Here is a 57,671-nt window from a genome sequence, read left to right as displayed (position 1 = left end):
CTACGTCGCCTGGGTCAACCCGGCCACCCAACCCATCGACCACGCCACCCTGACCACCGCGCTCACCCAATGGCTCGGCGTGGCCGAGACATCCTCCGACACAACGACATTCGACACCACAGTGCGGTGATCGAGCCATCCGGCGCTGCCGCACGAACGAACGCGGCAGTACGCCGAGCGGGTGCAATACAGACACATCGGTGAGGCCCCGCGTCGCTCGCCGTGACGCGGGGCCGAATCTCAGTCGAGTACGGCGAATGCCTCGACCTCGACGAGAACGTCGGGCTCGAACAGGTAGTCGACGCCGATCGCCGACACGGGCGGCAACGGCTGCGGTATGCCGAGTTCGTCTGCGACGCGGTCGATTCCAGCGATGAAGTCGTCGTACTTGTCCGGGGTCCAGTGCGTGACGAAGAACCGGAGGCGTACGACGTCGGCAAAGCTCGCTCCGGCGCCGGCCAGGCCGCGTGCCGTGTTGCGCAGTGCCTGCGCGACCTGGCCGGTGAGGTCGTCGGTCGCGACGGGGTTGCCCTCGGCGTCGCGGGCGATCTGGCCGGCCACGTGCACCTGGCGGGTGCCCGTGCTGATCGAAACATGGTGGTACGGAACGGGAGCGAACATGCCCTCCGGAGTCAGCAGCTGCACTGCCATGATGTGTCCCTTCACGGTCGGAGTTGGTATCCGATGTCTACCTGGTACTAGAAGGGAACTTCAACGAGACTAGGTGTCATGAAGGAAACCGCTCCACACAGTTCGGACAGTCCTCAGCTCACCGAGCAGCACCGCGAGTTGCTCGACCAAGTGCTCGACAAGTGGTCGCTGCAGATCCTCGATGCCCTGTGCGAGCGGCCGTTGCGCTTCAACGAACTCCGCCGGGCGATCCCGATCGTGACGCAGAAGCCGCTCACGGCGGCACTGCGGCGCCTCGAGCGCAACGGGATGGTGGAGCGCATCGTGACAAGCACCCGACCCGTCGCCGTCGAATACCGAATCACGCCGATCGGAAAAACGTTGCAGGACCTCATCGACGCACTCCTGCACTGGACCACTGTCACGCTGCCCGCCGTCGAGCAAGCACGTGAGCGCTTCGACGACCAAGAAGAATTGCCATCACTTTGAGCCGAGGACGCCATTGCGGTGAGCATGCGAGGGAACGTGCTCAGCGCACAGGCAGCCGACGCCTTGCTGAATCCACTCCTGCCCCAACCATTCCGGATGCCGTTCGACCATCAGTGCGCGCACTTCCTCGATGATCGTGTCCTGGCTCATCGACGAGTCGCGACGAATCCACGTCTCGTCACGCAGCAGCCGCAGGTAGTCGCGAACGTCGGCGAGCAGTCGCGGGCCACCGATTTCGCCGTGGCCGGGAACGACCACCCTCGGCTGTTCGGCGGCCAGGCGCTGCATCACCTCGATCCACCCGGTACCGGACACGTCGGTGTCGTGCGGCGGGAACCAGGGGAAGATCGCGAATTGTCCCGCCTCGACCAGATCTCCGGTGAACATCACCTCGGCGTCGGGGATCGTCACCACCTGGTCGCCCTTGCTGTGCGCTCGGCCGGTGGCGCGCATCCGCACCACCCGGCCGCCCAAGTCGAGGTCGTAGGAGTCGTCGTAAACAATGTCCGGAGTGGCCAATTCGACGCCCTCCAGGTGCCGGGCGATCGACGACCCGAGCCCTCGGAACATCTCGAGGTAACCGGCGCCCTTGGTGGCCAGGTCGGTGGCCTGCGCCTGGTTGATCAGGTAGGTCGCCGCGTCGCTGAATACCTGTGCGCCGAACGCGTGCTCGGGATGGAAGTGAGTCGTGGTCAGATACAACTTGCGGCCTGCGGCGTAGCCGGTCGCGAATTCGAGCACTTTCTCGGCGTTCGCCGGGCCCATTCCGGTCTCGACGACCAACACCGAATGCGTGCCGCCGATCAGCCCGATGTTGGGGACCAGCTGCACGTTTCGGTTCGGCACCACCACCAGATCGCGGGCGAGTTCCCGCACTTGCGTGATCTCCACAGCTGGTTCGGGCAGCAGGTATTCGGCCATGGCGAGAGAACTCCTTGGAAAGACGCTGGGCCGCAGCCGGATTCACCGGGGTAGTCGCGGCCGATTGGACTTCTCCAGTCCAGCGCGGCTCCGGTCGCCGCGTCCAACACCCTTTCCTGCCACCCGATACCGTGCGGGTATCGTCGCCGGTAATGGACATGCGCGTACTCCGATACTTCGTGGCCGTTGCCGAGGAACGCCACTTCGGACGCGCCGCCGCCCGCCTCCACATGTCCCAACCGCCACTGAGCCGGGCCATCAAACGCCTCGAGGCCGAACTCGGCGCCGACCTGCTGCACCGCTCCACCACCGGAGTCGCACTCACCCCGGCCGGAACCGTGCTCTACGACGAGGCCCGCGCACTGCTGGAGCAGGCCGAGCGGGCGCGCGCCCGGGTCGCCGCCGCCGCCGGACCGGCGGTCATCACGATCGGCATTCTGGCCGACAGCGCCGAACAGGCCGGTACCCGCCTCGCCGCCGCCTTCCGCCGCCGCCACCCCGACGTCCACATCCGTATCCGCGAAGCAGACCTCACCGACCCGACGACCGGTCTGCGAACGGGCCTCGTCGATGTCGCGCTCACCCGCGTGCCGTTCGACGACGCCGGAATCGACACCGTGATGCTGCGCTCCGACCCGGTGGGGGTGGTGCTGCGCAGCGATGATCCCCTCGCCGACCGTGAATCTCTCTGGCTGAGCGACCTTTCCGATCGCCGCTGGTTTCAGCTGCCCGAGGGAACCGACCCCTTCTGGCGCGCCTATTGGAACGGCACCGAGCCCGGCGGTGAACTCCGGCGCGGTCCGATCGTCCGCACTGTCCACGAGTGCCTGCAAGCAGTGCTCTGGAGCGGCACGATCGGGCTGGCACCCCGCACCCACGCGCTACCGGACGGCCTCGTCGCCGTCCGGCTGACCGATATGCCGCCCAGCAGGCTTGTCGTCGCCTGGAACAGCGCCACCGCAAATCCCCTCATCCGGTCGTTCGTACAGATCGCCGCGGCGACCTATCGAGGAGATGCCATCGAACCGAAACGAACACCGTCCGCCACCGCGTAAGACGAATACCGAGTCAAGCGGCACCCGAAGGACTGAACGGTGTTCCGTTTGCGGGTCGGTTCGCCCACCCCTTCGCGCGCGGAAATCGCGGCCGCCGAGGCTCAGTGGCGGCGTAGTCCTGCGATGAGGAGTTCGACCATGCGTCGTGCGTCGTAGCGGGGAGTGTTGCCTGCGCCGATGCACAGATTGCCGACGCCGCGCAGGAGTTCGTAGGCCTCCATGTCGGGGCGAATCTCGCCGGCTGCGGCAGCGGCGTCGAGCAGCTGGGTGCATACGGGGACGAGACGGTCGAGGAAATAGCTGTGCAGGGTCTCGAAGGTGGGGTCGCCGGACTGCAACGCCTCGGCCAGGCCGTGCTTGGTGACCAGGAAGTCGACGAAGAGGTTGATCCACCGCGCCAAGGCCGCGTGCGGCGTTTTGCTGTCGGCCAGCAATGCCGGCCCGGCCGCCGCGCATGCCTCGACCTGGTGCCGGTAGACGGCGACGATTAGATCGGCGCGGGTGGGGAAGTGGCGATAGATCGTGCCCACGCCGACACCCGCGCGTGCGGCGATGTCGCGCACGGGGGCGTCGACGCCGGACGAGACGAAAGCCGCCGCGGCCGCGTCCAACAGTGTCTGTTCGTTACGCCGGGCGTCTGCTCGCTTCCGCGGGGCCGACGATCCTGATCCGCCGGTATCGGCCATTACGCAACTACCTCCGTCACTCCACTTGCCAAGCGGAACCATGTTCCGTATGTTGTTCGACGGAACATGGTTCCGTTTGTTCAGGATGCCAGCACCGGCGATCCGAAACCAATCCCCCTCGCTTCACCTCTCATGGAGGAACGCCTCATGCAGTACCGCACCTTGGGCCGCACCGGTGTGCAGGTCAGCACCCTCGTGCTCGGCGCGATGAATTTCGGCAGTTTGGGACGCACTACTCAGGACGAGGCCACCGCCATCGTCCACGCCGCTCTGGACGCGGGGATCAACCTGATAGACACCGCCGACAGGTACAGCCAGGGGGAGTCGGAGGAGATGGTCGGCAAGGCCATCGCAGGCCGCCGCGACGACATCGTGCTGGCCACGAAGGCGGCCATGCCGATGAGCGACGAGCGCAACCACCGGGGCGGTTCGCGCCGCTGGTTGGTCACCGCAGTGGACAACAGTCTGCGCCGTCTCGGCGTCGACCATGTCGATCTCTACCAGATCCACCGCTGGGACCCGAGCACCAGCGACGAGGAGACGCTGTCGGCGTTGACCGATCTACAGCGCGCGGGAAAGATTCGCTACTTCGGCTCCTCGACGTTTCCCGCGTACCGCATCGTGCAAGGACAGTGGGCCGCCAGGCAGAACCACCTGAGCCGCTATGTCACCGAGCAGCCCGGCTACTCGATCCTGCAGCGCGGCATCGAGACTCACGTCCTGCCCGTGACCGAGCAGTACGGGCTCGGCGTGCTGGCATGGAGCCCGCTGGCCTCGGGCTGGCTGTCGGGCGCGATTCGCGAGAACCGCGAAATCACCACCAGCCGTTCATCATTCATGCCGCAACGCTTCGACACCAGCATCCCGTCCAACCGGGCCAAAATGGCGGCCGTCGAACAGCTGGCCGAACTCGCCGATGCGTCCGGTCTGACGATGATCCAGCTCGCGCTCGGTTTCGTCACCGCACACCGCGCCGTGACCAGCGCGATCATCGGCCCCCGCACCATGGACCACCTGCACTCGCAGCTCGCCGCCGCCGACACCGTGCTCTCCGGCGATGTGCTCGACGCGATCGACGCGATCGTCGCTCCCGGTGCCGACCTCGCCCCGGACGAGAAGCACGACACACCCCCTGCCCTGCTCGACGCGACCCAACGGCGTCGCTGACCGCCGGGACGATCCGGCCTTCTCGTGGTCCGCTGACGTGAAAGGCTGCCGAATGGCTTCGACGCTGTCAGGTGGACGTTGCCGTCGTCGAGGCGATGGGAATCGAGGTGCGCGCCGGGATTGCAGGAAGGCCCAGCGAGGTTTCGGCCAGTACACGGGTAGGCCGACCGGGGATTCGTTCCAGCACTCCGCCCGCGAACACGTCGTAGAGCGGCAGGGTTTCCAGGTGGACGTAGCCGATGTGGCAGTCGCATTCGGTACGGGGACAGGGGCGCGGGGTGAGGGCGGCTCGGTAGGAGCCGTCGTAGAGGTTGCCCAGTGCGGCCGGAACGAAATGGCAGCGGCGGACGTCGCCGTCGCCGTTCACCGAGATGACCGAGGACCCGGTACGGCACGGGAGACCGGCCGAGGGATGGGGATGGCGGCTGAAGGGGAAGAGGGGGTCGAGATCGGTCCAGTCGGCCGCCGCGGCGTCGGTGTAGGTGTGCCCTTCGGCGGCGTTGACCCAGAGATAGATGTGTTCGGGCAGGTCGGCGCGCAGACGGCGGGCATGCTCGAGATGTTCTGGGAGCCCGACGATTCCGACACTGAAACGGACACCCGCGCGGGCTGCCCGTGCGGTCTTGTCGAGAAAGCGGTCGTACGGGGTCTGGCCGGGGTGGTAGGTGCACCAGAGGGCGACGGTCCCGAGGTCGGCGTCGGCGAGCCATTCGGTCCGGCAGCTCAGGTTGGTCTGGATGGCGACGCGGTCGATGTGCGGCTGGTGCGACAGTTCGATCATGGCGCGGCGGTACCAGGACCGCACGAGTCCTTCGCCCCAAGGGGTGAAAAGGATCGAGAGGCGGTCACCCGTCTGCGCGCACGCCCACCGGGTGAATCGTTCGAGGGCGGCCCGGTCGGCGCGGAGCTGGGCGGTCGAGTCGCGGCGTTTGGCGAAGGGGCAGTAAGGGCAGTCGTAATCGCAGGAAGCCAGCGGTCCGCGATAGAGAATGGTGAGGTCCACCGCGGTCACCGGTGTTCGTAGGCGGCCATGGCGGCGCGTATCGCCGGGGAGAAGAACTCGGGCCCGATGGCGTCGGAGTAGGCCAAACCCTCGGCGGTCAGCCGCAGATGGCCCGATCGCGGGTCGGCCAGCCACCCCCGCTCCGCGAGGGCGTCGAGTTCGGCGGCGAAGCTGTCGTGTGGTTCGTGGCCGAAACGCAGCCGGTAGTCGGCCACCGCGAAACCATCGGCCTGGAGCAGCGATTGCAGCAGGTAGCGACGCTCGGGTTCGTCGCCGTCGATCACTCGCCCATAGACCGCGCGGGTGAAATCCGTTGTGGCCGCGTAGGTGTCGATGATCGCGCGCACCTCGCGCGGAGCGACGGCGTAATCGAAGGAATAGTGCGTTCCGGAGGTGTAGGAGCGCGCCCCGCAGCCGAGGCCGATCATGCCGTCGGTCTGGCAGGCGTAATCGTCCGGCCCTTGGGGCGGCGCGTCGACGCGGCGGAACATGCGCATGGAGACCTGCTCGTAGCCCGCCGCCAGGAGGTGGTCACGCCCCTCGACGTACCGTCGCAGCCGCTGTTCGTCCCAATCACGTTCGGCGACAGCAGGGTCGGTGTGTCGTCCGAGCCCGGTCAGCGGGCGGACGTAGAGCGGGTAGAGGTAGATCTCCTCGGGGCGCCACGCCAGTGCGGCGTCGAGCGACTCCCGCCAGGTCGCGGCGGTCTGACCGTCGATGCCGTAGATGAGGTCGATGTTCAGCACCGGGATGGCGGTGTCCCGGATTCGACCGAGCGCGGCCTCGACATCGGCGCGTCGTTGCGGCCGAACGGCGGCGCGTGCCTCCTCTTCGATGAAACTCTGCACACCGAGACTCAGCCGGGTCGTCCCGCGCTCGGCCAAGACCGCGAGGCGGTCGGCGGTCGCCGTGCTCGGCGATGCCTCGACGGAGAGCGGGATCGCGCGCAGGTCGGCGCCCATGATGTCCTCGGCGATGTCGCACAGCCGGGTCAGCTCGTCCGCTTCGAGGAAGGTGGGTGTGCCGCCACCGATCGCGGCGGTGGCGAAACGCGGGGTCTCGGCGTCACCCAGTGCCGCACGAACGGCCTCGGCTTGGCGGGTGAGCGCGTCGAGGTAGCGGCCGGTGAGACCGTCGGGCGCGCCGACGCGGGTGAACAGATTGCAGAAACCGCAGCGCACCTCGCAGAACGGGATGTGCAGATACAGCGAAAGTGCCCGCCGCGATTGCCCGGCCCATAGGTCGGTGAGCGCGGGCCGCGGAGTGAGTGCGCGGTAGGCGGTCTTGTGCGGATAGGCGTAGACGTAGTTCTGATACGGCCGGGGCAGGATGATCGTGCGGGTCATGCGGGTGGCTCCAGGAAGAAATGACCGTAGGGGACGGTCCATACCGATGCGTGTCCGAGCCGGTGCCCGGTGAAGCCGTCGTCACCGTAGGCCGTGCCGTGATCGGAACACACGATGGCGAAACAGCGTCGCCGCGAACGCATCACGTCGAACAGCCGGCCTACGTGCCGGTCGATGTATTCCAGCGCTGCCGCGTGGGTGGCGCGGTTGTCGCCCGCCTCGCGGGTCGCGCCGGGCAGGTGGAACCAGTTGGGCTGATGCAGGGCGGAGGCGTTGACGAAAAGGAACAGTCGCCGCTCGGCGGGCAATGCCGCGACCACCCGCTCGGCGCAGGCCACCTGCGCCTCGAAGGAGGTGGGCGAGGCTACGGAAAACTCTGGCTCCCAATGGCTCTCGGCGAACATCCCCGGCAGGACGCTGCCGAGCGCGCCCTGCTTGTTGAAGAAGCCGACGCCGCCGATGCAGACCGTGTGATAGCCGCGCGCGGCCAGCGCGGTAACCAGATCGGGCTCGTCGAAGACGAAGGTGCGCTCGGCGGTGGTCTCGCTGCCCGCGAAACGCGCGGCGAACAGCCGTGGGTGCGGGCCCGGTGTCGCCGGTGTCGGCAGGAAGCCTGCGAAGATGGCGTGATGTGCGGCGTAGGTGAAATTGCCTGGGGCGTGGCGTTTTTGCCAGCCACCGCCGGGGAGGTACGCGCTCAGATTCGGCAACCGGCCCGCCGCCGCCAGTTCGGCCGCGACGTCGTAGCGCAGGGTGTCGAGGGTGAGCAACAGTAGATCGTCTCGGCCGATCACGGTGTTCATATCCGGCTCCGTGGCCTGCGAGATCGTCACAGCGGGACTCCTTGGCGCGTTTCCCGCGAATCAGATTGCCGGGCACGGTGATAGCGAGTTGTCGCGGCGACGACCTGAGCCGTGTAGGTATCCAGCCCGGCGGCCGGACCCTCCGGCAGTCCGGAGAGCCGGGGCAGCAGATCCCCGAAGGCGTTGACCTCGGCGACCATGAACCGTCGCCACCCGACGACGGGCAGTAGATCGACGCCGACACACAGAGTCGCCGGAAAACAGGCGGCCGCCTGCTCGCAGATCGACAGTGCCGTCGCCCAGTGCTCGCCCACGGCGGCGCGGAAGTCCGCCAGATCGCCGCGCGCACCGCCGAGGTGCAGGTTGGTCAGTGGCGTGCGGCTCGTCCTGACGACGGCGTGGGTCGCACGCCCGCCGATCACCACGACCCGCAGGTCGGCGGATCGGCCGCCTTGGGAGGCCTTGGGAATCCAGCGTTCCATGTGCAGCCCGTCCGGTGCGAGCCGGTCGACGATGTGCGCGATCTCCCGTTCGGCGGTGTAGCGACGCACGCGCAGCGAATTGTGCAGGTGACCCTCCGGTGTGATCTCCACCGAGGTGGTCGCGCGCAGCCGTCCGTCGCGGGTGGATTCGATGGCCAGCACGCCGGAGGCCGACGAACCGTGCGCGAGCTTGACGAACACGCGCGGCATCTCCGCCGCACGCATGAGACTCCGCACCTCCGCCCAGCCGCGCACCGAGGCGCGTCCGCCGGAGGTGGGCGAGGACGGCACCGGCACACCCGCTCGCGACAGCCGCGCGTGGCACCGCCGCTTGTCGAACAGCACGGCCAGGTCATCGGTGTCATCGAGCCGGAAACCGCCGCGCAGCGAGCGCGCCGCGTCGAGGAACCGCGCGTACCAGCGGGCGGAACCCTCCACCCGCGTCGGCTCGGAGCTCCCCCGCAACAGTCGATCGACTTCGAGATTCTCGCCGGGCGACTCGAGCCGCACGATCTCGTCGTCGCGGAAGTCGCAGCCGCCCTCGCGCAGCACGTCACGCCATTCGACCACGCGGATTTCCGCCGACACCTGGGCACGGGCGGCGTTGGTGAACATGCCGACGCGCCTGTTCTCGCCGTTACCGACGATCACCCAGCGCGGCGGTGCCGAGACGGACACGACTCATTCACCGACGGAGACGAACCGCCAGACGGTTCCGTCGTCCTCGTCGCTGTCCTCCTCGGCGTCGTCGGAGTCGAGTTCCAGGCGGACCCCGGCGGGCTCCAGGGTGTCGCGCAGCCGGGTTCGCATCTCGTCGGACAGATAGTTGTAGTGCATGTCGAGCACGTTCAGATGGCTCAACGGCTGACCGGACAGCAGCGCCGCCACGCCGTCGTCGGTGAGGACGCCCATCGAGATGTCGAGGCTCTCCAGCCGGGCCACCACGGGCGCCGCGGCGAGAGCGGCGCAGACGTCGTCCTGGGTCTCGCTGTTGCGCAGGGCGAGATGCTTCAGCGCGGGCAGCCGGTCACCCGAGAGGATGAGCGCGAGGTCGGCCACCTCGCTGTCTCCGCCGTACTCCGATGTGCCGAGCCACAGGTCCAGGTGCGCGAGCGCGGGCAGGTCGCTGGCCCCGATGCCGCGCACGACGTCGGCGGGCAGGCCACCGCTCTCCACGACGAGCGTGTGCAGGCGTTCGTGCCGCACGGCGGGGAACTCCAGGTTCTGACCGCCGCGAACGCCGAAAACCTCCAAGCCGGAGAAGGTTTCGAGTAGTGGGGTGACCAGGCCCTGATTGATCCAGGACATCTCGCACTCCTCCATGACGATGTCGCCGAGGAACAGGGCGCGCAGCGCGGGCAGCCGGTCCGCGGCCGCGCACAGAGCTTCGATCACCTCGTCGGGCCCGTTGCCGTACACGTCATCCCACGTACCGACGATCAACGCGGTGATCTTCGTCGTATCGACCGCACCGAGGAAGCGAGCGAAGCACTCGGGCCACGTCTCCTGCGCGTCATAGGTTTCCACGCTCAGACGCCACGCGACCGCGTCCGGCTCCGGCAACACGACGCTTTTCTGCTTCTTCTTCGCGTCGGTCTCGGCATCGGGAAAGGTGAAGGCGGGCAGGCCGCCGAACTCCTGCAAATGGTCGCCGATGGTCATGTGATGTGCCCGCCCCTTCTGGCAGTGCCGTGATCGTCACGAGGTTTCTACCAAGCCGCACCGACACCGGAGCGAGCCGGGCGGTTTGTCGGTGCCCGCCGCTACGTTCTCGGGTGAACGGCGCCGGACTCGCGCCGTGACGGGAGGAAATTCATGTATCGGCAAGGCGATGTCCTGATCGCGCCGCTCGCGGAAAGTGCTGTGCCGCAGGAACTTCTGCACGCCCCTTCGGTGGCGCGTGATCCACGCGGGCGGTTGGTGCTCGCACTGGGCGAGGTCACCGGCCACGCGCACGCCGTGCAGGGGCCGGGCAAGCTGATCCGCGAATCCGGTGCGACGGGACCGATGCTGCTGCATCTACCCGAGGGCGGACGCGTCGTCCACGAGGAGCATGCGGCGATCACGTTGCCGAAGGGGTGGTTCCGGGTGGTGCGCCAGCGCGAATACGTGCCCGGCTCGGTCCGCATTGTCGCGGACTGACGCGGCAGAGGCGAAAGGCATTCGATGACAACTGGATTCAGCGAGTACGCGGCAAGGCGCGACGAATGGCGTTCGGTGTCGGCGGCCACCGGGCCGGGGGACCGGACGGTGGCCGAGGAGGCGGTGCGGGCGGCCTACCGGCAGGCCGGGCTCGATGCGCCGGAAACCATCGCGTGGGCACGTTCTCCCCTGGAGGCGGTGCGAATACTGCGGGCCGCGCAGGACACCGGCGCATCGGTCCGCGAGGCACTGCGCAACGTCCCGCTGGCGGCCGAACGCGCACGTGTCGACGCCGAACTCGGCCCCACGGGTTTCAGTGCACACTGGCGCGAGACCGGCGCGGACCTCTGGGAGCAAACCGCCACCGTGGTCGACCGAATCCGAGCCGGTGTCATCGACGAGGTGGCCGGTAACCGCAAGGAGCAGATCGCGATTCGCCTGCTGCTGCTCGATGCCGTCCTCGGTCAGCACGATGCCGCGTGGCTGTCGACGTTCGGCACCGAGCCCGGTGAGCCGTTGGCAGCGGCGGCGAGCGTCGCCCGCGAGGCCGGCTGGTGGTGGCCCTACGAGAAGATCGCGGTGGTCAGCGAGCGGCCTACCGCACTGCACCGCGACGAAGCGGGACGGCTCGACAATGGTGACGGCCCAGCGCTCGCCTACGCCGACGGATTCGCCCTGTTCGCCTGGCGCGGCATGCCGATTCCCGCCGAATTCCTCGACGATCTGCGCGCACTGACGGCCGAGCGCATCCGCGACGAGGAGAACGCCGAACTGCGCCGAGTGATGCTCGAGTACTACGGTTACGACCGCTACCTCGACGAATCCGGTGCGCGACCGATCCACCGTGACGAGACCGGCGTGCTCTGGCGCATCGAACTCGACGGCGACGAGGACGTGGTGATGGTCGAGGTGATCAACTCGACGCCCGAACCCGACGGCACCAGTCGCACCTACTGGCTGCGGGTGCCGCCGGATACCGAGACCGCGCGCGCCGGCGTCGCGTGGACCTTCGGACTCAGCGCCGAGGAGTACGAGCCTCTCCGGCAGACGTAAAAAGGTGCGAGAAAGTTCGGCGGTGGATGTCGAGAATGTCGCGACAGCTCCGTCCCAGGGGTGAACGACCAACTAGGGTCGCAGTCCCGAAGGGAGAATGTCATGGCCAAGTACCTGCTTCTCAAGCACTACCGAGGCGCCCCGGCGGCCGTCAACGACGTGCCGATGGACCAGTGGACGCCCGCGGAGATCGAGGCGCACATGCAGTACATGACCGACTTCGCGGCCCGGCTGGAAGGCAGCGGCGAGTTCGTCGACGGCCAGGCCCTGGCGCCGGAGGGCGCCTGGGTCCGCTACGACGGTGAGGGCAAGCCGCCCGTGACCGACGGCCCGTTCGCGGAGACCAAGGACCTGATCGCGGGCTGGATGATCATCGATGTCGACTCGTACGAGCGCGCCGTCGAGCTGGCGGGCGAGTTGTCCGCGGCGCCCGGCGCGGGCGGCAAGCCGATCCACGAGTGGCTCGAGGTTCGGCCGTTCCTGACCGCTGCGCCGACCGTCACCGAGTGATGGCCGCCGACGCGGTGGACGAGGCCCAGCTGAGGGACCTGATCCCCGGTGTCTTGGCGGTCCTCGTCCACCGCGGGGCGGACTTCGCGACCGCCGAGGACGCTGTCCAGGAGGCGCTGATCAGGGCCGTCGAGACGTGGCCGAACCACAGCCCCGACGACCCCAAGGGCTGGCTGATCACCACTGCGTGGCGTTGCTTCGTCGATCTCGCCCGATCCGATACCGCGCGGCGACGGCGCGAGCTTCGGGTTTCCGACGAGCCGCCGCCCGGACCGACGGCCTCCGCGGATGAAACGCTGCAGCTCTACTTTTTGTGCGCGCACCCGAGCCTCACCCCCGCGTCGGCTGTCGCGCTGACACTGCGGGCCGTCGGCGGCCTCACCACCCGCCAGATCGCGCAGGCCTACCTCGTGCCCCAAGCGACGATGGCCCAGCGGATCAGCCGGGCAAAACGCACCGTGAGCGACGTCCGGCTGGATCGTCCCGGCGACCTGCGCACCGTGCTTCGGGTGCTGTATCTCGTGTTCAACGAGGGCTACTGCGGCGATGTCGACCTCGCCGCCGAGGCGATCCGGCTGGCCAGGCAGCTGGCCGCGACCACCGACGACACGGAGGTCGCGGGACTGCTCGCCCTCTTCCTGCTCCACCACGCGAGACGTCCGGCCCGGACGCGCGCCGACGGCAGTCTCGTGCCGCTGACCGATCAAGACCGCGGTCTGTGGCGGCGCGACCTGATCGCCGAGGGCGTGACCGTACTCCAGGCCGCGCTGGCCCGCGACCGGCTCGGGGAGTACCAAGCGCAGGCCGCCATCGCGGCCCTGCACGCCGACGCGCAGACGGCCGACGAGACCGACTGGGTGCAGATCGTCGAGTGGTACGACGAGCTGGTCCGCCTCACCGACAGCCCGGTGGTGCGGCTCAATCGCGCCGTCGCCGTCGGCGAGGCGGACGGACCGCAGGCGGGACTCGCCGCACTCGCCGAACTCGACCCGGCGCTCCCGCGGTACACCGCTTCGGCCGCCTACCTCCACGAGCGAGCCGGCGACCTCGCCACGGCGGTGCGGCTCTACGTGGAGGCCGCCGCACAGGCGCACAACCTCGCCGAGCGCAACCACCTCACGCTTCGGGCAGCCACCCTCCGCCACCGCCTCTCGGGCGAAGGCGACTGAGGCCCTCCGAACTGCCAGTAGACCTCGAGACCCGTCCGAGGATCACTGGCCCGCAGCCTGTTCGATGACCGACGTGACCGCGGCCGGTTGCGAGACGAGGGAGGCGTGCGAGGCGTTCAGCTCGCTGGCCCGCGCGCCGATGCGCTGCGCCATGGCTCGTTGTGCGCTGGGTGGGATGACGCGGTCCTGGCCGGAGACCACGAACCAGCTGGGTGTTTTGGTCCAGGCCGCGGGACCCGACAGCTCGATGTTGGCAATGACCGCGAGGGAGCGCTGGTGGGGGATCATCTCGGCGGCGGTGGCGGCATCGACATCCTGGACGAAGACCTCGTGGAAATAGGCCGGTTCGACATATGCGTCCAGCCCGGTGCCGGTCACCGTGAAGGCCAGTGCCGGCGGCAGCAGCTGGCTGCCGGGAAAGCGGATGGGGTCGAGCGCGAGGGCGATCGGCTCGCCCTGCTGCGGTGCGAAGGCGGCGACGTAGACGAGCGCCTGCACGTCCGGATCATCGATATTGGTGATGACCGCGCCGCCGTAGGAGTGCCCGACGAGCACGATCGGCCCGTCGATCGCCGCGAGCGACCGTTCGATCGCGGCCGCGTCGCTGGCGGGTCCGCGAAGCGGGTTGTCTGGCACCACGACTCGATACCCGTCGGCGCGGAGTTCGGCGGCGACGCGGTCCCAGCTGGTGGTGTCGGCGAACGCACCGTGCACCAGCACGATGGTCGGTCGCGCGGGTTCGGCGGTGGCGACGGTGGGCACGGTGCCCACCGTTCCGGCCGCGATCAGGCTGAGGGCGAACAGCAGCAGGTTGCGAGTACGGGTGAATCGCATCGAAGCGTCCTTTTCTCGAGTCGGCCGTGCGGGCATGTGAGGGTACTGCTGTAGGCGTGTGCGCGATCCGGGCCGAGATGAGCCGCCGATAAGGCTACTGCCACGTCGTTGCACGCCTCGTTTCCGGAGGACGCCTTGGTGCCGATGCTGGTGCGCGGGCGGTCCGGGCGTTCGATCTTCCGGAGCGGCCTGCCTGGGTCTACATCTGGTGAGCGGGTGGTGGACCGAGCACCCTAGGGTGCCTAGGACCAGCGAGGAATGCGTTCGATCCTGGATGGACGACAACGGGCCGAAGAACTTCACCGTTTTCGGAGGGGATCACACACCGATCGAACGCGTAGTCCGGCTGCACAGGTAGCTGTGTGCGCGATCCGGGCCGAGATGCCGACGAATCGATCACAGTAACGCTCGCCGTTCCCATCACGACGTCCTTGGTGACCTATGGCCCGTCGGGGGGCCTGTCCATCTGTCGGTACTGGAATGGGATCGGGACATGGCTTTTCGCGAGTTCTTCGCGCGGCATCGCATTGCTTCGGCCGTCGCTGCACCTGCGGTTTTGGGGGTGGCGGCGATCGTTGCCGCTTCGTTCGCCGTCACTTCGTCGCCGCACACCGCGGACACACAGCTCAAGGCCTCCGTCACGGAGTGCCACGACATGGTGACCATCTCGGTCGCCGGTCGCGGCGACACTCCCACGGCGGGGACCACGAAGTTGCTGGTCGACGCCAACGGGAACGAGTTGCCCGCCGCGTTGGCCGGTGACCACAACAGCCGCTGGGTCGACCCGGTGGTGAACGCACCGGCCGACGACGTCGACCCCGGCTCGTACGCGGCGGTCTACATCGCTTACCCGGCCAACATGGCCACCTACGAAGACGCCGTCAACGCGGGCGTCGCGAACACCCAGCAGGTGATGCGGGAGATCTCGCAGGCCTGCCCCGACACCAAGTTCTCGATCGTCGGGTACAGCGAGGGCGCCGACGTCGTCCGCCGTGTCGCGATGAACATCGGGCATCAGGGGGAGGGCGATCAAGGGATCGTCGATCCGGACGATGTCGTCGGCGTCGTCATCCTCGCCGACTCGGGCCGCGCGGCAGGAGACGGGCCGTTCCCCGGCTCGAAGGATCCGTTCAGCAACCCGGACGGCTTCGACCAGCAGTATCAGGACGGCAGGAAGCCGGTCTCGGGTCAGGGCGCGCTGCCAGGCACCAGCGGTGACTTCGGCGCGCTGAACGGCAAGATCGCGTCGTTCTGCTCCGAGGGCGATCTCACCTGCGCGGCGCCGGAGAACATCTCGCTGCTGCAGCTGGTGGTGAATGTCGGCAGGCAGATCAATGTCGACCAACTCGAGCGCGAGGGGCTCAATCCGACCAACGGAATGGACGTCGCCGTGGTCCTCGGCCGCATCGCGATGGCGGCGTTCGCCGACATCCAGTCGCAGCCGAACTGGATGGCCAGCGACGAGACGTTCCTCGAGGTCCTGCTGCGTGTCTCCGATCCGGAGTACAAGCCGGGTGAGCAGCCGAAGGAGCCCGCGAAGGCCGACTCGATCGCGACCGAACAGATGTCGCCGCTCGCATACCTGCCGCAGAAGGTGCTGAACGAGATCATCGGTCTCATCGTGACCAACCAGAACACGATCCCGGTGGTCATGAGCGACCCGTACAAGCTGACGCTCGGCCCCGACCACACCGGCCACCACTTCGACTACTGGCGTGACGCCAACCCTGGCGAAGGCAGGCCGCTGACCTCCGCCGAGTACGCGGCCGCCTGGCTCACCCACCTGGCGAAGCAGGCGCAGGCCGGTGAGACGGTCGACAAGTCCTCCGAGCCGGAGGCCGCCGACTTCGCGGCCGCGAACGATGCGGTGGTGTCGGCCACTGCGAAGCCGAAGGCTGCCTCGACGACAACCACGACCACGGCCGCGCCGACCACCACGGCCGCGCCCACGACCACGAAGACCGGCGCCGCCGTCACATCGACCACCACGGCTCCGACAACCACCGCCCCGGCAACCACGCCTCCGGCCGAAACCCCCAGCGCAACAACTCCTCCGGAGACGACGAACCCCCAGGCGAGGACCTCGGTCGCAGCCCCCACCCAAACCGTGGCACCGGCGGAGCCCGTGGCACCGACCACCACCCAGCCGACCACAACCCCACCCCCCACCACCACAACGCAAACCCCAGTGCCAACCACCACCGGCGCCCGGTGAATTAGGGCGATATCGGCCCCAGCCCGATATCCCCGCCAACGCCTTCACGATCGTCCACCGATCGTGAAGGCGTTGTGCGTTGTACACCCGGCTACGCCCCAGACCACGCTGCCGTTGCGCCACACAGGCATTCGACGCCTCACAGCGGCACCGACTGTGTGCGGCGTGCAAACGGTGCGGAGCGCCGCACGACTCCCATCGACGCCCCCGGGGCGGCAGCGACCTTGCGACGCCTAATGGCGCGCAGCCTGAGCCGATTCCACACAGGCATTCGACGCCGGACATAGGCACCGACTGTGTGAGGGGTGTGGACGGGGTGTGGGGTGCCGCGATTTTCGACGGCATCAGCCGGGCGGTGGTGGGATGCGATGCCACTGGTCGGCCAGCTGGTGCGGGCTTCGCAGAGGGTTTTGACGCCTCGCAGGGCTTGCAAGGTCTGCGAGGCGTGGGGGAGGCGTGGGGTCAGGAAGGGGTGGGGGTGGTGTTCGGTGGAGGGGTAGTCCAAGGCAGACGTAGGGTTCGGATCAGGCCTGGGCCGCTGTGCGTGGGGATGTCGCGGGAGGTGAAGCCCCGCAGGCCCAAGGCGATCAATGCGATGGTCAAGGTGGCGGAGGCAATCAGTGGCCAGGGGGTGATGGGTTCGGAGGGGGTGCGGCCTACCCATTCGAGTGGGGACAGGTGGCGGATCCATTCGGGTAGGCGGAGTGTGTCGGCGAGGGTGGCGATCAGCGCTACGGCGACGAAGGCGGCCCAGCTGAAGCCCAACGTGGCGGGGCGAATTCCGTAGAGCGACACCGCGATTCCCAGCAGCACCAGGGCGGACGGAAGATATGAGAGCGTGGCGAGGGTCAACCGGGCAACCGCTGATGAATCGCCCACTGCCAATGCGTCACTCACGCCGAGCGCCAATCCGCTGACCCCCGCGACCACAGCAGTGCCGCAGGCGACGGTGATCACCTCGGCGGTCAACCATCGCGATCTCGAAACCGCCCCGGCCAAAACGGGTTCCAGCCGATCACCGGGCTCGTCCTCCGCGATCCGGCCGACCCCCTGCACCGCGAACCCGGCGACGAGCAAGGCGATCAGCACCACGACGAACGACAAGTAAGCATCCGGGTCCGCGCTGCCGCCGCCGAGAACGTCCTGCAAGGCCGCGTTGTCCGCCATCACGGTGCGGATGGCGTCGGCGAGCGCGCCGAACGAGAGGGCGACGAGCGCGCCGATCACGCTCCACGCGATGATGCCGCCGCGGTGCCTGCGCAGCGCGAATCCCCAGGGCCGCAGCAATATCGGTGATGCGGACGCGGGCCCGCGACGCGCGGCGAGCACTCCGGCGCCGTGATCTCGACGGCCCGCGACCCAGCAGGCCGCGCCGAACAGCACCGCGGCGAAACCCAGCGCCAGCAGCACGGGCCACCACCGCGCCGCGCCGAACGGGCGAGCCTGTTCCGCCCAGCCGATCGGCGAAAGCCACACCAGCCCGTTGCCGCGCACATCGCCGATACCGCGGGTGAGGAAGGCCGCGATCAAGACGGCGAGACAGATTCCGAGCACGCTGCGCGCCGAGACGACAACCTGCGCCGCCAGCGCCGCGATCGCCGCGAAGCAGCAGCCGAGCGCCATCAGCGACGCCGAATAGAGCAGCGCACCAGACCATTCCAGGCCGACGACCAAGAGCGCGGCAACAATCGACGCAGAAACCAGAACCAGTGCGGAACCGGTCAGCACCACCGCCGCGGCAACGCCCGCGACCCGTCCGACGGATCCGGCGCGCAACAACTCCGCCCGCCCGGATTCCTCTTCGCGGCGCGTCATCCGCGTCACCAGGTGAATGCCCATGAGCGGAAAGGCGAGTGCGCTGAGAAACCCGAATTCGTAGGCGATGACCCCGCCGAGATCATCGAGCCCGTACGGCCTGCCGTTGATCGCGAACAACGCCGTGCCCGATTCGGTGGCCGCCCGGTAACTCACCAGCTCGTCCTGCGTGGAATACAGGCCGTCCAGCGACCACACCGTGCCCGCGAAGACGACCGCGAGCCCGAGCACCCACCACAGGATCTGCCGACGGCTGCCGCGCAAACCGACGCCTGCCATCACCGTGAATCCGCGCATCGCTACACCTCCACCGTTTCGACGCTTTCGGCGGACGTGTAGTTGCGCAGGAACAGCTCGTCCAGGCTCGGCGGGTTCGCGGTGATCGACACCAAACCCGCCTCGTGCAGCGCCCCGACCACCTCGCCCACATGCCCGGCGTCGACACCGAAGGAGACCGCGTATCCGGCGCCGTCGCGCTCGATGCGCACCGAGCTCACGCCGGGCGCGTCGTCCAGCGCGACCGGCGGCACGGTGGTGACCGCATGCACGTGAGTCGTTGTGTGACGGCGCAATTCGTGCAGCGTCCCGGTCGACACGGTCCGTCCCTGGCGGATGATGCTCACCCGGTCGGCGAGCGCCTCGACTTCGGCGAGGATGTGACTCGACAGCAGCACCGTGCATCCCGCGCGCTTGCGTTCGGCCAGCGTCTGCTGAAACACCTGCTCCATCAGCGGGTCGAGCCCCGAGGTCGGCTCGTCGAGGATCAGCAGCTCGCTGTCGCAGGCGAACGCGGCGACCAGCGCGACCTTCTGCCGGTTGCCTTTGGAGTAGTCCTGGCTCTTCTTCCCTGGATCGAGTTCGAACCGTTCGACGAGGTCGTCGCGGCGGACGCGGTCGAACCCACCGCGCGCGGCGGCGAGCACGTCGAGGCATTCGCCGCCGGTGAGGCCGGGCCACAGCGAGACGTCACCGGGGACATAGGCGATGCGGCGGTGCAGCCGCACGGCGTCGCGCCACGGGTCGCCGCCGAGCAGGCGTGCCGTCCCACTGCTCGACCGGATCAGTCCGAGCAGGATCCGGATCGTCGTCGACTTGCCCGCGCCGTTCGGCCCGAGGAATCCGTGCACCTCGCCCGGCTCGACTCGCAGGTCGAGGCCGTCGAGGGCGATGAAATCGCCGAACCGCTTGCGCAGTCCGATCGTCTCGATGACGGCGTCCGTCATTACCGCACCCACCTTTCAGAACGTCGGTGTGTACCAATGGTACACACTAGAGGTGCGCACGACTAGGCCCTAAGATGTGACCATGCCACTTCCCCGCTTCACCCGGCTTCCCGCCGACGAACAACGCCGCATCCTCGATGTCGCGCAGCGGATGTTCGCGGAGGACGGCGTGGAAACCGCCTCCTACAACCAGATCATCGCGGCGGCGGGCATCTCGAAATCCTCGGCGTACAACTACTTCGACGGCCGCGAAGACCTGCTGTACACCGCTCTGGACGACGTCGCGGCCCGCCTCTCCGAGGTGCTCGGCGCGTGGCAGCGCGTCGCGGACGACGCCGAGTTCTGGTCGCAGCTGAAGATCGTCGAACGGCGGTTGCGCGCCCACATCGAGACACACCCTGCCGACCTCGCGCTGATCGATCCGGCCTTCCTGCTGCGCGAACAGGGCGCGTTCCGCTCGTGGATCGCCGACTTCGTCGACAATGGCATCGCCATCGGCCTCATCACCCTGGAAGCCGACCGGAGCCTGCTCGTCGCCGCCACCGCCGCCGTCCTTCGCGCGGTGGACGGCTGGGGCGCCGCGGAGATGAAGGCAGGGCGGGTGCCCGATCCCGAACAGCCTTGGCTGCTACTGCGCAACCTGTGGGGCACGCCGCGTCCTTGACGCCCCCAGGCGACCGAGCACCGAACACCCGTCACGTGGTTGGATTTCGGGGTGAGCGAGGTGCGGGCGTTGCTGTTCGACGTGCAGGGCACGGCGACGGATTTCCATTCGACGGTGCTGGGGGCTTTGCGCGACGCGAGCGCGGGACGGCACCAGGGACTCGACTGGGTGGAGTTCGTAGACCGCTGGCGCGCACAGTATTTCGACGTGCTGCGCGACGCGAAGGTCGGCAAGGACGAGTGGACCACGGTGCATTCGGTGTACCGCGACGCACTGGACCGGCTGCTGGCGGAATATGGCGTGACCGATTTCGACGAGGCCGAGCGGGAGGAGCTGGCCCGCGCCTGGCGGCGGATCGTGCCGTGGCCGGATGCCGTTCCCGGGCTGACCCGGCTGAAGACCCGGTTCACGCTCGCGACCTTGTCGAACGCGGATGTGGCTGCGGTGGTGAATATTTCGAAGCTGGGCGGCCTGCCGTGGGACGCGATCTTCACCGCGGAGATGGCGGGCGCGTTCAAGCCGGATCCGGTGACGTATCGCATGGCCGCGACCTACCTGGGGCTGGCTCCGGAGCAGATCATGATGGTCGCCTGCCACAAGTACGACATCAGGGCGGCGGGCGCGCTGGGTTTCCGCACCGCGTTCGTCGCGCGGCCGCTGGAGTTCGGCGCGGGCGGTGCGGTGGACGTCGAGTACGAGGACGAATTCGACGTCAACGCACGCGACTTCCTGGATCTGGCGGATCAACTCGGCTGTTGAACAGCGCGATCCGAGATCCCGGGTCACGGGGCGCATGCCCGCGTCGAACACCGGAAACGATCTGTCAGATCATGGGATCACCCGCTAGGCTCCTCGTGGATCGAAAGCGAGCGAGAGCATGAAATCTGCGGCGGTGACTCGGGGGACGGCGCGATGACCAAGCGCGGTTGGCTGTTGTTCCTGGCGATGGGCGCCATCTGGGGTGTGCCGTACGCGATGATCGCGGTCGCCGTCGAGGACTTCGATCCGGTGTTCGTGGCATTCGGCCGGACGCTGATCGGCGGCCTGCTGTTGTTGCCGGTCGCCCTGTTCACCGACGCGCTGCGGCCGGTCCTGCGGCGCTGGCGGCCGCTGCTGCTCTACACACTGGTGGAGATCTCGGGCCCGTGGTTCCTCATCGGATACGCGGAGACCACGCTGAACAGCTCCACCGTCGGCCTGCTGATCGCGGCGGTGCCGTTGATCGCGGTGCTGATCGTGACCCGCCTCGGCCACGAAACCATCGACGCCCGAAGGATTCTCGGCCTGGTCGTGGGATTCGCAGGCGTGGCGGCCCTGGTCGGGCTCGACGTGGATCTGTCCAACCCCGCCGCGATCGGAGCCATCGCACTGACCACCATCGGTTACGCGGTCGGTCCGATCATCATCAACCGTTCCCTGGCGGATCTACCGCCGATGGGTGTGGTGACCGCGTCGCTGCTGCTGGCGGCGGTGCTCTACGCGCCGTTCGCCGCGCTGCTCCGGCCTGCTCACTTCCCCGCGGGCGCCACGCTGTCGGTGCTCGGCCTCGCGATCGTCTGCACCGCGGCGGCGTTCCTGCTGTTCTTCGCGCTGATCGGCGAGGTCGGTCCGGCGCGCGCCACGGTGATCACCTACATCAATCCGGCGGTGGCGATCGTGCTCGGCGTGACGCTGCTGGGTGAACCGCTCACCGCGGGCATGGCGATAGGATTCCCGCTGGTCGTGCTCGGATCGTTCCTCGGAACCAGGCAGTCTCGCGCCGCCACTCCGCAGGATGATCCGGCGCTCTCCGCGACGCCCTGAGAGGTACGAACACCGTTTCGCGCAAAGGAGTTCCGGTCTTGACCCATGCCGATGTCGACGCCACCCGCACGTCCTACGACGACGTGGCCGAGATCTACCTCGACCTCGTTCGCGACCACCTGGCGACCAGGCCTTTCGACCGCGCCGTCCTCGGCGCCTTCGCGGAACTCGTGCGTGCCAACAGTTCCGGACCGGTGGCGGACATCGGCTGCGGCCCGGGAAGAATCGCCGCGCACCTCGCGTCGCTCGACCTCCCGGTCTTCGGCATGGATCTGTCGCCGCGCATGATCGAACTGGCGCGCAACGAGTTCCCCGGCCTGCGGTTCGAGGTGGGATCGATGGAGGAGCTCGCCATCGAGGACGAGGCGTTGAGCGGGCTCGTGGCCTGGTACTCGATCATCCACTTGCCGCCGCAACGGGTACCTCAGGTGTTGCGCGAGTTTCATCGGGTACTCCGAAACGGAGGGCACGCGCTGCTGGCATTCCAGACAGCGGACACCACCGACACCGTGCTCGCTTTCGACCACAAGGTGACCCGCGCCTATTGCTGGTCACCCGAGCGGCTTGCCGAGCTGTTGCGCGAAGCGGGTTTCACGGTGATCGCCCGGATGGTCTGCGCACGGCAGCCCGACGAACGGTTCGATCAGGGATGCCTGATCGTCTCGAAGGTCGCCGATCAGGTGCGCTGATTCGGCGCACGTATCCGGAGGCAGCCGGGTACGTTTGGCACGGGTGCACAGGGTTTTCTGTGGTGTGTCCCACCCGACAACGTGGTCGATTCTTCGTATTACAAAATCTCCACCGTCGTCAGGGGGCGACACACATATGGAATTCATCGCACCGGTTGATGCCGTATTTTTATTGGCCGAATCCCGCGAGCACCCGATGCACGTCGGCTCGCTTCAACTGTTCGAACCGCCGGAGGGTGCCGGTCCGGAGTTCGTCGCGCAGACGCACCAAAAGCTGCTGTCCTGCAGCGAGATTCATCCCACCTTTCGCAAGCGCCCGGCCAACCTCCTCGGCTCGCCGCAGCTGGCCTGGACGCTCGAGAACGAGGTGGAGCTGGACTACCACGTTCGGCGCATCGCACTGCCCGCCCCCGGCACCAACGCCCAACTGATCGAACTCGCGTCCGGCCTGCACAGCACCCTCCTCGATCGGCATCGTCCGCTATGGGAGATCCACCTCATCGAAGGTCTGCAGGACGGCCGGTTCGCCCTCTATTCGAAGATGCACCACGGCCTGATCGACGGCGTCTCGGCCCAGCGGCTGCTGCAGCGCACATTGACCGACGACCCGGCCTCGACCGAGACCCGGGTGCCGTGGAACCTGCCGCGCTCGCGACGCAACAAGGAGCCGCAGCGTTCCGGATTGCTCGGCGCGGCAAGGACTCTCGTCGCCGCCGCCGCGTCCGGCCCGGCGCTGCTTCGTGCCGCGCGCGCCGCCCTGCGCGAGCAGCAGGTGACCCTGCCGTTCGAGGCGCCGAAGACCATGTTCAACGTGCCGATCGGCGGCGCCCGCCGCTCCGTCGTGCGCTCCTGGCCGATGGAGCGGATCAAGCAGGTGCGCAAGGCAACCGGGACGACGATGAACGACGTCGTGCTCGCGATGTCGGCGGGCGCGCTGCGCACCTACCTCGCCGAGCAGGACGCACTGCCGGACAAGCCGTTGATCGCCATGGTGCCGATGTCGCTTCGCTCTCCGGACGACACCGAGACCAACGGCGTCAAGGTCGGCGCGCTGCTGTGCAATCTCGGCACCGATCTGGCCGATCCGATCGCCAGGCTGCGGACGGTGAGCGAGTCGATGCAGAAGAGCAAAGAGGTCTACAGCGAACTCTCGCCCGCCCAGTCGATGGCGCTCTCGGCACTGATGGTCAGCCCGATCGCGCTGAACCTGGTGCCCGCGCTGATGCCGTTGACCGCCCCGCCGTTCAACATCGTCATCTCGAACGTGCCGGGCCCGCGCGACCCGATGTACTGGAACGGCGCGCGGCTGGACGCCATCTACCCGCTCTCCATCCCCTTCGACGGCCAGGCCGTGAACATCACGCTCACCTCCAATGCCGACAACCTGGACTTCGGCCTGGTCGGCTGCCGGCGCAGCGTGCCCCAGCTGCACCGCATCCTCGACCATTTGGAGAACGCGCTCGCGGAACTGGAGAACGCGATCTGACACCCGCTGCTGACCCCGGCAAGGAAGGGGTACCGCGACAAAACTAGAACGTGTTACTGTCACATTATGGTGCCCCCACCGGTCGATGACGACGCCGCCGCGGCATGGCGATACCCGCGGTGTGCGGCGGATTCGGCCGGTCGGGGCGACTGTCAGTCGCGCGCGAGGCGAACCCGGCGCGGCCACTATGTAACCCGTTCTAGAACGTCCGCGGCCGCCGTGATCCGGTCGCGGCGTAGGTAAGGGAGACCAGAACCCGATGCGTACCGAAATCTGCGAGCGGCTGGGGATCGAGTTCCCCATCTTCGCCTTCACCCACTGCCGCGACGTGGCGGCCGCGGTCAGCAATGCCGGTGGGCTCGGCGTCCTCGGCGCGGTGGGCTTCACCGCCGAACAGCTCGAGGTCGAGCTCGCCTGGCTGGACGAGCACGTCAACGGCGTGTACGGCGTGGACCTGGTGATTCCCTCCAAGTACGAAGGCCAGGGCATCGATGACCTGACGCCCGAACAGCTGGAAGCCAAGCTCGGCGAGCTGGTGCCGCAGGGCCACCGGGATTTCGCGGAGAAGATCCTGACCGACCACGGCGTCCCGCGCCTGCCCGAGGAAGAGCATCACAACCAGCTGCTCGGCTGGACCGCGACCACGGTGGCCCCGCAGATCGAGGTCATCCTGAAGCACCCCAAGGCCAAGCTCGTCGCCAACGCGCTCGGCACGCCGCCCGCGGACGTGATCGAGCAGATCCAGGGCTCGGGCAGGCTGATCGGCGCGCTGTGCGGTTCGGTCAAGCACGCGCTCAACCACAAGGCCGCCGGTCTGGACTTCGTGGTCTGCCAGGGCACCGAGGGCGGCGGGCACTGCGGCGAGATCTCGTCCATGGTGCTCTGGCCGCAGGTCATCGACGCGATCGGCGATATGCCGATGCTCGCGGCAGGCGGCATCGGCGACGGCCGCCAGGTCGCCGCGGCCATGGCCATGGGTGCGGCGGGCGCGTGGACCGGCTCGCTGTGGCTGACCGTCGAGGAGGCCAATGTGCCGCCCGCGCAGATGCAGACCTACATCGACGCCAGCAGTCACGACACCGTGCGCTCGCGCTCGTGGACCGGCAAGCCGTGCCGCATGCTGCGCAACGACTGGACCGACGCCTGGGAGTCGACCGAGACCCCCGATCCGCTGCCGATGCCGCTGCAGATGATGGTGGCGCTGGACGGCGTCAAGCGCGGCCACCGGTATCCGGAGGCCGCGAAGGACGTCAACTTCAACCCGGTCGGTCAGGTGGTCGGCATGATGACCAAGGTGGAGCGCTCCGCCGACGTGGTCGCCCGGCTGATCACCGAGTACGTCGAGGCCTGCGATCGCCTCAACAAGCTCAACGGCTGATCACGCGGGCCATTCCGGCCAGCGCTGCGCCTTCCGCTCCAGCACCGGATCGGTGATGCCGCCCCAGCAGGCCAGCCGTGCGGCATCCCATCCGGCGAGCTCGGAGCCGTTGGCGTAGACGGATTGGAAGAATTCGAGGGCGGCGCCCACCGGGTCGTCGGTGCGGCGCGCGGCCTCGTAGGCGTAGTACGCGGAATGGCCCGAGCCGGAGGCAACCCACCGTGCGCCCGCGGGCTTCAGCGTCCGGTCCGTCAGCCCGTCCGGCTCCGGCGCGACATAGGAGTAGAAGGTCGGCTCGGGCACTTTGTCGTCGCCGAACCAGAATCCGGTGCTGATCACCTCGCGCGAATAGGCCTCGCGGGTCACCGAATCGACGGTCGCGGGCAGGTCGATCTGGCGCGGCGAGAAGCGCTGCACCGCGAGATCGAAGGTGTGCCAGAACAATTGGACCGGGCTGATCTTGCCGGAGTAGCTGGCGCTGAACTCCTCCAATATCCGTCCGACCTGGCTCTGCACGTGAAAAGCCCTGCGCGCCTTGTCCGGATCGTAGGCGGCGTGATCGGTGTCGTCCTCGAACGGACGGCTGGCGTCGGGCAGATCGAACGGGTGCGGGTGCGGCATGACGACCTCGATGCCGAGATCGCCGAGTCCGCCCATGACGTCGGTGTAGAACGTGGCGACGGACTGCCGGAGCAGGTCGATCTCCACCTCGATGCCGTGATCGGTCGCGATGCGCAGCACGTGGTCGAAGAAATCGAAGGAGCAGGTGAACACCGGCCCGTTGCGGGCGGTGCCGAGCGGAACGGTGGTCCAGCCGCGGGCGGTGAGGCGGAAGGTCATGTGCCACCAGTGGTTGCGGCGGATGCCTTTCGCCAGGGCGACCTTGCCGACGACCTGGGCGAAACGGTGCAGGGTTTCCTTGGTCGGACGCCAGGATTCCAGCGGTATGGCGGGCAGCGGCTCTGCTGACTCGGTCATGACGGAAACGGTACGACCGTCTCGGGCAATTCGCCAGCAAATCGCAAGTGTGGCCTGCCCGCCCCGCCATCGCCACCCGGCCGGTCCGATGACGGGACGGCCCGGCGCCGTGAGCGTCGGCGCCGGGTCTGCGGGTCGCCTCGCGCGATCGAAGGCCCGGCCGCGCCGATCCACGCCTCCCCGTGATCGGACCGCGGCAGCGGGAACCCCGAGCGCGCCGGGCGACGCCGTCCAGCCGATCTCAGCATACCTGTCTCAGACGATATTTTCGGCCGTCTGTAATGAACAAGTGACCAACTGATTCATCCGCCGCGACACGCACAACTGTTCGAGCCGATGGGACTCAGACAGTCCGTTTTGTACGTTTATTTGTACGTTGTGCCTGTTCAGGCGGTGGCCGCGTGCGCGTCCTCGATGTCGGCTTCCTCGCCGCCGAGCAGCTCCTCGAACCGGGCGATGACCTTGCCGTGGTACATCCCGAACAGGTCCTCGAACAGCGCGAGCTGCGCCTCCGACGGGCCCGAGCCGGATTCCCAGACCGCGACGAGCGCCCGCCACACCAGCACGTGCAGGTCGGCGGCGCCCGCGAAGTACGCCTCGATCGCCTCGGGAACCTCGAGCACCATCTCGCCGATCGTGTTGAGGATCGCGCGCTGCATGCTCAGCCCGAGCGCGGTCAGCAAACTCCGGACCAGCGCGACCTCGATGGCCAGAATCTGGCGATAGTCCGGAACCTCCAGCCGGGCAAGGGCTTCCAGTTCGTCGATGGTCGCCTTCAGCTCGGCCGGGTCGATCTCCTGTTCGCTCGCGGTGTACGCGAGCAGCGCCTCCATGACGATGCCGCGCTGCACGTCGACGATGTCGTGGAACATCTCGATCGCGACATCGGGCATCGGCACCGAAAATCGGAAGAGGTGGCGGTACACGTCGAGGCCGCCCGCCTCCCGCACATCGCGGATGGTGAAACCCTTACCGCGACGCGCCTCGACGAATCCATACGATTCCAGCCTGCCCAAGGTCAACTGCGCGGTCGCGCGATTCATCTCGAATTCTTCGGCGACCTGGCGGACCGACGGCATCAAATCCCCCGGCTGATATTCCCCCGCGGCAACCCGGCGCGCCAGCTCGTCGGCAACGTCGGCGACTACCGTCTGGGATCCCATCGGATGCCACCTTTCGACTGTGTTCCCAATACGTCCCAGACAGTCTAAGCCCTGCTGTACGAGACTGCACCTGTGTAGCACTGATCGGGCCGCAGTGTGAGGTGATTCATGACCGTTCGACGGCCCGGAAACGCTCAGCGGGACAACCAGTCCCGCCAGGCGGGCAGGATCAGCGCCGCGATCGCGTCGTAGCCGCCCGCGCTCGGGTGCGCGCCGTCGCCCGCGCGCACCTCCCGCATCCACACCTCGTTCGCGCGCAACTCATGGTGCACGCGCACATACGGCACGCGGGCCGCGGCGCAGATCTCGGCGAAGCGTTCGTCGAGGCGCGCGGTGCGGGCGTTGTGGGCGTCGTCGTCGACCGGCGGCGGAGCGACAACCAGCGTCGGCCAGCCGCGCGCGGCCGCGTCGGCCAGCATGGCGGTCAGGTTGGCCGCCGACGCGTCGGGCTCGACGCGCGGTGAATCGTCCTCGTGCACTGTGTCGTTGACGCCGAAGGAGAACACCACCCTGGCCTCGGTCCCGTCGGGCAGTCGCGGGGCGCACTCGGCCTGCCAGCGCGCGGCGATGTCCGCCGAGGTCTGGCGGCGGACGCCGAGGTTGTATCCGGTGTACGGGAGGCCGTCGGCATGCGCGGCGACGCCGAGCCGCCCCGCCCATCCGCAACACAGCGGATCGCCGACGCCCGCGACGAACGAGTCACCGACGAAGCAGATGCGAAGATCACGAGCCACCGGGCGATCCTCTCCCGTGGCGATCCGGCGCCGGAATCCCGGCCACTCGAAATTCGGCGGACGGAGGCAATAAGATCGGCGTGTTCGTCCGGGAGGGAGTGACGTTGTCAGGGGAATCGGTGAGTGAGGCGTCGGCGCCGCCCGCGTGGTTCACGGAGTTGTTCGCCCATCGGCGCTGGATCCGCAGATCCGGTCCGTTCCCGCACGTATATGTGCGCGATGTGTTCGTCGCCGACTTCTATCAGCGGCTCGCCGACGAGTACGAGCGGGTGCGCAGGGCGCGGGCGAGTGCGTTCGAGAAAGTGGCCGACAACTACAGCGCCAGCGGGATTCCGCTCACCGAACTGCGCAACGGGCCGCTCGCGCTGTTCACGTCGCGGGAATGGCACAACCTCATCGCGTCGGTGGCGGGGGTCCAGGTGACGGGCGACGTGGAGGGTTCGATCCACCACCACGCGCCGGACAGCCCGGCGGGCTGGCCGCACAACGACCTGAATCCGGCGTGGTTCCCGAGCCCGGCCCCGGGGCCGGGGGAGGTGCGGTTGCCGGACGCGAGTGTGAACACCAAGACCGGGACGAAATCCGACGGCGTCACCGCGCGGGAGACGGTGCGCGCCGTCGCGGTGCTGTTCTATCTGGGCAATCCGGGATGGCAGCCGGGCGACGGCGGAGAAACCGGCTTGTACGCCAACATCGCCGATCCGGCGCCGACGCTCGCGGTGCCGCCGCTGGACAACTCGATGGTGGTGTTCGAATGCACGCCGCGTTCCTGGCACGCCTACCTCGGCTACAACCGGATCCCGCGCAGCAGCATCGTGATGTGGCTGCACCGGCCGAAGGAGGACGCCGTCCAGCGTTGGGGAGGAGACCGCATTGTCCAGTGGTGAATCATCAGGCGGCGGCCGCCGGGTCTGCCTGCTCACCGGCGCGGGCGGCTTGCTGGGCGACGCCTTCTGCCGCGCCCTCTACACCGCCTACGACATCGTCGCCGTCTGCGGCACCCGCATCCCCGCGACGCCGTCGCAGCACGAGTGGTTCGTGGATCCCTTCGATCCGCAGGCCACCGTGCCGGAGAACGAATCCCGGGTCTTCCTGATCCGCTCCGACCTGACCGCGCCGGGCGAGGTCGATCGCGTCGTCGATCTCGCGCTCGCCAAGTTCGGCGGCGTCGACCTGCTGGTCAACAATGCCGCGAGCCTGCGGCTGCATCCCCAGGGGATCATCGACGGTGACAACGCGCTCGACGACTTCGAACCGCAGTTCGCGCTGAACGTCGGTGTACCGCTGCGGCTTTCGGCCCGGTTGGCGCAGCGCAGCTGGATGCACGACATGGACGGCAACCGCGCGCGCAACCGCAATATCGTCAACGTCTCCAGCCTGTCGGGCTCCACCGTGTACCCGGGCGGCCAGGCGGTGTACGCCGCGTCGAAGGCGGCGCTGAACCATCTGACCCGGCACCTCGCGGCGGAGTTCGAGGAGTTCGGGGTCCGCGCCAACGCGGTCGCCCCCGACAGCTTCCCGGCCCGGGTTCCGACCGAGAAGGTGTTGCAGGCGATCGTGGAACTCGACGCGGGCGCGATGACCGGAGGCGTCTACAGCGTCGTCGCGAACTGAGCCCGCCCTGCCCTCGAGGCGTCGCCTCTGGCAGTGTGATCAGGGGCCGAAGCGGCACCGCGCGACGCCCGCACCGCGGCGGCGTGTTGGTGCCGATCGCCCCGGTGACCTGCTGCATACTCACGAAACGTGTGCCAGGGGGTGGCCGAGCAAGCGCCAACTCGATCCGAAAGTGCCGATACGACATGCGAGTCGACGGGCGGGAGATCCCGGTAACGGGTAATCTCCTGCAACCGCTGATCCGGCGGACCACGGACATCGTCCGGGTCATGCTCGCGGCGCTGTGGCTCGGCGTGGTGATCGCGGCCTCGCTGATCACCAGACCGGAATGGCTGGCGCTGGAGAGTTCGGTCTCCACCATCATCGACTTCCTCACCCCGGACCAGTCCAACCTGGTCTATCTGATCTACGGCATCACGATCCTCATCCTGCCGTTCGCGATCCTCATCGAGTTGATCATCGGCAGGCAGTGGAAACTGCTCGCGGGGTACGCAGCCGCCGGGCTCGTCGCGGGTCTGCTGCTCTCCATCACCGGCACCGGCCTCTCCGCACCGCAGTGGCACCTGCAGGTGCCCGACCGGCTCGACACCTTCCTTTCCCAATTCCTCGACGACCCGCGCTGGATCGCGATGCTCGCCGCGGTGCTCACCGTCTCCAGCCCGTGGCTGCCGACGAAGCCGCGGCGCTGGCTGTGGTTCCTGCTGCTGGCCTTCGCGCCGATCCATCTGGTGGTCAGCACCGTGGTGCCCGCGCGGGCGATGTTCGGACTCGCGGTGGGCTGGCTGGTCGGCGCGCTGATCGTCTGGGTGGTCGGCACCCCGGCACTGGAGGTGCCGCTGGACGCCGCGGTGCGGGTGCTGGCCAAAAACGGGCACACCGTCACCGGATTCACCGTGGTGCGGCCCGCCGGTTCGGGTCCGCTGGTGCTCGCGGCCGCCGTGACCGGTCCGGAGCGCGAGCTGACCGTCGAGATGTATGGCAAGAATCAGCGCAGCCACGGCGCGCTGCGCATGCTGTGGCGCTGGCTGACCTTCCGCAGCAGCGAGACCGGGGCACTGCACGGCTCCATGCACCGCGCCGTCGAACACCGCGCCCTGATCACGATCGCCGCGGGGGATCTCGAGCTGGCCGGTCAGCAGGTGGTCGCGGTGGCCGCGCTGGATCGCGGCTGGATGCTCTACGCGCACACCGATTCGGGCGGCGTCCCGATCGCCGAGAGCCCCTTCGAGCGGCTGCCCACCGTGTGGAAGGCCCTCGGCGCGCTGCACGCGGGCCGCATCGCGCACGGCGATCTGCGCCCCGACGACATCCGTCTCACCGAGGACGCCGTGCTGTTCGGTGGTTTCAGCAGCGCCGAGTTCGGCGCCTCGGACACCCAGATCCAGTCCGACATCGCGCAGCTACTGGTCACCACGGCCGCGATCTACGGCAAGGAACCCGCGGTGCGCGCGGCCATCGACGCGCTCGGCGAACAGACGGTGCTCACCGCGACCCGCCGCCTCACCAAATCGGCCATGCCGTCCGGCATCCGGATCTCGATCCCGGAGTGGGGGTCGATCGTCTCCGACACCCGCGACGAGGTGCGCAAGCAGACCGGTAAGGATCGGATCGAGGCCGATCAGATCACCCGGTTCTCCCGCAACCAGATCATCCAGCTGGTGCTGCTGATCGGGCTCGTCTACGTGGCGTACCCGTTCATCAGTCAGGTACCGACCTTCTTCACCCAGCTGAAGACGGCCAACTGGTGGTGGGCGCTGCTCGGGCTCGGCGTCTCCAGCCTCACCTACGTCGGCGCCGCGGCCGCGCTGTGGGCCTGCGCCTCCGGCATGGTGAGCTTCCGCAACCTGGTCATCATGCAGATCGCCAACACCTTCGCCGCGACGACCACGCCTGCGCGCGTCGGCGGTCTGGCGCTGAGCGTCCGGTTCCTGCAGAAGGGCGGGCTCGGCGCGGTGCGAGCCACGGCGGCCGTCGCGCTGCAGCAGGCGGTGCAGGTGATGACGCACATCAGCCTGTTGATCCTGTTCAGCATCGTGGCGGGGACCTCGGCGGACCTTTCGCATTTCGTGCCGGACCCGACCGTCATCTACCTGGCCGCCGGTGTCGGTGTCGGCATCATCGGCACGTTCATGTTCGTGCCGAAACTGCGGCGCTGGCTGAACAATTCGGTCCGGCCCCAGCTCCAGGAAGTACTCGGCGAGCTCGGCCAGCTGGCCAGGGACCCGAAGCGGTTCGCCATCATCGTGGCCGGGTGCGCCGCCATCACGCTCGGCATGGCCGGCGCGCTGTGGGCCAGCGTGGAGGCCTTCGGCGGCGGCACCACCTTCGTCACCGTCACGATCGTCACCATGATCGGCGGCACGCTCGCCTCGGCCGCGCCGACACCGGGTGGCGTCGGCGCCGTCGAGGCGGCTCTGATCGGCGGTCTGGCCGCCTTCGGCCTTCCCGCGAACATCGCCGTGCCCGCGGTGCTCCTCTACCGCGTCCTCACCTGCTGGCTGCCGGTGTTCTGCGGCTGGTTCACCATGCGCTGGATGACCTCGAAGAACATGATCTAGGCGTACCGCCATATTCGCTCCGGCAGCGCGCGAGCGATCGACGGACTGGCGGCCAGCTCTAGGCGATTCGCTCCGGCCAGGCACGGGCTAGCGACGGATCGACGTCCGACAGCAGCTCTAGGCGTACCTCCGCCTCCGCTCCGGCCGTTCCTCTACTACTTCGTCGCGAGCAGGACTCCAGCGATCGGCGGGACGACTTCGAAGTCGATCGAGCGGAAACCGGCGGCCGACAAGGGTTCTCGATAGCGGCGGATATCGATGGCGGCGAGGGGGTCGACGTGGTGCCCGGCCGCGGAGTCGCCGGTGCGGTGGGCCGCGAACCGGGACATCGCGCGGATCACGCCCGGCAGCACCCGCCCGGCGGGGTGGGTGTCGGCGAGCAGCAGTTTGCCGCCGGGGCGGAGCACGCGGTGCATGTGGGAGAGCGCGGCCTCGCGCTGGGTCTCGGGGATGTGGTGCATGACGAAGGTGCAGGTGACCACGTCGAACGAGGCGTCGGGGTGGTCGATCGTCTGCGCGGGGCCGAGTTCGAAGTGGCAATTCGGCTGTGTCGTGCGTGCGGTGGCGTAGGCGACCATCTGCGGCGACGGATCGCGGCCGACGACCTCGCCCGCGGGTCCGACACGGGTGGCGAGCGCACGGGCGAAATCTCCCGGGCCGCAGCCGATGTCTAGGACGCGATCGCCGGGCGCCGTGCCGCTACGGGCGATGAGTTCGGCGTCGAGCGCGCGCCCCCGGCCCAGCATGAACGCGGACCGGAGGAACCGGTAGCCGCGCGGGCGGGTGATGAGCAGGCCGATCTCGGCGGGTTGATTGTTTGCGGACTGTTGTGCGTTTCCGGACATGTGTTCATGATCGAAGGTGGTCGCCGCGGCGACCAGAAGCAGAAGCACAGAATCCGTCCGGTTCGGGACAGTACCGCCCGATCCGTCCGGAAACGCGGAGATCGACGATGAACGAGACAACCGACCGCCGGGTGCGGCGGACCAGGGCGACGCTGCACCGAGCGCTGATCGAACTGCTGCTGGAACGGCCCTACGGGCGAATCACCGTGCGCGACATCCTGGATCGCGCCGACATCGGACGCTCGACGTTCTACGCGCATTTCCGCGACAAGGACGACTTACTGCTGGTGAGCAGCACCGAGTACCTGCGCGCGGCCATCACCGCGGCCCGTCCGGAGGACCCGGCCGCGCCGCCGCCCTCGGCTCCGCTCGCACCGGTCTACACGCTGTTCCTGCTTGCCGCGGAGAATCCCGAGGTCTACCGCGCGCTGCTGGGACGCAAGGCGGGCGGTCAGCTGATGCGTGCCACCCGCGGCATGGTCGGCCGGGTGCTCACCGAACAACTGTCCGGGCGCTTCGAGATGGACGACGAGGAGTTCACGGCGATGGTGAACTTCCTGTCCTGGGGCGTGGTCGGCACCCTCGGTGCGATCGCCGACGCGGACCCGCCGATCCCGGCGGAGGTCGCCTACCGGCGCGTGGCGAGGTTGATCAGCCCAGGACTGGCCGATCGAACCCGCTGAATCAGCTTGCAATCAGCGGTGGACGAGGTCGAGGGCTTCGGCGGCGGTGAGGCTGCCCGCGGTGACGAGTTCGAGGTTGGTCAGCGCGGACTCGTGGGCCGCTGGGTCGGCGGCCGTGACACAGTCGGCGATCGGATGAACGGTGAAGCCGAGATCGGTTGCGTGACGGGCCGTTTGTTCGACGGTGAGGTTGGTGGCGACGCCGGTGAGGAACAAGGTGCCGATGCCGCACTCGGTCAGCCAGTCGGGCAGGGCGCTGCCCGCGAGCCCGGAGAGCTTCTGATTGTCGTAGACCGCGCTCGGCTGACCCTTCATCTCGGTGATGAGTTGCGCGCCGGGCGATTCCGGGCGGAAATCGGTCTGTGCCGCACCCACCGACCTCATGAAACCGGTGTTGCGCACCAGCGCACCCTCACCGACGGGAATGGTGAACCGGGTGAAGATCACCGGAAGGCCGGCCGTGGCGGCCGCGTCGTGGAAGTCCACCGCGCGCGGCACGATACCGCTGGCCGCGACCGGCGCGGCCAGCATGGGACCGAAGAAGCCTTCGGGCCGAATGATGTTCACCTGCCAGTGCAGGGCAAGCACGGCGGCGCGGATGCGGGGGATCGCCATGCCTCGATCCTCACGCATCCGCGCCGCCCGCGTAGCCGATTTCCACGACCCAGTTCGTGGAAATCAGCGCGCACGCCAGGATTAGGACGAATAATCCTTGCGCAGTTCTACTTTCACGACCTTGCCGCTGGCGTTGCGCGGCAATTCCGGCACGATCACCAGATCCTTGGGATGCTTGTAGCGAGCCAGGTTCTCGTTGAGGAACGGCTCCAGCTCGGCGAGGGTCAGCTCGGCATCGGGGTCGATCAGCGCGACCACGGCGACGGGCACCTCGCCCCACTTCTCGTGCGCCCGACCGACCACCGCGGCCTCGCGAATCTTGGGGTGTCCGAAGAGCACGTTCTCCACCTCGGCGCAGTAGATGTTCTCGCCGCCGGAGATGATCATGTCTTTCTTGCGGTCGACCACCCAGATGAATCCCTCGTCGTCCGCGCGAACCAGATCGCCGGAGTGGAACCAGCCGCCCGCGAAGGCCTCCGCGGTGGCTTCGGGCTTGTTCCAGTAGCCCTGCATGAGAGTCGGTCCGCGGTAGACGATTTCGCCGACCTCGCCCGGCGCGACGTCGTTCATCTCGTCGTCCACGATGCGGGCCTGGATGGTCGGGATCGGCTTGCCCACCGAACCGAGCTTGCGCAGCGCGTCCTCGCCTTCCAGCACGCAGGTGATCGGCGACATCTCCGTCTGGCCGAACACCGCGACATTGGCGGCGTTCGGGAAGCATTCCGCCATGGCGCGCAGCACCGAGTCCGAGGCGGGCGCCGCGCCCCAGCTGAGCATGGTGAGCGCGAGCTTGCGGTCCTTCACCGTCGGCTCGGCGCAGATGGCCTGCCACTGCGCGGGCACGCAGAACGCCGTGGTGGCCTGCTCCTTCTCGACGGCGTTCAGGAACTCGGTGGGGTCGAACGCGCCGAGCGGATGCAGCACGGTCTTGCCGCCGAGCAGGAAATACGGTGCGAGACTGCCGAGTCCGGCGATGTGGAACAGCGGCGAGGTGCAGAAGCCGATGGATTCGGGTCCGAGGTCCATGGCCCGGATACAGGTCAGCGCCTGCGCGTTCATGTTCGCGTGCGAGAGCACCGCGCCCTTCGGGCTGCCCGTGGTGCCCGAGGTGTACATGATCAGCGACGGGGTGTCCTCCGGAATGTCCAGCGGTGTGTGGGGCGTCCCCTCCTCGGCCAACACGTCGTCGTATCCGAGCACGCCCTCGGCGCTCGCCCCGCCGATCACGACGCAGGTCTCCAGGGCGGGCGCCTGCGCGCGCACGGCGATGGCCAGCGGCTGCAAGACCGTGTCGGTGACGATGGCCTTGGCCCCGCTGTCGCCGACGATGTAGGCGACCTCCGGCGGGGTGAGCCGGAAGTTCACCGGCACCGCGATGGCGCCGAGGGCGTTGATGCCGAAGACCGCCTCGATGTATTCGGGGTAGTTCAGCGCGAGGAGGAGCACCCGGTCACCGAACCCGACGCCGCGCCTGGCCAGCGCGTCGGCGAACTTCTGCGAGCGCTCGTGCAGCTGCTGCCACGTCGTGTCCACGCCACGGAACCGCAGGGCGACCGCGTCCGGGCGCATCTGCGCGTGGGCGGCGATCTGGTTGTTCCAGTGGTTGCGCCGCGACCTGATCGGCTCGTCGAGCGCCTGTGCACCGGTGGTCATGCCACGTACTCCTCTCGGACCGCCTGCAGCGTCCGCCGGGGTGGCCGACCGCGTGGGCGGGCTGAATTGAGATGAGAATAACAACTAACTTAACCGAGCGGCAAGAGATCAAGAGATGAATCGTCGTTAATTGCCTCAGCGCACTGCTCCGGTCGACAAAACCGGTCCTATCTGCACTTTCATGAACACTTCGAGAGTTCAACGGCGCTTGCCCAGCGGCATATGCCTATTGGGCGATGCGAACGGCGGCTTACTTACTGGTTGAACGCAAGTCGATTCTCGTGTCACCATCATGGCGCAAGGGCGGTCCGGCACGCCCACGCGAGCACGGCGGTGCGACGAGCCGTCGCGGTGCGAGGAACTACAGCGGCGAGCGATCCACGGACGCCGCCGTCATACGGAGGAGAGCGCGATGCTGCGTACCAGGTTCACCGAGGAATTCGGGATCGAGCACCCGATCGTGCAGGGCGGCATGATGTGGGTCGGCCGGGCCGAACTCGTCGCCGCCGTCGCCAACGCGGGCGGGCTCGGCTTCATCACCGCGCTGACCCAGCCCACCCCCGACGATCTGCGCAACGAGATCGAGCGCACCAGGCAGCTGACCGACAAGCCCTTCGGCGTGAACGTCACCATCCTGCCCTCGATCAACCCCCCGCCGTACGCGGAGTACGTGCAGGTCATCATCGAAAGCGGCGTGAAGATCGTCGAAACCGCGGGCAGCAATCCGGAACCGTTCCTGCCGTACTACAAAGAGGCGGGCATCAAGGTGCTGCACAAGTGCACCAGCGTGCGGCACGCCCTCAAGGCGCAGAAGATCGGTGTCGACGGCGTGAGCATCGACGGCTTCGAATGCGCGGGACACCCCGGCGAGGACGACATCCCGGGCCTGATCCTGATTCCCGCCGCGGCGCGCGTGCTGGAGATCCCGATGATCGCCTCCGGCGGCATCGCCGACGCCCGCGGCCTCGTCGCCGCGCTCGCGCTCGGCGCGGACGGCGTCAACATGGGCACCCGCTTCCTGTGCACCGCGGAGTCGGCGATCGACCAGAAGGTCAAGGAGCAGATCGTCGCCAACAGCGAACTCGACACCCAGCTGATCTTCCGCACCATGCGCAACACCGCGCGCGTCGCGGACAACGAGATCAGCCGCAAGGTGGTCGAGATCGAAAAGGCGGGCGGCACTTTCGAGGACGTGCGCGAACTGGTCGCGGGCGCGCGCGGGCGCCGGGTCTTCGAAGAGGGCGATCTGGACGCGGGCATCTGGTCGGCGGGCCTGGCCCAGGGCCTGATCCACGACATCCCGACCTGCGGCGAGCTCATCGGCCGCATGGTGACCGAGGCGGAGGAGCTCATCACCGCCCGCCTCGCCGCCGCCATCGCCTGATCCGGACACCTACGCCGGACAGCGGTGCCGCTCACCGCGATTGGAAAGCCGTGTGCACAGCCGGAGCGAGGCGGAGGGTCCGCCGATCTGCCGCGGCACCGCTCAGCGCGACGGGTTCCGTGTCGCGCGGGCGGTGACCGCAGCGTGGTCGTGACCCGCGACGATCTCGATGTCGTCGGGCAGGGCGTGTAGCCGGTGGATGACCGCGAAGGCGGCGTCGCGATCGAAGTCGAACAATTGGCCTGGCATGGGCGCTTTTTCGCGCAGCAGGTCGATCTGGAGTTTGCTCCACACGGCGTCGCCCGCGAGCAGCACGCGGGTGCCGTCGTCGACGGCGAGCAGCACGCCGATGCTGCCGGGCGTGTGGCCGGCGAGGTCGAGCAGCAGCACCGACCCGTCACCGAAGAGGTCCTTGCTGCGCGGGAAGGTGAGCACCGGCGGGCCGTCGAGTTCGAAGGTGTCGAAGGTGCGGCCGCGCAGGGGGCCTCGCGCCACGCCGACGGGTGCGTGCACACCGAGCATGGCCCACGCGTGTTCGGCGGCGGGCAGCCGGACCGGCACCTCGGCGGGCAGTTCGAGCAGGCCCGACACGTGATCCCAGTGCAGGTGTGTGGGGATGACGAAGTCGATGTCGCTGCCCGCGATGTCGCGCGCCGCCAGCGCGTCGGACAGGCCGAGCACCGGCTTGTCCGGTGCGACGAGCAGCGGCACGGGGAACGGCAGCTCGGTTATCACCCGCTCGTGCACGCCGGAGCACAGCGCGGGATCGACGATGAACCTGGCCTTCGGATGCTCGATCAGGAACGCCGACATGATCAGCGGCAGTTCCCGCAGGCTGCGCACGCCCTCGGCGACGATGGTCTCCGGAGCGGTCATATCGCCCTGCGCCAGCACCGTCAGCCGGACGGTCGCGGAGGGCAGGGGCGGCTCGGCGACGGTCAGCCGGGCCAGCAACTCGGTGTCGGGACGGCGCGGACGCAGCAGCCGCGCCGGGGTCGCGGCGAGCGCGGCGCAACAGCGGAGCACGGTGGGCAGAGTCGGCGTCCGCTCGGCGCGCGTCGCACGGTCGGATTCAGGCACGGTTGTCACGGTAGGTGATGGGCTGGCTTCCGGAAAGCATCCGGGCGACACGCGCAGGTGCGGAAACTCTTGGCGTGTCGCCAAACGCGCAGGCGGACAGCGGAAAACGGACGTTTTCCGGCCCTCCGCGATGCGGCATAATCGCGGGGGTACCGTTCCCGGGCCGCAAACCGCCGGGAGACGGGGAGGGAGGACGAGATGCGGCCCAGTCAGCCGGACGGGCGAAGTGATACCACCGGAAACGGCCATACCGACGTGCGCGGCCGGCGTGCCGCGCTCACCGGCGCCGCGGTCACCGCAATCGCCGGGCTACTCGGCGTCGAGCCCGCGGCCGTGTCCACCAGCACGCCGTTCGCCGAGCTCGGCCTGAGCTCGGCGCAACTCGCCAGGCTGACCGCACAGCTCGAGGACGCTATGGGCGTCGAGGTGTCGCTGGAAGCCGTGTACGACCATCCCGATATCGAGCAGTTGGCCGAGTTTCTCGCGATGCGATGACCGCACGCCCTCCCTCCACGCAGCCACCGGTCGCCATCGTCGGCATGGCGTGCCGCGTGCCAGGCGCCGCGGACTTGGACGAATTCTGGCGGCTGCTCGTGACCGGGCGCGACGCCACCGGCGATCCACCGCCGGGTCGCGCGGTGACCAGGCGCGCGGGCTATCTCGACGACATCGAGTGGTTCGACAACGACTGGTTCGCCATCTCCGCCCGTGAGGCCGCGCTGATGGATCCGCAGCAGCGCGTCGCGCTGGAAGTGTCCGTCGAAGCCCTCGACGACGCCGGAATCGGCTATCGCACCCGCGGTTCGGATGCGGCGGTGGTGTTCGGCGCCTGCGGCTACGACCACGGCGTCACGGTGCTCGGCGGCAGCGAGCAGGACGCGCCGTACGCGGTGACGGGTTCGGCGTTGAGCATCATCGCCAACCGGCTGTCCTACGCGCTGGATCTGCACGGCCCGAGCCTGGTGGTGGACAGCGCGTGCTCGTCCTCGCTCGCGGCGGTGGACCTGGCCCTGCGGCTGCTCGCCGACGAGACCGTGCCGTTCGCGATCGTCGGCGGCGTGAATCTGACGCTGCTCCCGCACACCTCCGACTACCTGGCCGAGAGCGGATTCCTGGCGCCCGACGGACGCTGCAAGCCGTTCTCCGCCGCGGCCGACGGCTACACGCGCAGCGACGGGTGCGGCGTGCTGATCCTGCAGCGCACCGCGGACGCGCAGCGCGAGGGCAATCGGGTGTACGCCGAGATCCTCGGTGCGGCCGTCGGTTCCGATGGACGCTCGAACGGCCTCTACGCGCCGAACGGGCGCGCCCAGCGCGCGACCATCCGCACCGCGTGGTCCCGGGCGGGCCTCGACCCGCGCGACGCCGGCTACATCGAATGCCACGGCACCGGAACGGCTCTCGGCGACGCCGTGGAGGTGGGCGCGCTCGCCGCGGTGCTCGCCGAAGACACCTGGATCGGCTCGGTGAAGTCCAATCTCGGCCACCTCGAGGCGGCGGCGGGCGTGACCGGGCTGATCAAGACCGCGCTGTCGATCCACCACGGTGTCATCGCACCGACCATCCACTTCGACACCCCGAATCCATTGCTGAAGCTGACCGAGCGCGGGCTGCGGGTGCCGCGGGAGCCGGTCGGCTGGACTGATGTTCCGCCGCAGCGGCGGCTGGCCGGGGTCAGCTCGTTCGGGTTCGGCGGGACCAACGCGCACGCGGTGCTGCGCGGGTACCCCGAGAACGTCACGTCGCGAGGCGAGGAGCCTCCGGTGCTGATCCCGGTGACCGGGCGCGACGTGGCGGATCTGCAGATCCAGGCGCTGGCGCTGGCGCAGCGGCTCGACTCGGCATCGTGGCCCGGCGACGCCCCACCGGAGGAGTCCGCGGACTCCGACCGAGTCGACGACCCGGAAACCGGCTCCGCATCCTGTCGCGTCTCGACCTCGGAATCCGACTCGGCGGGAACCGGGTTCGCGGAATCCCAGCGCGCCTGCCGCGGCGCCGCGACCACGGTGACGGATGCCGAGTCCGAGCCGCAGCACGTCGACGAGACAACAACGGACACGCCGGACCGGGGTGAAACCGTCTCGGCGGAAGGTCCTTTCCTCGCGGCTTCCACCTTGCGCGCGCTGACCGCCTCGGCGGCCCGGTTGCTTCCCGAGCACGCGCGCGCCGGCGTGATCGCGCACGACCGCGCGGAGGCGATCGCCGGATTGCGCGCGTTGGCGCGCGGCGAGAACAGCACCGCGATCACCGGGCCCAGCACTGGCAGGAAGCGCGGCGGAGTGCTGTTCCTGTTCTCGGGGCAGGGCGGGCAGCATTCCCGGATGGGGCGGGCGTTGGCGGCACGCTATCCCGTGTTCGCACACGCACTCGCCGAGGCCGCGGACGCGATCGCGGCGCAGGGCGGGCCGCGAGTGTGGACCCCGCGCTACGGATTCGGTCTCGGCGGCGACGCGCGCGCGGCCACCGAACTGGTGCAGCCTGCGATCTTCGCCTACCAGGTGGCATTGGCGAAGTTGCTGGACTCATGGGGTGTTCGGCCCGACGCCGTCGTGGGACACAGCCTCGGCGAGATCGCGGCGGCCGTGGTGAGCGGCGGGTTGACGCTCACCGATGCGGCGCGGGTCGCGGTGCGGCGCAGCCGCGCCCTGGCGACGCTCGACGGGCAGGGCGCGATGGCGCTGTTGGAGGCGACGCCGGACGAGGCGGCGCGGTTGGTCGCGCCGGTACAGGCGGAGGTGGGGATCGCCGCGGTGAACGGGCCGCGTTCGGTGGTGGTGTCGGGGACGCCGCGCTATGTCGACACGATCGTGCGACGGGCGCTGCGGCGCAGCATGTTCGCGCAGCGCATCGCCGTCGACTTCGCCGCGCACAGTCCGCAGGTGGCGTCGGTGCTTGCCGAATTCGTCGACGGGCTGGCCGATCTGGAACCGCACACGCCCCACACGCCGGTGTACTCCACCGCGCGCCGCGGCGCGGTGCTGACGACCGCGGCGCTGGATCGTGACTATTGGGCCGAGAATGCCGCGGGCACCGTGGAACTCGCGGCCGCGCTGGAGCGCGCCGCCGCCGACGGACTGACGACGGTGCTGGAGCTCGCACCGCACCCCGTCCTCACTCCGGCCTGCCGCGAGTTTCCCGACTTCCGCGATTCCACGTATCCGGTGGCGGCCCGCGACGACGAGGCCGGAACTCTGCTGCGCTGCCTGTCGCTGCTGCACGACGAGGGCCGTTCACTCGACTGGTCCGCGAGTGGACCGTTCGCCGCCCCGCCGCCCCGACGGCGATGGCGGCGCAGCCAATTCGCGTTGGTGACACCGGCGCGCCCGGAGGCGGCGCTTCCCGCTTTCCGCTCGGATTCGCTGGACGATCATGTGGTGCAAGGCGTTCCGACTGTTCCGGCCGTCTACTGGGTCCGCAGGCTGCTGCACCTGGCGCAGGGCGCGGCGGCCGGGATGATCGCCGATTTCGTGGTCAACGAACGCGCCGACCTGACTGTCCTGTCCGCCGCCGAGTACCTCGCGGAGGACGCGAACGTGCGGGTGCGGGCGGGCGCCACGGTGCTCGCTGCGGCGCGGCCCACACCGGGCCCCGCGCCCGCGGACATCGTCGCCTGGATGCGGGCTGTCGACGCGAATCGCGCCGCCCAGCACCGGATGCGGTCGTTGTCACCCGGCGCCTTCTACGACGCGCTGCGCCGCAGGGGACTCGAGTACGGCCCGCGATTCCGTTCGCTCCGTTCGCTTTCGGCCGCGCCCGGCTGTGCCGTCGGCTACTTCGACGCGGCCGAATTGCACAGCGCCGCGACCTTGGACGGCTGCCTGCACCTCTTGGCCGCCGCCGCGGACGGCACGCTGCCCGATGGGCTCGTCCCGCTGCCCATCGGCATGGACGCGGCGTGGGTGTCCACCGAACCCGGGCGCGTGGCGGCCGAGGCGCACGCCGTCGTCCGGGAGCGCACAGCGCGCGGGTTGATCGGTGACATCGTCGGCACCGATCAACACGGCGTGCCCGTGCTGGCGTTCTCCGGTGTGCGCGTGCGTTTTGCGGACGCGGCCACGATGGACCACGTGGGCGACGATCTCGCCGACGAAGATCAGGGGGGCTTCCGCGTCGAAACGTGGCGGCCGATCCTCGCGGACAGGGTCGAACACTCCGGCTCGGCGAAGGCCCCGCGGAATGGTCGCGGCCCGAATGCATCCCGTCTCACGCACCTTCGGCGCGCGCTCGTGGTCGGCGAGTCGGAGCTCGCCGTGCACCTGTCCCGTGCGCTGGAACGTTCGCTGCCGACCGAACGGATCGCGCGCGAACCCGACTCCGCGAGCGCCGTTTTCGCGTCCGTGTTGCTGGCACGCGCCGCCGAACGCACAGCGCTGGTGGTCGTCTGGCCCGACGACGACAGCAGCCAGCCCGATTTCGGAACCGCGGCCTCCCTCGGCCGGGTCTTGGACCTCCTGCAACGCGCGCAAGCCGACACCGCGATCGTCTCGCTGACGGTGGTGCTGCCGAAACGCACGCGCCGCGACGGGATCATCGCCAACGCCCTCGCCGGACTCGTCCGTACGCTGCAACTCGAATCGGGCCGCGAGGTGCGCCTGGTGTGGGCCGACTCCGATCCGCGCACGGTTGCCCGGCTCACGGAGCTGCTCGTCGCCGAAACCGGCGACTCCCGCCCGGCCGAACTCGAAGTGGCCGAAGGCGAGATGGCCGTCCGGCGGTTCCTCCCCGCCGCACCCGACGCCACCCCGATCGTGATCGATCCGAGCGGAACCTATGTGGTGACAGGCGGTCTGGGCGCTCTCGGCGCCGTCGCGGTGCGCTGGCTGCTGGACTCCGGCGCGCGCGACGTGGTGGTGTTGACGCGCTCGCCACGCCCGGTGCCCGCCGTGCTGGACGGGTCGGAGGATCACGTGGTGGTCGTCCGCTGCGATGTGACGGACCGCAGCGACCTCGCCAACGCGCTCAACGACATTCGTGAATGCGGTTCCACCATCCGCGGCGTGGTGCACGCCGCGGGCGCGCTGGAGGACGCGGCCTTCGACGCGGTCGAACCGGACCAGCTGGCCAGGATGTTCGCGCCGAAGGTCGGCGCTGCGGCCGACCTGGTCGCGCTGACCGCGGACGACCCCACCGATTTCGTGCTGCTGTTCTCCTCGGCCACCGGCGCTTTCGGCGCTCCGGGGCAGTCTGCCTACGCCGCGGCCAACGCCGCGATGGACGCGGTCGCCGCGGCCGCGCAGGGAGCGCGTGTGCTCAGCATCGGCTGGGGGGTGTGGGCCTCGGGCCTCGCGGCGGAGGCGGGCGGCGCGGAACATCTGCGCCGGGCCGGGATCGCCGCGCTCGATGCGGAACGCGGCGCGGCGATGCTGGCCAAGACCTTGCGGTACCGCGGACCGTATCTCCTGGCCGTGGACTACACGCCGTCCACCCATCGGTCTCCGGTTGCGGACCGGCTCAGGGAGCTCTTCGGCGAATCGGCGTCCGGCATGTCACCGAATGCGATTCATAGTGCGCCCCAGGGTGTCTCGCCGGAATCCAGAGCGGGGGACAGCGACGGATCGATCCGTCGGTCCGACGGCGCGGCGCAAGAACCGGAGCCGATCACCGCCGCCATCCGCCGCGTGCTGGCCGCCACGCTGGATCTACCCGCCGAAACAATCGGCCCCACCGACGATTTCAACGATCTCGGGCTCAGCTCGCTGCTCGCCATCGAGGTGCGCCGCACCCTGGAGGCTCGGCTGCGCATCGCGATCTCGACGGCCGAACTCTTCCAGCACCCCACCATCGCCGCCCTCGGCGCCGCACTGGCCGAGCGGGTCGCCGCGAACGACAGTGAGGCATCGTGACAGCCGAGCCGGAATTCCCCAGCCCACTCGCCGCGCGCATCGCGGCGTGGGCGGCGACCAAACCCGACGGCCAAGCATTCGTCGAATTGCGTTATCGCGGAACCGTATGCGAGCCGAGATCGCTCACTTACGCGCAGTTGCACCGCGCGGCGGGCCTGCTCGCGCGGCACCTGCGCGCCGACACCGAGCCGGGCGACCGCGTCGCGATCCTGTGCGCACATGGGCTGGACTACGTGGTGGCCTTCCTCGCCTGCCTGTACGCAGGCCGCATCGCCGTGCCGCTCTTCCCGGTCTCGGGCGCACGGAACACCGCCCGGCTGGACGGCGCGATCGCCGATTCCCGCCCCGCGCTGAGCCTGCTCTCCTCCGGCGACGCGCGGACCGAACCCAGCGTGGGCGCGGCGCTCGGCCGGATTCATCGCCTGCCCGAGGATCTGGTGACCACCGACGCGACGGATCCGGTGCTCGATCCGGTCGGGTCGGAACCGGCCTATCTCCAATACACCTCCGGCTCGACCAAAGCGCCCGCGGGCGTCGAGGTCGGGCACGCGCATCTCGGCGCCGCGCTGGCCCAGCTGTGGCGCGCGGTGCCCGCGGTGCAGCACAAACCCATCGTCACCTGGCTGCCGTTCTTCCACGACATGGGCCTGGTGCTCGCGCTCGCGCTGCCGCTGTACTCCGGCGTGCTCGGCGTGACCATGGCGCCGACAGAGTTCGTCAAGCGCCCGATCCGCTGGCTGCGCGCCTGCGCCGACTATCGGGCAGGCGTCACGGGCGGGCCGAATTTCGGTCTTGCCCTCGCGGTCTCGGGCACCACGCGCGCCGAACGCGAAGACCTGGATCTCTCCTCGCTCGACGCGCTGCTCAACGGCGCCGAACCGGTCCGTTCCGAGGTGCTGGAGCAGTTCACAGAGACCTTCGCGGCGAGTGGTTTCCGGCACGCCGCGCACACGCCGGGTTACGGGCTCGCCGAGGCGACGCTCTCGGTGACCCTCGGCGACCAGGACGCCGAACCCGTGACCCACCGTTTCGATCGGGCCGAGCTGGCCGAAGGCCGTGCGCTCGTCGACGAGACCGACGCGGCCGGTGTCGCGCTGGTCGGCTGCGGCGCGCCCGCCGGACAGCGGGTCGCGGTCGTCGATCCGGCAACTCGGACCGAGCTGCCCGCGGACACCGTCGGCGAGATCTGGGTGGCCGGGCCGAACGTCTGCGCGGGGTACTTCGGCAATCCGGCCGCGACCGAGGAGACGTTCGGCGCCACACTGGACGGACGACCTGAACGCTGGCTGCGCACCGGCGATCTCGGTTTCCGGTTCGACGGCCAGCTGTATATCGCCAGCAGGCTCAAGGACCTCATCGTGGTGGAGGGCCGCAACCACTATCCCTCCGACATCGAGTCGACGGTGGCCGCCACCGCGCCCGAGATTCGCCGGGGCCACGTGACCGCGTTCGGCCACGACGACGGACTGCGCGAGGATCTCGTCGTGGTCGCGGAGCTGGCAGGCGCCGCCGCCGAGGCCGACGTGCTCGCCGGGATCGCGCGCCGGATCAGGGCGGCGATCGCGTCGGCTCACGAGGTGATGCCGGGGTCGGTCGTGCTCGTCGAGCCGGGCGGAATTCCCAAGACCTCCAGCGGAAAATTACGCCGCGGCGAGTGCCGCAGGCTCTTCGGCGCGGGCACGCTGCCGCACCTGGTCACGATCGGCAACCAGCCGATGCCGTGAGCGTCAGTCCTCGGTGCGACCGAGAAGACGATCGGTGTCGCGTCGCTCGCGCTTGGTGGGGCGACCCGAGCCGCGATCTCGGCGGGGCATGGTCGCGAGGATCTCGCGGGAGGGCGGGGGCGGGCTGCGGTCGATCAGACATTGCGCGGCGACCGGGGGGCCGACGCGCTTGGTGATGACTCGCTCGACGATCACGATGCGTTCGACACCGCCCGCCCGTATACGGATTTCGTCACCCGGGCGCACCGGGTGAGCGGGTTTGGCCGTGGTGCCGTTGACGCGAACATGCCCGCCTCGGCAGGCCTCCGCGGCCGCGGACCGGGTTTTGAACAGGCGCACCGCCCAGGTCCAGGAATCGACCCTGGCCTGTGTCGGGGCAGCCTGCTCTCCCTGTGGCACTGATTCAGACTATGCGTACTTCGGCTCCGGCCATGCGGCAGGCCGACTACGGAGGTCGTGCGACGGCGTCGCTCAGTCCACGATGCGACGCGCGGTGACCACCATGTCCGGACGGAGCGGGGTGTAGGACACCGGCTGGCCCGACTGAACGGCGTTCAGCAGCTTGCCGTCGCCCGCGTACAGGCCGACGTGGCCGCCGCCGTTGGTCACGACGATGTCACCGGGCTGCAGGTCCTGGAAGGCGACGGGAGCGCCGACGTGGGACTGCTCGAAGCTGGTGCGAGGCAGCTCGATACCGGCCTGCCGGTAGGCCCACTTCACCAGGCCGGAGCAGTCGAAGCTCGACGGGCCTGCGGCGCCCCACGAGTACATGGCGCCGACCTTGCTCTTGGCGGCGTCGAGAGCGACGTCACCCGGGCTGTTCTGCACCTCGAACGGGTTGGGCATCTGGAAGTTCGGGAACTGCGGCGCGGCGAGCGGCGCCTGCTGCGGGGCGGCGCCCTGCGGCGCGGCGAGCGCCTGCGACAGCTGCTGGTTGAGCTGCTGGACCGGCTGCTCGAACTCCTGGGGGACCGGAACATCGAAACCACCGATGCCGGGAATGTTGATCGTGGCGGCCATCGCGGGCACCGCGGGCATCGCGCCAGTGGCGGCGACCGCTCCCATGACGAGCGCACCCTTCACGGAATTCGGCAGTCGCGATTCCCGCTGCAAGCTGTGTTTACCCACCGAGCTGAGTCTCCGATCTTCCTGCTCTTCCGCCGACCGGGTTAGCTGACGGGTTCGGGCCGGGAAGATCGGCCCTACCGCGCCGGCCCGAAGGCCTTTGCGGATTCACCCCAGACGAACCTGTGGGTCCCCGGTACGGCAGCCGAAACCTGGTGGTCCGACAACCGATTAGGCGGTGACTTCATGGCGCCGCTCTTCTTACGAAGCGACTCCGTCCACGAAGTCACGAAGAGATTACGATGTTGGGCGCGGTGTTGTCCAGCGCACAGCACGGCAATTTCGAGTCCTTGTGAAAAATCACTGGACGACCGGGCGAAATGCTGCCGCGGTCGTCAGGTCACGGTAAGGTCTCGGCGCGCGAGCACCTTGTTACGAACCGAGAAGGGCCGGTTCAGGATCGCGCGTCGCGCTCGGCCAGCGCCCGCTCCAGCTCTTCGATGCGCCTGCGCGCCTCGGCGAGGCCGACCTCGAGTTTGCCCACCGTCAGCTCGAGTTTGCCCAGCGCCATGACCAACGGGCCGACCGCGAGATCGGCGACCAGCTGCGGGTCGTCGTAACCCTGCTCGATGGCGACGAGGATGTTGGACCGGATCAGCCCGGCCTGGGTCGCCTCGACGGGCACGGTCCAGGACTCGACCACCTCGGCGGTGGTATGGGGAGCTGACTCCTCGGACATGACCCCTCCGTTCGTTCCTGCGCACGACCGTTCACCGAACCGCCCCAAGCGTAAAGACTTCCGCGCAGAAGACAAGGACGCAATACCCCTCTCTACGACATCACGTAGAGAGAGGAAGATTCCTGTGCCCGAACGCGCTACGGTGTGTGGGCATGGACCCCGTGCGCAATCCGTATGCACCCGGCGCGGGTCAGCGCCCGCCCGAACTAGCCGGGCGCGACAAGCAACTCGATGCCTTCGACATCGTGCTCGAGCGCGTCGCGAGGGGCAGGCCCGAACGCAGCGTGATGCTCACCGGATTGCGGGGCGTCGGAAAGACGGTGCTGCTCAATCAACTTCGCTCGGCCGCTATCTCGCGCGGCTGGGGCACCGGCAAGATCGAGGCACAGCCGGATCAGGAACTGCGCCGGCCGCTCTCCTCGGCACTGCACATGGCCACCCGCGCCATCGCCATGGCGCACCGCAACCCGGAGCGGGTCGATGATTTCCTCGGCATTCTCAAGGCCTTCGCCTTGCGTGCCACGGCCGACAAGGGCATGCGGGAGCGCTGGCAGCCCGGCATCGACGTGCCCGCGGTCTCGGGGCGCGCCGACTCCGGCGACATCGAGATCGATCTGGTGGAGCTGCTCAAGGAGGCCGCGGGGCTGGCGGGCGACATCGGCGTCGGCATGGCCATATTCATCGACGAGATGCAGGACCTCGGGGCGGCCGACATCTCCGCGATCTGCGGGGCCTGCCACGAACTGAGTCAGGACGGCGCGCCGCTGATCGTCGTCGGTGCGGGTCTCCCGCATCTGCCCGCGGTGCTATCCGCGTCGAAGAGCTATTCGGAGCGTCTGTTCAGCTATCACCGGATCGATCGGCTGGACCGGGCGTCTGCCGACCGCGCGCTGATCGCGCCCGCCGAGCGCGAGGAGGTGAAGTTCACCGAGGAGGCGCTGGAGGCGTTGTACGAAAAGGCCGATGGATATCCCTATTTCGTGCAGGCCTACGGCAAGGCAGCGTGGGACCAAGCGCCGGAGAGCCCAATCACCGCGGAGGATGTCGAGGTGGCCGCGCCCGCCGCCGAGGAGGAACTGGCGGTCGGCTTCTTCGGATCTCGTTATGAACGGGCAACCCCCGCGGAGCGGGAGTACATGCGCGCCATGGCCGACCTGTCCGGCGACGACGGTCCGGTCGCGACCGCCGCGGTGGCAGGCGAACTCGGACGCAAACCGGCCTCGCTCTCACCCGCGCGTGACGGTCTGATCAAGAAGGGGCTGATCTACTCGGCCGAGCGCGGCACGATCGGTTTCACGGTCCCGCACTTCGGCCGCTATCTCCGCAGCGTGTGACTGCCGTCGCGACGGATGAAGCCCGGCCCCGCAGACGCGCCTATTCGCGTTTCTATCAAGATCATTAGAAATCGGTAGAAATCGATCTGCCGATACACCTACCGGTGAGTAACCGACTTTCCTACACTCGAATGTGATTCTGATCACCTCCGAGGAGGACACCATGGCGACTGCCGCGAAAGTCGACGCCACCGAAGAACAGGCTCGCGCACTGGTCGAAGAATCCCGCGAAACCAGCTGGGCCAAACCGTCGTTCGCCAAGGAGATGTTTCTCGGACGGTTCCGGCTCGATCTGATCCACCCCTACCCGCGGCCCGGCGCGGAGGACGCCGCCCGCACCGAGGCCTACCTGGCACGCCTGCGGCCGCTCTGCGAGAGCATCGACGGAGCGGTGATCGAGGCGGAGGGCCGCATCCCCGACGAGTACGTCAAGGGCCTGGCCGAACTCGGCTGTTTCGGCCTGAAGATTCCGGAGTCCTATGGCGGCCAGGGCCTGTCGCAGTTCGGCTACAACCGGGCGCTCATGCTCGCCGGTTCGGCGCATCCCAGCCTCGGCGTGCTGCTCTCGGCGCACCAGTCCATCGGCGTGCCCGAACCGCTGAAGCTGGCGGGCACCCCCGAGCAGAAGGCCGAGTTCCTGCCGCGCTGCGCGGCGGGCGCGGTCAGCGCGTTCCTGCTGACCGAACCCGACGTCGGTTCCGATCCGGCCCGCATGGCGAGCACCGCGACCCCGACGGCCGACGGCGAGGCCTACGAGTTGAACGGCGTGAAGCTCTGGACCACCAACGGCGTCGTCGCCGAATTGCTGGTGGTGATGGCGCGGGTGCCCAAGAGCGAAGGGCATCGCGGCGGCATCTCCGCGTTCGTGGTGGAGGCCGACTCGCCGGGCATCACCGTGGAGCGCCGCAACGCGTTCATGGGGTTGCGCGGCATCGAGAACGGCGTCACGCGGATGCACAACGTGCGGGTGCCCAAGGGCAACCTGATCGGCAGGGAGGGCGACGGCCTCAAGATCGCGCTGACGACGCTGAACGCGGGCCGTCTCGCCATCCCGGCGATGTGCACCGCCGCCGCCAAGTGGTCGCTGAAGATCGCCAGGGAGTGGAGCGCGCAGCGCGTGCAGTGGGGCAGGCCGGTCGGCGAGCACGCCGCGGTGGGCGAGAAGATCTCCTTCATCGCCGCGACCACCTACGCGCTGGAGGCGGCGCTCGACCTCTCGGCGACCATGTGCGACGAGGACCGCAACGACATCCGCATCGAGGCCGCGCTCGCCAAGCTGTGGGCCAGCGAGATGAGCTGCCAGATCGCCGACGAACTGGTGCAGATCCGCGGCGGACGCGGCTACGAAACGGCCGCCTCGCTCGCCGCCCGTGGCGAGCGAGCAGTCGGCGCCGAGCAGCTGCTGCGCGACCTGCGCATCAACCGGATCTTCGAGGGTTCCAGCGAGATCATGCGGCTGCTGGTCGCCCGCGAGATGGCCGACGCGCACATGGCCGCCGCGGGCGCGCTCGTCGACCGCAACGCCGAGCTCAAGGACAAGGCCAAGGCCGCCGTCGGCGCCACCGGCTTCTACGCCAAGTGGTTCCCGCAGCTGGCCGTCGGCGCGGGCACCGTCACCGGCACCTATGCCGAATTCGGCTCGCTGGCACGGCATCTGCGGTTCGTCGAACGCAACTCGCGCAAGCAGGCGCGTTCGCTGATGTACGCCATGGCACGCTGGCAGGCCGGCCTCGAGTACCGGCAGAACTTCCTCGGGCGCATCGTCGATATCGGCGCCGAGCTGTTCGCCATGTCCGCGGCCTGCGTACGGGCCGAAGCGCAGCGCGCGTCCGGTGAACCCGAGGGGCACGCGGCCGTCGAACTCGCCGACACCTTCTGCCGTCAGTCGCGCATCCGGGTGCGCAGGCTCTTCGACGCGCTGTGGGAGAACACCGACGACGAGGACCGCACCCTCACCAGGGGCGTGCTCGACGGGCGGTACCAGTGGCTGGAGGACGGCGTCTTCGACCCGAGCGAGGGCACCGGGCCGTGGATCGCCGAATGGCAGACAGGACCGTCCACCGAGGCCAATCTGCTGCGGCCGTTCCTGCCTTCGACGCGAACCCACGCCACGTAGGAGTCGGCGCCATGCGCCCGGTGGGCCGGTTCCCACCGGGCGTCATGGGAATCTGCGTGAGTCTTGCCAATTCGATAGAGAGACGTAGATTTTCGATACTCGCGGCAGCCCGGGATTACGAAATCTACGGACCTCTAGAACGTTCGGTAGACCGTCGGATAGGAGGGTCTACCGCGGACGGCCGAGCGAAATCTACTTCTCTCTAGCGATCTGGCTAGGTTTTCGTAGATTCTTCTGCGAGGAGGTGGGTCAACCGAAAATGATCGACCGGCGGCGTCGGTTGGACAACGTGTCCATAACGTCCGGTATGACCGGTTAACGGTGCGGAAATTGATATCGACAACCTGTCACAGACGCTCAGCACAGGTGCCCCGCCGCAGGAGAAAGCCAATGTCGACGATCGCCCGCCGCGCCGCCGATTACGACGGCCATCGTGTCACGGTGTCGGCCGATGACGGTGTCCCGATCTCGGTCCGCACCTTCGGCGCCGACGACGCGCCGCTCACCGTGGTGTTCGTGCACGGGCACTGCCTGCACACCGAATCGTGGTCCTTCCTGCGGGACCAGCTGACGCGACAGTGGGGCGACGGGGTCAGGATGGTCTTCTACGATCACCGCGGCCACGGCGAGTCCGGCGCCGCCGACCCGTCGACCTACACCATCGACCAGCTCGGCCACGATCTCGACGCGGTGCTGCGCACGGTGACGCCGACCGGCCCGCTGGTGCTGGTCGGACACTCCATGGGCGCGATGGTGCTGCTCGCCTACGCCCGGCTGTTTCCGGAGTCCATCGGAACGCGCGTGGTGGGCGTCGGCCTGATCGCGGGCATCGCCACCGGGCTCACCGAGGTCGGCATCGGCAGGCTGCTGCACCGGTACGCCGTCGTCTCGCTCCAGGTCGCGGTGCTGCGCGCGCCGCGGGTGATGCAGGCGTCGAAGCAGTTCTCCCGGCGCATCTTCGAGCCGATCATGCGCGAGGCCAGCTTCGGCACCAGGAAGATCAACCCGAGGATGATCGCCGTCGCGACGGCCATGCTCAACGAGACTCCGCTGCTGACCATGGCGGGCTTCCTCGGCTCGCTGATCGCCTTCGACGAGACCGCGACCCTGCACCGGCTCGGCACCATCCCGGCGCTGGTGCTGGCGGGCTCGGCCGACATCGTGGTGCCGTTCGCGCACTCGGTGGTGCTCGCCTCGCAGCTGACCAGTTCCGAGCTGGTGCGGATCGAGGGCGCGGGCCACAGCGTCATCCTGGAGCGGGCCGAGGAGGTCGCGCTGTCGCTCGTCGCGCTGGTGAACAGGGTGTCGGCCGCGATGACCAACCCGGGCCCGGAGTACGCCGCCGCGAGCTGATCGACCCGAACTTCGCCCCTGCGGTTGCGAACCGCCGCGGGGTCACGCACCCTCGATACATCCCCCATTGATGCGGGCAATCTATCCGCAAATCTGAGAATCCCGAATCGCACGAGCTTGTTCGGGAATCTTTCTGTACTGTGTTGTAGATCACGTTGTGTGGTGAGTCACACGACTCGGTGGGCCGCGGCCCTGGGGAGATCCCCGGAACCGCCCGTCCGGCCGGGCTCGAACGGCCACCGAGGAACACAGGAGGTAACGATGACACGCAGCGATATCGCGGAACTGCGCTACGCGGTCAACCAGCTCCGGCAATCCATCGGCGCACTGCGTTCCCACTATGGCGACGCGAGCACGGTGCGACGGCTGGAGAACGACCTCGAACGGCTGGTCATCGACGCTGATGAATTCGAGCAGTCGCCGCCGCCCGAGGTGATTCGCCGCCGTCCCCAGGAAACCATCTACGTCCCGGACAGCAAATCCGACGAGGCCGCCTGGATGGGGGCGCAGGACGAGGGCCTAGGTTTCCACTCCCGGCCACGCACGAAGTAGCGACTCGAACGCGGTGCTCGCCCGTCGATTCGGGCGAGCACCGTTGCGCGTCGGTCGCGCGCGCTCACCCCGACGGCATCGAAGTCGCCGAGCGCAAAGTCGTTGCGCCCCAGCGATTTCGCCTCGCCGCAACGCCCTGACCAGGGCAATACCCGAAACTCCCGCGTCGACTCACCCCCCGACGGCGGGCGATGTGTGGCGCAAATCATAGGTGGCAACCCGGCCCGGTATTGCCAGGACCATGCTCGAGCCATAGCTGACGTGTCGTATGGTGCTCAGCATCACATCGGATCGCGGGCGGTATCGATTGTCGTCCGCAGAGCAGATCAGCGAGGCATCCACCTGTGAGTGCCGCACCGACAGCCACCCCTGACCAAGGGACCGGCGTTTTCAGCAAGACCAGGGCCCGTATCTCCGAGCGCACGCTACGCACCGACCGTTGGTGGGTGCCGCCGCTGTTCACCGTGCTCGGGCTGGCCGCCTTCGTCATCTACGCGACGATCAGATCGTATGTGCGAACGGCATATTGGGTGCCGGACTATCACTATCTGACACCGTTCTACTCCCCGTGCCTGAGCACCTCGTGCGAGCCCGGCTCCAGCCACTTCGGCACGCCCCTCGGCGAGCTGCCAGCCATCCTGCCGCTGGGTTTCGTGGCGCTGCCCTTCCTGCTCGGGTTCCGCCTCACCTGCTACTACTACCGCAAGGCCTACTACCGCTCGGTGTGGTTCTCCCCGCCGGCCTGCGCCGTGGCCGAACCGCACGCCAAGTACACCGGCGAGACCAGGCTGCCACTGATCATCCAGAACGCGCACCGCTACTTCTTCTATGTGGCGCTGGTGGTTTCGGTGATCAACACCTACGACGCGATGGTCGCCTTCCACGGCAAGGACGGCGGGTTCGGCTTCGGCCTCGGCAACATCGTCCTGCTCGGCAACGTGATCCTGCTGTGGGCCTACACGTTGTCGTGCCATTCCTGCAGGCACATCGCGGGCGGCAGGTTGAAGAACTTCTCGGCCCACCCGGTGCGGTACTGGTTCTGGACCCAGGTGTCCAAGTTGAACACCCGTCATATGACGCTGGCGTGGACCACGCTCGGCACCCTCGTGCTGACCGACTTCTACGTGATGTTGGTTGCCAGCAACACCATTTCGGACCTGCGGTTCATCAACTGACCGCTCGACTCAGGAGTACACGCGGCAATGCCAGAAGTGGAACGGCACAAGTACGACGTCGTCGTTATCGGTGCCGGTGGCGCCGGACTGCGCGCGGTGATCGAGGCCCGGGAACACGGGCTCTCCGTCGCGGTGGTGTGCAAGTCCCTGTTCGGTAAGGCGCACACCGTGATGGCCGAGGGCGGCTGCGCCGCCTCGATGGGCAACGCCAACGAAAAGGACAGTTGGCAAACCCATTTCAGGGACACCATGCGCGGAGGCAAGTTCCTCAACAACTGGCGCATGGCCGAACTGCACGCCCAGGAGGCCCCGGACCGGGTCTGGGAGCTGGAAACCTATGGGGCGCTGTTCGACCGGACGGCGGACGGCCGGATCAGCCAGCGCAACTTCGGCGGCCACACCTACCCGCGGCTCGCGCACGTCGGCGACCGCACCGGTCTCGAGATCATCCGCACCATGCAGCAGAAGATCGTCTCGCTGCAGCAGGAGGATCACGCGGAGACAGGCGACTACGAGTCGCGCATCAAGGTGTTCGCCGAGTGCACCATCACCGAGTTACTCAAGGACGGCGACCGGATCTCCGGCGCGTTCGGCTACTGGCGCGAATCGGGCAAGTTCGTGCTCTTCGAGTCGCCCGCGGTGGTGCTGGCGACCGGCGGTATCGGCAAGTCGTACAAGACGACCTCGAACTCCTGGGAGTACACCGGCGACGGCCACGCGCTGGCGCTGCGCGCCGGGGCGACGCTGATCAACATGGAGTTCCTGCAGTTCCACCCGACCGGCATGGTGTGGCCGCCCAGCGTGAAGGGCATTTTGGTCACCGAGGGCGTGCGCGGCGACGGCGGCGTGCTGAAGAACACCGACGACAAGCGGTTCATGTTCGACTACATCCCCTCGGTGTTCAAGGGCCAGTACGCCGAGACCGAGACCGAGGCCGATCAGTGGCTGAAGGACAACGACTCCGCACGCCGCACGCCGGACCTGCTGCCGCGCGACGAAGTGGCCCGCGCCATCAACTCGGAGGTCAAGGCCGGGCGCGGCACCGAGCACGGCGGCGTCTACCTCGACATCGCCTCCCGGCTGCCCGCCGAGGAGATCCGGCGGCGCCTGCCCTCGATGTACCACCAGTTCAAGGAGCTGGCCGATGTCGACATCACCAAGGAACCGATGGAGGTCGGCCCGACCTGCCACTACGTGATGGGCGGCATCGAGGTCGACCCCGACACCGGAGCGGCGACGGTGCCCGGGCTGTTCGCCGCGGGTGAATGTTCCGGCGGCATGCACGGCTCGAACCGCCTCGGCGGCAACTCGCTGTCGGACCTGCTGGTCTTCGGTCGCCGGGCCGGACTGGGCGCGGCGACCTACGTGGAAATGCTGAAGGAACACCCGGAGGTGCACGACGACGACATCGCGGCGGCGGCGAAAGCGGCTGTCGCGCCGTTCGATCCACCCGACGCGGGCTCCGGCGAGAACCCGTACACCCTGCACACCGATCTGCAGCAGGCGATGAACGACCTGGTCGGCATCATCCGCAAGGAGCACGAGCTGGAGCAGGCCATCCAGCACCTGGACAGGCTGCGGGAGCGCTTCGCGCACGTCACCGTGGAGGGGCATCGGCAGTTCAACCCCGGCTGGCACCTGGCCATCGATCTGCGCAACATGCTGCTGGTCAGCGAATGCGTGGCGCAAGCCGCGTTGCTGCGCACCGAGAGCCGGGGCGGGCACACCCGCGACGACTTCCCCACGATGGATCCGGCCTGGCGCAACAAGCTGCTCGTCTGCGCGATCGACCCGGCCGACGCCGGGGCCGACGTGCCGCGGGTGCGAGTGACGCCGGAGGACCAGAAGCCGATGCGCGCCGACCTGCTGGCGCTGTTCGAGCTCACCGAGCTCGAAAAGTATTACAACTCCGCCGAACTCGCCGGGCACCCGGCCGGTGCGGCCTTGGCCACGGAAGGTGAGGCGTAGCCATGGGTTACGACGCCAAATTCCGCGTGTGGCGCGGTGATCAGGACGGCGGCGCGCTGGAGGACTTCACCGTCGAGGTGAAGGAGGGCGAGGTGGTGCTCGACATCATCCACCGGCTACAGGCCACTCAGGCGCCCGACCTAGCCGTGCGGTGGAACTGCAAGGCGGGCAAGTGCGGTTCGTGCTCCGCGGAGGTCAACGGCCGTCCGCGGCTGCTGTGCATGACCCGCATGTCGACCTTCGAGCCCGACGAGCTGATCACCGTGACGCCGATGCGCACCTTCCCGGTGATCCGCGATCTGGTGACGGACGTGTCGTTCAACTACGAGAAGGCCAGGGAGATCCCGTCGTTCACCCCCGCGCCGGATCTGAAGCCCGGTGATTACCGGATGCGGCAGGTGGACGTGGAACGCTCGCAGGAGTTCCGCAAGTGCATCGAGTGCTTCCTGTGTCAGAACACCTGCCACGTGGTGCGCGACCACGAGGAGAACAAGGAGGCCTTCGCCGGGCCGCGCTTCCTGATGCGCATCGCCGAGCTGGAGATGCATCCGCTGGACGTCGCCGATCGCCGTGAATTGGCCCAGCAGGACCAGGGTCTCGGCATGTGCAACATCACCAAGTGCTGCACCGAGGTGTGCCCGGAGCACATTCAGATCACCGACAACGCGCTGATCCCGCTCAAGGAGCGGGTGGTAGACCGCAAATACGATCCGCTGGTCTGGTTGGGGAACAAGCTCTTTCGACGCTGAGCTCGTCGATCGCCGAGCTTGTCAATCGCTGAGTTCGAGGACGCCGAGCTCGTAGACGCGGAGGCGCCGATCGCAACCGGCCGGGTTCCGGCCCGGCCGGTCGGCGCACCCGTTCACAGAATCGCGACGACGCCGATGGCGACCAGCCACACCAGCGCACCGACCGACAAGGCCGACAGCGCT

Annotated in this window: 52 protein-coding genes and 1 riboswitch (2 of these 53 only partly in view); of the genes, 30 read left to right on the top strand and 22 right to left on the bottom strand. The window is 68.5% G+C overall.

Features of this window, described 5'->3' with window-relative positions; all coding sequences use genetic code 11:
• Nucleotides 1-130, top strand: the end of a protein-coding gene (locus NL1_RS05520; RefSeq protein WP_067834953.1) for an FAD-dependent monooxygenase. The gene continues 1,439 nt to the left of window position 1, outside the view; 130 of the gene's 1,569 nt are visible here — the last part of the coding sequence; its start codon lies beyond the left edge, outside the window; it ends in the stop codon at nt 128-130.
• 110 nt (nt 131-240) lie between these two features.
• Here NL1_RS05520 and NL1_RS05515 read toward each other — a convergent pair whose 3' ends face one another.
• Entirely contained in the window at nt 241-651 is a 411-nt protein-coding gene (locus tag NL1_RS05515) for a RidA family protein (RefSeq protein WP_067834951.1), read from the bottom strand.
• 78 nt (nt 652-729) lie between these two features.
• Between NL1_RS05515 and NL1_RS05510 the strand changes: the two genes are divergently transcribed.
• Nucleotides 730-1,119, top strand: coding sequence for a winged helix-turn-helix transcriptional regulator (locus NL1_RS05510; protein WP_067834949.1), 390 nt, complete (start codon nt 730-732; stop codon nt 1,117-1,119).
• Here the strand turns inward: NL1_RS05510 and NL1_RS05505 are convergent.
• On the bottom strand, nt 1,111-2,040 hold the full coding sequence (locus NL1_RS05505) for an MBL fold metallo-hydrolase (protein ID WP_067834947.1): 930 nt from the start codon (nt 2,038-2,040) through the stop codon (nt 1,111-1,113). The genes NL1_RS05510 and NL1_RS05505 overlap by 9 nt on opposite strands.
• Nucleotides 2,041-2,198: 158 nt before the next feature.
• Here NL1_RS05505 and NL1_RS05500 point away from each other — a divergent pair, with 158 nt between their 5' ends.
• The gene (locus NL1_RS05500) at nt 2,199-3,095 is read left to right on the top strand and encodes a LysR family transcriptional regulator (protein ID WP_218024365.1); all 897 of its coding nucleotides are present in this window, start codon (nt 2,199-2,201) and stop codon (nt 3,093-3,095) included.
• 101 nt (nt 3,096-3,196) lie between these two features.
• Here NL1_RS05500 and NL1_RS05495 read toward each other — a convergent pair whose 3' ends face one another.
• Nucleotides 3,197-3,781, bottom strand: a complete 585-nt coding sequence (locus NL1_RS05495) for a TetR/AcrR family transcriptional regulator (protein ID WP_067834943.1) — start codon at nt 3,779-3,781, stop codon at nt 3,197-3,199.
• Between the two features lie 147 nt (nt 3,782-3,928).
• On the opposite strand from NL1_RS05495, the gene NL1_RS05490 reads away from it, so the two are divergent.
• Nucleotides 3,929-4,948, top strand: a complete 1,020-nt coding sequence (locus NL1_RS05490; protein WP_067835075.1) for an aldo/keto reductase — start codon at nt 3,929-3,931, stop codon at nt 4,946-4,948.
• A 67-nt stretch (nt 4,949-5,015) separates the two neighbouring features.
• On the opposite strand, the gene NL1_RS05485 is transcribed toward NL1_RS05490, so the two are convergent.
• From NL1_RS05485 to NL1_RS05465, 5 genes are read right to left on the bottom strand one after another with little or no spacing between them, the layout of a single operon-like run.
• Nucleotides 5,016-5,960, bottom strand: a complete 945-nt coding sequence (locus tag NL1_RS05485; RefSeq protein ID WP_245673102.1) for an STM4011 family radical SAM protein — start codon at nt 5,958-5,960, stop codon at nt 5,016-5,018.
• Nucleotides 5,957-7,297 carry an STM4012 family radical SAM protein gene (locus NL1_RS05480; protein ID WP_067834939.1) on the bottom strand — a complete coding sequence of 447 codons (1,341 nt, stop codon included), beginning with the start codon at nt 7,295-7,297 and terminating at the stop codon, nt 5,957-5,959. Before NL1_RS05480 ends, NL1_RS05485 begins: the two co-directional genes overlap by 4 nt.
• Nucleotides 7,294-8,130, bottom strand: coding sequence for an STM4013/SEN3800 family hydrolase (locus NL1_RS05475; RefSeq protein WP_245673101.1), 837 nt, complete (start codon nt 8,128-8,130; stop codon nt 7,294-7,296). Before NL1_RS05475 ends, NL1_RS05480 begins: the two co-directional genes overlap by 4 nt.
• Entirely contained in the window at nt 8,127-9,260 is a 1,134-nt protein-coding gene (locus tag NL1_RS05470) for an STM4014 family protein (RefSeq protein WP_067834937.1), read from the bottom strand. The genes NL1_RS05475 and NL1_RS05470 overlap by 4 nt, the downstream gene beginning before the upstream one ends.
• Nucleotides 9,261-9,263: 3 nt before the next feature.
• Nucleotides 9,264-10,244: an STM4015 family protein gene (locus tag NL1_RS05465; RefSeq protein ID WP_067834935.1), complete on the bottom strand. Its 981-nt coding sequence runs from the start codon at nt 10,242-10,244 to the stop codon at nt 9,264-9,266.
• 153 nt (nt 10,245-10,397) lie between these two features.
• Between NL1_RS05465 and NL1_RS05460 the strand changes: the two genes are divergently transcribed.
• The 4 genes from NL1_RS05460 to NL1_RS05445 all read left to right on the top strand — a co-directional run bounded on the left by NL1_RS05460 (nt 10,398) and on the right by NL1_RS05445 (nt 13,456).
• Nucleotides 10,398-10,724: a DUF8820 family protein gene (locus tag NL1_RS05460; protein ID WP_067834933.1), complete on the top strand. Its 327-nt coding sequence runs from the start codon at nt 10,398-10,400 to the stop codon at nt 10,722-10,724.
• A 24-nt stretch (nt 10,725-10,748) separates the two neighbouring features.
• Nucleotides 10,749-11,777 carry a DUF6745 domain-containing protein gene (locus NL1_RS05455; protein WP_067834932.1) on the top strand — a complete coding sequence of 343 codons (1,029 nt, stop codon included), beginning with the start codon at nt 10,749-10,751 and terminating at the stop codon, nt 11,775-11,777.
• Between the two features lie 102 nt (nt 11,778-11,879).
• Entirely contained in the window at nt 11,880-12,287 is a 408-nt protein-coding gene (locus NL1_RS05450) for a YciI family protein (RefSeq protein WP_067834930.1), read from the top strand.
• Nucleotides 12,287-13,456 (top strand): RNA polymerase sigma factor, encoded by a 1,170-nt coding sequence (locus NL1_RS05445; RefSeq protein WP_067834928.1) that lies wholly within the window; start codon nt 12,287-12,289, stop codon nt 13,454-13,456. Before NL1_RS05450 ends, NL1_RS05445 begins: the two co-directional genes overlap by 1 nt.
• 42 nt (nt 13,457-13,498) lie before the next feature.
• Here NL1_RS05445 and NL1_RS05440 read toward each other — a convergent pair whose 3' ends face one another.
• Nucleotides 13,499-14,290 (bottom strand): alpha/beta fold hydrolase, encoded by a 792-nt coding sequence (locus NL1_RS05440; protein ID WP_067834926.1) that lies wholly within the window; start codon nt 14,288-14,290, stop codon nt 13,499-13,501.
• Between the two features lie 493 nt (nt 14,291-14,783).
• Between NL1_RS05440 and NL1_RS05435 the strand changes: the two genes are divergently transcribed.
• On the top strand, nt 14,784-16,505 hold the full coding sequence (locus NL1_RS05435) for a cutinase family protein (RefSeq protein WP_067834924.1): 1,722 nt from the start codon (nt 14,784-14,786) through the stop codon (nt 16,503-16,505).
• 462 nt (nt 16,506-16,967) lie between these two features.
• Here the strand turns inward: NL1_RS05435 and NL1_RS05430 are convergent, their stop codons facing one another.
• Nucleotides 16,968-18,617, bottom strand: coding sequence for an ABC transporter permease (locus tag NL1_RS05430; protein WP_067834922.1), 1,650 nt, complete (start codon nt 18,615-18,617; stop codon nt 16,968-16,970).
• A 2-nt stretch (nt 18,618-18,619) separates the two neighbouring features.
• Nucleotides 18,620-19,543 (bottom strand): ABC transporter ATP-binding protein, encoded by a 924-nt coding sequence (locus NL1_RS05425; RefSeq protein WP_067834919.1) that lies wholly within the window; start codon nt 19,541-19,543, stop codon nt 18,620-18,622.
• Between the two features lie 82 nt (nt 19,544-19,625).
• Here NL1_RS05425 and NL1_RS05420 point away from each other — a divergent pair, with 82 nt between their 5' ends.
• From NL1_RS05420 to NL1_RS05395, 6 genes are all read left to right on the top strand, one after another.
• On the top strand, nt 19,626-20,207 hold the full coding sequence (locus NL1_RS05420; RefSeq protein WP_067835069.1) for a TetR/AcrR family transcriptional regulator: 582 nt from the start codon (nt 19,626-19,628) through the stop codon (nt 20,205-20,207).
• Between the two features lie 51 nt (nt 20,208-20,258).
• Nucleotides 20,259-20,966: a haloacid dehalogenase type II gene (locus NL1_RS05415; RefSeq protein ID WP_067835067.1), complete on the top strand. Its 708-nt coding sequence runs from the start codon at nt 20,259-20,261 to the stop codon at nt 20,964-20,966.
• Between the two features lie 153 nt (nt 20,967-21,119).
• Nucleotides 21,120-22,010, top strand: coding sequence for a DMT family transporter (locus NL1_RS05410; RefSeq protein WP_067834917.1), 891 nt, complete (start codon nt 21,120-21,122; stop codon nt 22,008-22,010).
• Between the two features lie 38 nt (nt 22,011-22,048).
• A complete protein-coding gene (locus tag NL1_RS05405) occupies nt 22,049-22,699 on the top strand; it encodes a class I SAM-dependent DNA methyltransferase (protein ID WP_067834915.1) in 651 nt (216 codons plus the stop codon).
• A gap of 136 nt (nt 22,700-22,835) precedes the next feature.
• A complete protein-coding gene (locus tag NL1_RS05400) occupies nt 22,836-24,185 on the top strand; it encodes a WS/DGAT/MGAT family O-acyltransferase (RefSeq protein WP_067834913.1) in 1,350 nt (449 codons plus the stop codon).
• 259 nt (nt 24,186-24,444) lie between these two features.
• Nucleotides 24,445-25,563, top strand: coding sequence for an NAD(P)H-dependent flavin oxidoreductase (locus NL1_RS05395; protein ID WP_067834911.1), 1,119 nt, complete (start codon nt 24,445-24,447; stop codon nt 25,561-25,563).
• Here the strand turns inward: NL1_RS05395 and NL1_RS05390 are convergent, their stop codons facing one another.
• The 3 genes from NL1_RS05390 to NL1_RS05380 form a co-directional block, all read right to left on the bottom strand.
• Nucleotides 25,564-26,541 carry a DUF5996 family protein gene (locus NL1_RS05390; RefSeq protein ID WP_067834909.1) on the bottom strand — a complete coding sequence of 326 codons (978 nt, stop codon included), beginning with the start codon at nt 26,539-26,541 and terminating at the stop codon, nt 25,564-25,566.
• 386 nt (nt 26,542-26,927) lie between these two features.
• Nucleotides 26,928-27,704 carry a GntR family transcriptional regulator gene (locus NL1_RS05385; RefSeq protein ID WP_067834907.1) on the bottom strand — a complete coding sequence of 259 codons (777 nt, stop codon included), beginning with the start codon at nt 27,702-27,704 and terminating at the stop codon, nt 26,928-26,930.
• Nucleotides 27,705-27,838: 134 nt separating this feature from the next.
• Nucleotides 27,839-28,438, bottom strand: coding sequence for a DUF459 domain-containing protein (locus tag NL1_RS05380; RefSeq protein ID WP_067834905.1), 600 nt, complete (start codon nt 28,436-28,438; stop codon nt 27,839-27,841).
• Between the two features lie 119 nt (nt 28,439-28,557).
• Here NL1_RS05380 and NL1_RS05375 point away from each other — a divergent pair, with 119 nt between their 5' ends.
• The 3 genes from NL1_RS05375 (at nt 28,558) to NL1_RS05365 (ending at nt 32,610) form a co-directional block, all read left to right on the top strand.
• The gene (locus tag NL1_RS05375; RefSeq protein ID WP_245673100.1) at nt 28,558-29,325 is read left to right on the top strand and encodes a 2OG-Fe(II) oxygenase; all 768 of its coding nucleotides are present in this window, start codon (nt 28,558-28,560) and stop codon (nt 29,323-29,325) included.
• A complete protein-coding gene (locus NL1_RS05370) occupies nt 29,312-30,052 on the top strand; it encodes an SDR family NAD(P)-dependent oxidoreductase (RefSeq protein ID WP_245673099.1) in 741 nt (246 codons plus the stop codon). Before NL1_RS05375 ends, NL1_RS05370 begins: the two co-directional genes overlap by 14 nt.
• A 185-nt stretch (nt 30,053-30,237) precedes the next feature.
• Nucleotides 30,238-32,610 (top strand): lysylphosphatidylglycerol synthase domain-containing protein, encoded by a 2,373-nt coding sequence (locus NL1_RS05365; RefSeq protein ID WP_067834903.1) that lies wholly within the window; start codon nt 30,238-30,240, stop codon nt 32,608-32,610.
• Between the two features lie 155 nt (nt 32,611-32,765).
• On the opposite strand, the gene NL1_RS05360 is transcribed toward NL1_RS05365, so the two are convergent.
• A complete protein-coding gene (locus NL1_RS05360) occupies nt 32,766-33,455 on the bottom strand; it encodes a methyltransferase domain-containing protein (protein WP_067835061.1) in 690 nt (229 codons plus the stop codon).
• Nucleotides 33,456-33,562: 107 nt separating this feature from the next.
• On the opposite strand from NL1_RS05360, the gene NL1_RS05355 reads away from it, so the two are divergent.
• Nucleotides 33,563-34,138 carry a TetR/AcrR family transcriptional regulator gene (locus NL1_RS05355; protein WP_067834901.1) on the top strand — a complete coding sequence of 192 codons (576 nt, stop codon included), beginning with the start codon at nt 33,563-33,565 and terminating at the stop codon, nt 34,136-34,138.
• Between the two features lie 12 nt (nt 34,139-34,150).
• On the opposite strand, the gene NL1_RS05350 is transcribed toward NL1_RS05355, so the two are convergent.
• Nucleotides 34,151-34,753 carry a cysteine hydrolase family protein gene (locus tag NL1_RS05350; protein ID WP_067834899.1) on the bottom strand — a complete coding sequence of 201 codons (603 nt, stop codon included), beginning with the start codon at nt 34,751-34,753 and terminating at the stop codon, nt 34,151-34,153.
• Nucleotides 34,754-34,834: 81 nt separating this feature from the next.
• Entirely contained in the window at nt 34,835-36,406 is a 1,572-nt protein-coding gene (gene fadD5, locus NL1_RS05345) for a fatty-acid--CoA ligase FadD5 (RefSeq protein ID WP_067834898.1), read from the bottom strand.
• Nucleotides 36,407-36,818: 412 nt separating this feature from the next.
• Between fadD5 and NL1_RS05340 the strand changes: the two genes are divergently transcribed.
• The gene (locus tag NL1_RS05340) at nt 36,819-37,790 is read left to right on the top strand and encodes an NAD(P)H-dependent flavin oxidoreductase (protein WP_174553392.1); all 972 of its coding nucleotides are present in this window, start codon (nt 36,819-36,821) and stop codon (nt 37,788-37,790) included.
• 102 nt (nt 37,791-37,892) lie between these two features.
• On the opposite strand, the gene NL1_RS05335 is transcribed toward NL1_RS05340, so the two are convergent.
• On the bottom strand, nt 37,893-38,870 hold the full coding sequence (locus NL1_RS05335) for an MBL fold metallo-hydrolase (protein WP_245673098.1): 978 nt from the start codon (nt 38,868-38,870) through the stop codon (nt 37,893-37,895).
• 198 nt (nt 38,871-39,068) lie between these two features.
• On the opposite strand from NL1_RS05335, the gene NL1_RS05330 reads away from it, so the two are divergent.
• Genes NL1_RS05330 through NL1_RS05320 form a run of 3 tightly spaced genes read left to right on the top strand, consistent with a single transcriptional unit; the run spans nt 39,069 to nt 46,437 of the window.
• Complete coding sequence (locus NL1_RS05330) at nt 39,069-39,365, top strand: acyl carrier protein (RefSeq protein ID WP_084510328.1); 297 nt, start codon at nt 39,069-39,071, stop codon at nt 39,363-39,365.
• On the top strand, nt 39,362-44,713 hold the full coding sequence (locus NL1_RS05325) for a type I polyketide synthase (protein ID WP_067834894.1): 5,352 nt from the start codon (nt 39,362-39,364) through the stop codon (nt 44,711-44,713). Before NL1_RS05330 ends, NL1_RS05325 begins: the two co-directional genes overlap by 4 nt.
• On the top strand, nt 44,710-46,437 hold the full coding sequence (locus NL1_RS05320; protein ID WP_067834892.1) for a fatty acyl-AMP ligase: 1,728 nt from the start codon (nt 44,710-44,712) through the stop codon (nt 46,435-46,437). Before NL1_RS05325 ends, NL1_RS05320 begins: the two co-directional genes overlap by 4 nt.
• 3 nt (nt 46,438-46,440) lie before the next feature.
• On the opposite strand, the gene NL1_RS05315 is transcribed toward NL1_RS05320, so the two are convergent.
• From NL1_RS05315 to NL1_RS05305, 3 genes are all read right to left on the bottom strand, one after another.
• A complete protein-coding gene (locus NL1_RS05315) occupies nt 46,441-46,836 on the bottom strand; it encodes an RNA-binding S4 domain-containing protein (protein ID WP_067834890.1) in 396 nt (131 codons plus the stop codon).
• Between the two features lie 72 nt (nt 46,837-46,908).
• Complete coding sequence (locus NL1_RS05310) at nt 46,909-47,565, bottom strand: C40 family peptidase (protein ID WP_422615828.1); 657 nt, start codon at nt 47,563-47,565, stop codon at nt 46,909-46,911.
• Between the two features lie 15 nt (nt 47,566-47,580).
• Nucleotides 47,581-47,750, bottom strand: a riboswitch (cyclic di-AMP (ydaO/yuaA leader).
• A gap of 206 nt (nt 47,751-47,956) precedes the next feature.
• The gene (locus NL1_RS05305; RefSeq protein WP_067834889.1) at nt 47,957-48,241 is read right to left on the bottom strand and encodes a hypothetical protein; all 285 of its coding nucleotides are present in this window, start codon (nt 48,239-48,241) and stop codon (nt 47,957-47,959) included.
• Between the two features lie 152 nt (nt 48,242-48,393).
• On the opposite strand from NL1_RS05305, the gene NL1_RS05300 reads away from it, so the two are divergent.
• The 7 genes from NL1_RS05300 (at nt 48,394) to NL1_RS05270 (ending at nt 57,488) form a co-directional block, all read left to right on the top strand.
• A complete protein-coding gene (locus NL1_RS05300; RefSeq protein WP_067834887.1) occupies nt 48,394-49,575 on the top strand; it encodes an ATP-binding protein in 1,182 nt (393 codons plus the stop codon).
• 163 nt (nt 49,576-49,738) lie between these two features.
• On the top strand, nt 49,739-51,691 hold the full coding sequence (locus tag NL1_RS05295) for an acyl-CoA dehydrogenase family protein (protein WP_067835054.1): 1,953 nt from the start codon (nt 49,739-49,741) through the stop codon (nt 51,689-51,691).
• 390 nt (nt 51,692-52,081) lie between these two features.
• Nucleotides 52,082-53,044: an alpha/beta fold hydrolase gene (locus tag NL1_RS05290; RefSeq protein ID WP_067834886.1), complete on the top strand. Its 963-nt coding sequence runs from the start codon at nt 52,082-52,084 to the stop codon at nt 53,042-53,044.
• Between the two features lie 261 nt (nt 53,045-53,305).
• The gene (locus NL1_RS05285) at nt 53,306-53,596 is read left to right on the top strand and encodes an Rv0250c family protein (protein WP_067834884.1); all 291 of its coding nucleotides are present in this window, start codon (nt 53,306-53,308) and stop codon (nt 53,594-53,596) included.
• Between the two features lie 344 nt (nt 53,597-53,940).
• A complete protein-coding gene (gene sdhC / locus NL1_RS05280) occupies nt 53,941-54,771 on the top strand; it encodes a succinate dehydrogenase subunit SdhC (RefSeq protein ID WP_067834882.1) in 831 nt (276 codons plus the stop codon).
• A gap of 27 nt (nt 54,772-54,798) precedes the next feature.
• The gene (locus tag NL1_RS05275) at nt 54,799-56,739 is read left to right on the top strand and encodes a fumarate reductase/succinate dehydrogenase flavoprotein subunit (protein WP_067834880.1); all 1,941 of its coding nucleotides are present in this window, start codon (nt 54,799-54,801) and stop codon (nt 56,737-56,739) included.
• Between the two features lie 2 nt (nt 56,740-56,741).
• Nucleotides 56,742-57,488: a succinate dehydrogenase/fumarate reductase iron-sulfur subunit gene (locus NL1_RS05270; RefSeq protein ID WP_067834878.1), complete on the top strand. Its 747-nt coding sequence runs from the start codon at nt 56,742-56,744 to the stop codon at nt 57,486-57,488.
• Nucleotides 57,489-57,601: 113 nt separating this feature from the next.
• Here NL1_RS05270 and NL1_RS05265 read toward each other — a convergent pair whose 3' ends face one another.
• Nucleotides 57,602-57,671: the 3' end of a hypothetical protein gene (locus NL1_RS05265; protein ID WP_067834876.1), read on the bottom strand. 128 nt of this gene lie beyond the right edge of the window; the window shows 70 of its 198 coding nt (coding positions 129-198); its start codon lies beyond the right edge, outside the window; it ends in the stop codon at nt 57,602-57,604.

The sequence above is a fragment of the Nocardia lijiangensis NBRC 108240 genome, assembly GCF_001613045.1.
Classification (GTDB): Bacteria; Actinomycetota; Actinomycetes; order Mycobacteriales; family Mycobacteriaceae; genus Nocardia; species Nocardia lijiangensis.
Note: the sequence above shows the minus strand (reverse complement) of the source record. Positions and strands in the feature narration are given on the sequence as shown.

Coding starts and splice junctions, on each gene's coding strand:
- NL1_RS05515 (WP_067834951.1), bottom strand. CDS start 651: ATGGCAGTGCAGCTGCTGACTCCGGAGGGCATGTTCGCTCCCGTTCCG.
- NL1_RS05510 (WP_067834949.1), top strand. CDS start 730: ATGAAGGAAACCGCTCCACACAGTTCGGACAGTCCTCAGCTCACCGAG.
- NL1_RS05505 (WP_067834947.1), bottom strand. CDS start 2,040: ATGGCCGAATACCTGCTGCCCGAACCAGCTGTGGAGATCACGCAAGTG.
- NL1_RS05500 (WP_218024365.1), top strand. CDS start 2,199: ATGCGCGTACTCCGATACTTCGTGGCCGTTGCCGAGGAACGCCACTTC.
- NL1_RS05495 (WP_067834943.1), bottom strand. CDS start 3,781: ATGGCCGATACCGGCGGATCAGGATCGTCGGCCCCGCGGAAGCGAGCA.
- NL1_RS05490 (WP_067835075.1), top strand. CDS start 3,929: ATGCAGTACCGCACCTTGGGCCGCACCGGTGTGCAGGTCAGCACCCTC.
- NL1_RS05480 (WP_067834939.1), bottom strand. CDS start 7,297: ATGACCCGCACGATCATCCTGCCCCGGCCGTATCAGAACTACGTCTAC.
- NL1_RS05465 (WP_067834935.1), bottom strand. CDS start 10,244: ATGACCATCGGCGACCATTTGCAGGAGTTCGGCGGCCTGCCCGCCTTC.
- NL1_RS05460 (WP_067834933.1), top strand. CDS start 10,398: ATGTATCGGCAAGGCGATGTCCTGATCGCGCCGCTCGCGGAAAGTGCT.
- NL1_RS05455 (WP_067834932.1), top strand. CDS start 10,749: ATGACAACTGGATTCAGCGAGTACGCGGCAAGGCGCGACGAATGGCGT.
- NL1_RS05450 (WP_067834930.1), top strand. CDS start 11,880: ATGGCCAAGTACCTGCTTCTCAAGCACTACCGAGGCGCCCCGGCGGCC.
- NL1_RS05445 (WP_067834928.1), top strand. CDS start 12,287: ATGGCCGCCGACGCGGTGGACGAGGCCCAGCTGAGGGACCTGATCCCC.
- NL1_RS05440 (WP_067834926.1), bottom strand. CDS start 14,290: ATGCGATTCACCCGTACTCGCAACCTGCTGCTGTTCGCCCTCAGCCTG.
- NL1_RS05435 (WP_067834924.1), top strand. CDS start 14,784: ATGGCTTTTCGCGAGTTCTTCGCGCGGCATCGCATTGCTTCGGCCGTC.
- NL1_RS05430 (WP_067834922.1), bottom strand. CDS start 18,617: ATGCGCGGATTCACGGTGATGGCAGGCGTCGGTTTGCGCGGCAGCCGT.
- NL1_RS05425 (WP_067834919.1), bottom strand. CDS start 19,543: ATGACGGACGCCGTCATCGAGACGATCGGACTGCGCAAGCGGTTCGGC.
- NL1_RS05420 (WP_067835069.1), top strand. CDS start 19,626: ATGCCACTTCCCCGCTTCACCCGGCTTCCCGCCGACGAACAACGCCGC.
- NL1_RS05410 (WP_067834917.1), top strand. CDS start 21,120: ATGACCAAGCGCGGTTGGCTGTTGTTCCTGGCGATGGGCGCCATCTGG.
- NL1_RS05400 (WP_067834913.1), top strand. CDS start 22,836: ATGGAATTCATCGCACCGGTTGATGCCGTATTTTTATTGGCCGAATCC.
- NL1_RS05395 (WP_067834911.1), top strand. CDS start 24,445: ATGCGTACCGAAATCTGCGAGCGGCTGGGGATCGAGTTCCCCATCTTC.
- NL1_RS05390 (WP_067834909.1), bottom strand. CDS start 26,541: ATGACCGAGTCAGCAGAGCCGCTGCCCGCCATACCGCTGGAATCCTGG.
- NL1_RS05385 (WP_067834907.1), bottom strand. CDS start 27,704: ATGGGATCCCAGACGGTAGTCGCCGACGTTGCCGACGAGCTGGCGCGC.
- NL1_RS05365 (WP_067834903.1), top strand. CDS start 30,238: ATGCGAGTCGACGGGCGGGAGATCCCGGTAACGGGTAATCTCCTGCAA.
- NL1_RS05360 (WP_067835061.1), bottom strand. CDS start 33,455: ATGTCCGGAAACGCACAACAGTCCGCAAACAATCAACCCGCCGAGATC.
- NL1_RS05355 (WP_067834901.1), top strand. CDS start 33,563: ATGAACGAGACAACCGACCGCCGGGTGCGGCGGACCAGGGCGACGCTG.
- NL1_RS05350 (WP_067834899.1), bottom strand. CDS start 34,753: ATGGCGATCCCCCGCATCCGCGCCGCCGTGCTTGCCCTGCACTGGCAG.
- fadD5 (WP_067834898.1), bottom strand. CDS start 36,406: ATGACCACCGGTGCACAGGCGCTCGACGAGCCGATCAGGTCGCGGCGC.
- NL1_RS05340 (WP_174553392.1), top strand. CDS start 36,819: ATGCTGCGTACCAGGTTCACCGAGGAATTCGGGATCGAGCACCCGATC.
- NL1_RS05330 (WP_084510328.1), top strand. CDS start 39,069: ATGCGGCCCAGTCAGCCGGACGGGCGAAGTGATACCACCGGAAACGGC.
- NL1_RS05325 (WP_067834894.1), top strand. CDS start 39,362: ATGACCGCACGCCCTCCCTCCACGCAGCCACCGGTCGCCATCGTCGGC.
- NL1_RS05305 (WP_067834889.1), bottom strand. CDS start 48,241: ATGTCCGAGGAGTCAGCTCCCCATACCACCGCCGAGGTGGTCGAGTCC.
- NL1_RS05300 (WP_067834887.1), top strand. CDS start 48,394: ATGGACCCCGTGCGCAATCCGTATGCACCCGGCGCGGGTCAGCGCCCG.
- NL1_RS05295 (WP_067835054.1), top strand. CDS start 49,739: ATGGCGACTGCCGCGAAAGTCGACGCCACCGAAGAACAGGCTCGCGCA.
- NL1_RS05290 (WP_067834886.1), top strand. CDS start 52,082: ATGTCGACGATCGCCCGCCGCGCCGCCGATTACGACGGCCATCGTGTC.
- NL1_RS05285 (WP_067834884.1), top strand. CDS start 53,306: ATGACACGCAGCGATATCGCGGAACTGCGCTACGCGGTCAACCAGCTC.
- NL1_RS05275 (WP_067834880.1), top strand. CDS start 54,799: ATGCCAGAAGTGGAACGGCACAAGTACGACGTCGTCGTTATCGGTGCC.
- NL1_RS05270 (WP_067834878.1), top strand. CDS start 56,742: ATGGGTTACGACGCCAAATTCCGCGTGTGGCGCGGTGATCAGGACGGC.